Source organism: Lysinibacillus sp. C5.1 (assembly GCF_016350185.1).
In the GTDB taxonomy this organism is placed as follows: Bacteria; Bacillota; Bacilli; order Bacillales_A; family Planococcaceae; genus Lysinibacillus; species Lysinibacillus sphaericus.
The window spans coordinates 127,843-185,513 of the sequence record NZ_CP066226.1 but is presented as its reverse complement, the minus strand read 5'-3'; the positions used below and the strand labels follow the sequence as shown (position 1 = coordinate 185,513).

51 protein-coding genes, 1 tRNA gene and 2 rRNA genes (2 of these 54 only partly in view) are annotated in these 57,671 nt (G+C 38.5%); 16 read left to right on the top strand and 38 right to left on the bottom strand.

Features of this window, described 5'->3' with window-relative positions:
- The 3 genes from I5435_RS00895 to I5435_RS00885 form a co-directional block, all read right to left on the bottom strand.
- Positions 1 to 1,004, bottom strand: the 5' end (the start) of a protein-coding gene (locus I5435_RS00895) for an immunoglobulin-like domain-containing protein (RefSeq protein ID WP_337983078.1). It extends 1,399 nt beyond the left edge of the window; only the first 1,004 of its 2,403 coding nucleotides appear in the window; it begins with the start codon at positions 1,002 to 1,004; the stop codon falls past the left edge of the window.
- A gap of 81 nt (positions 1,005 to 1,085) precedes the next feature.
- Positions 1,086 to 2,507 carry an Ig-like domain-containing protein gene (locus tag I5435_RS00890; protein WP_337983077.1) on the bottom strand — a complete coding sequence of 474 codons (1,422 nt, stop codon included), beginning with the start codon at positions 2,505 to 2,507 and terminating at the stop codon, positions 1,086 to 1,088.
- A 213-nt stretch (positions 2,508 to 2,720) separates the two neighbouring features.
- Positions 2,721 to 4,733 carry a methyl-accepting chemotaxis protein gene (locus I5435_RS00885; RefSeq protein ID WP_337983076.1) on the bottom strand — a complete coding sequence of 671 codons (2,013 nt, stop codon included), beginning with the start codon at positions 4,731 to 4,733 and terminating at the stop codon, positions 2,721 to 2,723.
- 321 nt (positions 4,734 to 5,054) lie between these two features.
- On the opposite strand from I5435_RS00885, the gene I5435_RS00880 reads away from it, so the two are divergent.
- The 4 genes from I5435_RS00880 to tatC are packed head-to-tail and all read left to right on the top strand — an operon-like array spanning position 5,055 to position 8,627.
- Positions 5,055 to 5,798, top strand: a complete 744-nt coding sequence (locus I5435_RS00880; RefSeq protein ID WP_337983075.1) for a gluconate 2-dehydrogenase subunit 3 family protein — start codon at positions 5,055 to 5,057, stop codon at positions 5,796 to 5,798.
- Between the two features lie 18 nt (positions 5,799 to 5,816).
- Positions 5,817 to 7,529: a GMC family oxidoreductase gene (locus I5435_RS00875; protein WP_025218366.1), complete on the top strand. Its 1,713-nt coding sequence runs from the start codon at positions 5,817 to 5,819 to the stop codon at positions 7,527 to 7,529.
- A gap of 44 nt (positions 7,530 to 7,573) precedes the next feature.
- Complete coding sequence (gene tatA, locus I5435_RS00870) at positions 7,574 to 7,777, top strand: twin-arginine translocase TatA/TatE family subunit (RefSeq protein WP_024360772.1); 204 nt, start codon at positions 7,574 to 7,576, stop codon at positions 7,775 to 7,777.
- 10 nt (positions 7,778 to 7,787) lie between these two features.
- A complete protein-coding gene (tatC, locus tag I5435_RS00865; protein ID WP_337983074.1) occupies positions 7,788 to 8,627 on the top strand; it encodes a twin-arginine translocase subunit TatC in 840 nt (279 codons plus the stop codon).
- A gap of 64 nt (positions 8,628 to 8,691) precedes the next feature.
- Here the strand turns inward: tatC and I5435_RS00860 are convergent, their stop codons facing one another.
- From I5435_RS00860 to I5435_RS00810, 11 genes are all read right to left on the bottom strand, one after another.
- Positions 8,692 to 9,507, bottom strand: a complete 816-nt coding sequence (locus I5435_RS00860) for a metallophosphoesterase (protein ID WP_108031174.1) — start codon at positions 9,505 to 9,507, stop codon at positions 8,692 to 8,694.
- 279 nt (positions 9,508 to 9,786) lie between these two features.
- The gene (locus I5435_RS00855; RefSeq protein WP_024360775.1) at positions 9,787 to 10,509 is read right to left on the bottom strand and encodes an amino acid ABC transporter ATP-binding protein; all 723 of its coding nucleotides are present in this window, start codon (positions 10,507 to 10,509) and stop codon (positions 9,787 to 9,789) included.
- Entirely contained in the window at positions 10,502 to 11,161 is a 660-nt protein-coding gene (locus I5435_RS00850; protein ID WP_024360776.1) for an amino acid ABC transporter permease, read from the bottom strand. Before I5435_RS00850 ends, I5435_RS00855 begins: the two co-directional genes overlap by 8 nt.
- 80 nt (positions 11,162 to 11,241) lie before the next feature.
- The gene (locus I5435_RS00845) at positions 11,242 to 12,030 is read right to left on the bottom strand and encodes a transporter substrate-binding domain-containing protein (RefSeq protein ID WP_337983073.1); all 789 of its coding nucleotides are present in this window, start codon (positions 12,028 to 12,030) and stop codon (positions 11,242 to 11,244) included.
- A gap of 412 nt (positions 12,031 to 12,442) precedes the next feature.
- Entirely contained in the window at positions 12,443 to 12,802 is a 360-nt protein-coding gene (locus tag I5435_RS00840; RefSeq protein WP_024360778.1) for a Na+/H+ antiporter subunit G, read from the bottom strand.
- Entirely contained in the window at positions 12,780 to 13,064 is a 285-nt protein-coding gene (locus I5435_RS00835) for a Na(+)/H(+) antiporter subunit F1 (RefSeq protein WP_024360779.1), read from the bottom strand. Before I5435_RS00835 ends, I5435_RS00840 begins: the two co-directional genes overlap by 23 nt.
- Complete coding sequence (locus tag I5435_RS00830; RefSeq protein WP_024360780.1) at positions 13,064 to 13,546, bottom strand: Na+/H+ antiporter subunit E; 483 nt, start codon at positions 13,544 to 13,546, stop codon at positions 13,064 to 13,066. The genes I5435_RS00835 and I5435_RS00830 overlap by 1 nt, the downstream gene beginning before the upstream one ends.
- Positions 13,546 to 15,051: a Na+/H+ antiporter subunit D gene (locus I5435_RS00825; protein WP_231785386.1), complete on the bottom strand. Its 1,506-nt coding sequence runs from the start codon at positions 15,049 to 15,051 to the stop codon at positions 13,546 to 13,548. The genes I5435_RS00830 and I5435_RS00825 overlap by 1 nt, the downstream gene beginning before the upstream one ends.
- A complete protein-coding gene (locus I5435_RS00820) occupies positions 15,044 to 15,382 on the bottom strand; it encodes a Na(+)/H(+) antiporter subunit C (RefSeq protein WP_024360782.1) in 339 nt (112 codons plus the stop codon). The genes I5435_RS00825 and I5435_RS00820 overlap by 8 nt, the downstream gene beginning before the upstream one ends.
- Before the next feature lie 3 nt (positions 15,383 to 15,385).
- Complete coding sequence (locus I5435_RS00815) at positions 15,386 to 15,808, bottom strand: Na(+)/H(+) antiporter subunit B (RefSeq protein WP_024360783.1); 423 nt, start codon at positions 15,806 to 15,808, stop codon at positions 15,386 to 15,388.
- The gene (locus I5435_RS00810) at positions 15,798 to 18,209 is read right to left on the bottom strand and encodes a Na+/H+ antiporter subunit A (protein WP_337983072.1); all 2,412 of its coding nucleotides are present in this window, start codon (positions 18,207 to 18,209) and stop codon (positions 15,798 to 15,800) included. Before I5435_RS00810 ends, I5435_RS00815 begins: the two co-directional genes overlap by 11 nt.
- A gap of 649 nt (positions 18,210 to 18,858) precedes the next feature.
- Between I5435_RS00810 and I5435_RS00805 the strand changes: the two genes are divergently transcribed.
- Positions 18,859 to 19,545, top strand: coding sequence for an adenine nucleotide alpha hydrolase family protein (locus I5435_RS00805; RefSeq protein WP_024360785.1), 687 nt, complete (start codon positions 18,859 to 18,861; stop codon positions 19,543 to 19,545).
- Positions 19,546 to 19,697: 152 nt separating this feature from the next.
- Here the strand turns inward: I5435_RS00805 and I5435_RS00800 are convergent, their stop codons facing one another.
- Complete coding sequence (locus I5435_RS00800) at positions 19,698 to 20,906, bottom strand: MFS transporter (protein WP_025218361.1); 1,209 nt, start codon at positions 20,904 to 20,906, stop codon at positions 19,698 to 19,700.
- A 117-nt stretch (positions 20,907 to 21,023) separates the two neighbouring features.
- Between I5435_RS00800 and I5435_RS00795 the strand changes: the two genes are divergently transcribed.
- A complete protein-coding gene (locus I5435_RS00795; protein WP_229388208.1) occupies positions 21,024 to 21,749 on the top strand; it encodes a YetF domain-containing protein in 726 nt (241 codons plus the stop codon).
- Between the two features lie 16 nt (positions 21,750 to 21,765).
- Here the strand turns inward: I5435_RS00795 and I5435_RS00790 are convergent, their stop codons facing one another.
- The 7 genes from I5435_RS00790 to I5435_RS00760 all read right to left on the bottom strand — a co-directional run bounded on the left by I5435_RS00790 (position 21,766) and on the right by I5435_RS00760 (position 27,349).
- Positions 21,766 to 22,473 carry a CBS domain-containing protein gene (locus I5435_RS00790; RefSeq protein ID WP_024360788.1) on the bottom strand — a complete coding sequence of 236 codons (708 nt, stop codon included), beginning with the start codon at positions 22,471 to 22,473 and terminating at the stop codon, positions 21,766 to 21,768.
- 297 nt (positions 22,474 to 22,770) lie between these two features.
- On the bottom strand, positions 22,771 to 23,553 hold the full coding sequence (locus I5435_RS00785) for an ABC transporter permease (protein ID WP_337983071.1): 783 nt from the start codon (positions 23,551 to 23,553) through the stop codon (positions 22,771 to 22,773).
- Entirely contained in the window at positions 23,550 to 24,443 is an 894-nt protein-coding gene (locus tag I5435_RS00780; RefSeq protein WP_229388204.1) for an ABC transporter ATP-binding protein, read from the bottom strand. Before I5435_RS00780 ends, I5435_RS00785 begins: the two co-directional genes overlap by 4 nt.
- Positions 24,440 to 24,643, bottom strand: a complete 204-nt coding sequence (locus I5435_RS00775) for a PLDc N-terminal domain-containing protein (protein WP_029747045.1) — start codon at positions 24,641 to 24,643, stop codon at positions 24,440 to 24,442. Before I5435_RS00775 ends, I5435_RS00780 begins: the two co-directional genes overlap by 4 nt.
- A gap of 288 nt (positions 24,644 to 24,931) precedes the next feature.
- Positions 24,932 to 25,366 carry a protein-tyrosine phosphatase family protein gene (locus tag I5435_RS00770; RefSeq protein ID WP_229388202.1) on the bottom strand — a complete coding sequence of 145 codons (435 nt, stop codon included), beginning with the start codon at positions 25,364 to 25,366 and terminating at the stop codon, positions 24,932 to 24,934.
- A gap of 103 nt (positions 25,367 to 25,469) precedes the next feature.
- Positions 25,470 to 25,865: a hypothetical protein gene (locus I5435_RS00765; RefSeq protein WP_337983070.1), complete on the bottom strand. Its 396-nt coding sequence runs from the start codon at positions 25,863 to 25,865 to the stop codon at positions 25,470 to 25,472.
- 533 nt (positions 25,866 to 26,398) lie between these two features.
- Positions 26,399 to 27,349 carry a carbohydrate kinase family protein gene (locus I5435_RS00760; RefSeq protein ID WP_231785380.1) on the bottom strand — a complete coding sequence of 317 codons (951 nt, stop codon included), beginning with the start codon at positions 27,347 to 27,349 and terminating at the stop codon, positions 26,399 to 26,401.
- Positions 27,350 to 27,793: 444 nt separating this feature from the next.
- Here I5435_RS00760 and I5435_RS00755 point away from each other — a divergent pair, with 444 nt between their 5' ends.
- The 8 genes from I5435_RS00755 to I5435_RS00720 all read left to right on the top strand — a co-directional run bounded on the left by I5435_RS00755 (position 27,794) and on the right by I5435_RS00720 (position 38,068).
- Positions 27,794 to 28,357 carry a GNAT family N-acetyltransferase gene (locus I5435_RS00755; protein ID WP_024360796.1) on the top strand — a complete coding sequence of 188 codons (564 nt, stop codon included), beginning with the start codon at positions 27,794 to 27,796 and terminating at the stop codon, positions 28,355 to 28,357.
- An 18-nt stretch (positions 28,358 to 28,375) separates the two neighbouring features.
- Complete coding sequence (locus I5435_RS00750; protein WP_025218354.1) at positions 28,376 to 29,278, top strand: EamA family transporter; 903 nt, start codon at positions 28,376 to 28,378, stop codon at positions 29,276 to 29,278.
- Between the two features lie 181 nt (positions 29,279 to 29,459).
- Complete coding sequence (locus I5435_RS00745; RefSeq protein WP_025218353.1) at positions 29,460 to 30,566, top strand: extracellular solute-binding protein; 1,107 nt, start codon at positions 29,460 to 29,462, stop codon at positions 30,564 to 30,566.
- Between the two features lie 374 nt (positions 30,567 to 30,940).
- The gene (locus I5435_RS00740) at positions 30,941 to 32,731 is read left to right on the top strand and encodes an ABC transporter ATP-binding protein (protein ID WP_337983069.1); all 1,791 of its coding nucleotides are present in this window, start codon (positions 30,941 to 30,943) and stop codon (positions 32,729 to 32,731) included.
- Positions 32,732 to 32,776: 45 nt separating this feature from the next.
- Positions 32,777 to 33,847 (top strand): ABC transporter ATP-binding protein, encoded by a 1,071-nt coding sequence (locus tag I5435_RS00735; protein WP_337983068.1) that lies wholly within the window; start codon positions 32,777 to 32,779, stop codon positions 33,845 to 33,847.
- 12 nt (positions 33,848 to 33,859) lie between these two features.
- Entirely contained in the window at positions 33,860 to 35,581 is a 1,722-nt protein-coding gene (locus I5435_RS00730) for an ABC transporter permease (RefSeq protein WP_337983067.1), read from the top strand.
- 28 nt (positions 35,582 to 35,609) lie between these two features.
- Positions 35,610 to 37,124 (top strand): argininosuccinate lyase, encoded by a 1,515-nt coding sequence (argH, locus tag I5435_RS00725; RefSeq protein ID WP_337983066.1) that lies wholly within the window; start codon positions 35,610 to 35,612, stop codon positions 37,122 to 37,124.
- Positions 37,121 to 38,068: an N-acetylglucosamine kinase gene (locus tag I5435_RS00720; protein WP_024360802.1), complete on the top strand. Its 948-nt coding sequence runs from the start codon at positions 37,121 to 37,123 to the stop codon at positions 38,066 to 38,068. Before argH ends, I5435_RS00720 begins: the two co-directional genes overlap by 4 nt.
- Before the next feature lie 220 nt (positions 38,069 to 38,288).
- On the opposite strand, the gene I5435_RS00715 is transcribed toward I5435_RS00720, so the two are convergent.
- The 4 genes from I5435_RS00715 to I5435_RS00700 form a co-directional block, all read right to left on the bottom strand.
- A complete protein-coding gene (locus tag I5435_RS00715) occupies positions 38,289 to 39,581 on the bottom strand; it encodes a transglutaminase domain-containing protein (RefSeq protein WP_229388183.1) in 1,293 nt (430 codons plus the stop codon).
- Between the two features lie 145 nt (positions 39,582 to 39,726).
- Complete coding sequence (locus I5435_RS00710) at positions 39,727 to 40,878, bottom strand: transglutaminase domain-containing protein (RefSeq protein ID WP_025218346.1); 1,152 nt, start codon at positions 40,876 to 40,878, stop codon at positions 39,727 to 39,729.
- A gap of 375 nt (positions 40,879 to 41,253) precedes the next feature.
- Complete coding sequence (locus I5435_RS00705; RefSeq protein WP_024360805.1) at positions 41,254 to 41,514, bottom strand: metal-sensitive transcriptional regulator; 261 nt, start codon at positions 41,512 to 41,514, stop codon at positions 41,254 to 41,256.
- 101 nt (positions 41,515 to 41,615) lie between these two features.
- A complete protein-coding gene (locus I5435_RS00700) occupies positions 41,616 to 42,314 on the bottom strand; it encodes a glycosyltransferase family 2 protein (RefSeq protein WP_029747046.1) in 699 nt (232 codons plus the stop codon).
- 162 nt (positions 42,315 to 42,476) lie between these two features.
- Between I5435_RS00700 and I5435_RS00695 the strand changes: the two genes are divergently transcribed.
- Positions 42,477 to 44,414: an SEL1-like repeat protein gene (locus I5435_RS00695; protein WP_229388179.1), complete on the top strand. Its 1,938-nt coding sequence runs from the start codon at positions 42,477 to 42,479 to the stop codon at positions 44,412 to 44,414.
- Positions 44,415 to 44,564: 150 nt separating this feature from the next.
- Here the strand turns inward: I5435_RS00695 and I5435_RS00690 are convergent, their stop codons facing one another.
- The 9 genes from I5435_RS00690 to aceA form a co-directional block, all read right to left on the bottom strand.
- On the bottom strand, positions 44,565 to 44,969 hold the full coding sequence (locus tag I5435_RS00690; RefSeq protein WP_024360807.1) for a hypothetical protein: 405 nt from the start codon (positions 44,967 to 44,969) through the stop codon (positions 44,565 to 44,567).
- Positions 44,970 to 45,041: 72 nt separating this feature from the next.
- A complete protein-coding gene (locus I5435_RS00685; protein WP_337983065.1) occupies positions 45,042 to 45,449 on the bottom strand; it encodes a sensor histidine kinase in 408 nt (135 codons plus the stop codon).
- Positions 45,450 to 45,482: 33 nt separating this feature from the next.
- Entirely contained in the window at positions 45,483 to 46,412 is a 930-nt protein-coding gene (locus I5435_RS00680; protein ID WP_337983064.1) for a HAMP domain-containing protein, read from the bottom strand.
- Complete coding sequence (locus I5435_RS00675) at positions 46,409 to 47,083, bottom strand: response regulator transcription factor (protein ID WP_024360809.1); 675 nt, start codon at positions 47,081 to 47,083, stop codon at positions 46,409 to 46,411. The genes I5435_RS00680 and I5435_RS00675 overlap by 4 nt, the downstream gene beginning before the upstream one ends.
- 16 nt (positions 47,084 to 47,099) lie before the next feature.
- Positions 47,100 to 48,263 carry a DUF1648 domain-containing protein gene (locus I5435_RS00670; RefSeq protein WP_337983063.1) on the bottom strand — a complete coding sequence of 388 codons (1,164 nt, stop codon included), beginning with the start codon at positions 48,261 to 48,263 and terminating at the stop codon, positions 47,100 to 47,102.
- A gap of 1 nt (position 48,264) precedes the next feature.
- Complete coding sequence (locus tag I5435_RS00665) at positions 48,265 to 48,660, bottom strand: GntR family transcriptional regulator (protein ID WP_024360811.1); 396 nt, start codon at positions 48,658 to 48,660, stop codon at positions 48,265 to 48,267.
- Between the two features lie 275 nt (positions 48,661 to 48,935).
- Positions 48,936 to 50,108 (bottom strand): pyridoxal-phosphate-dependent aminotransferase family protein, encoded by a 1,173-nt coding sequence (locus I5435_RS00660; RefSeq protein ID WP_337983062.1) that lies wholly within the window; start codon positions 50,106 to 50,108, stop codon positions 48,936 to 48,938.
- 267 nt (positions 50,109 to 50,375) lie between these two features.
- Positions 50,376 to 51,974, bottom strand: a complete 1,599-nt coding sequence (gene aceB / locus I5435_RS00655; RefSeq protein WP_025218342.1) for a malate synthase A — start codon at positions 51,972 to 51,974, stop codon at positions 50,376 to 50,378.
- Positions 51,975 to 52,073: 99 nt separating this feature from the next.
- Positions 52,074 to 53,357 (bottom strand): isocitrate lyase, encoded by a 1,284-nt coding sequence (gene aceA, locus I5435_RS00650; protein ID WP_025218341.1) that lies wholly within the window; start codon positions 53,355 to 53,357, stop codon positions 52,074 to 52,076.
- A gap of 214 nt (positions 53,358 to 53,571) precedes the next feature.
- On the opposite strand from aceA, the gene I5435_RS00645 reads away from it, so the two are divergent.
- Positions 53,572 to 54,243, top strand: coding sequence for a LytR/AlgR family response regulator transcription factor (locus I5435_RS00645; RefSeq protein ID WP_024360815.1), 672 nt, complete (start codon positions 53,572 to 53,574; stop codon positions 54,241 to 54,243).
- An 81-nt stretch (positions 54,244 to 54,324) separates the two neighbouring features.
- On the opposite strand, the gene rrf is transcribed toward I5435_RS00645, so the two are convergent.
- The 3 genes from rrf to I5435_RS00630 form a co-directional block, all read right to left on the bottom strand.
- Positions 54,325 to 54,440, bottom strand: a 5S ribosomal RNA gene (gene rrf / locus I5435_RS00640).
- 66 nt (positions 54,441 to 54,506) lie between these two features.
- Positions 54,507 to 57,434: ribosomal RNA gene (locus I5435_RS00635) — 23S ribosomal RNA — on the bottom strand.
- A 218-nt stretch (positions 57,435 to 57,652) separates the two neighbouring features.
- A tRNA-Ala gene (locus I5435_RS00630) sits at positions 57,653 to 57,671 on the bottom strand (it continues 57 nt past the right edge of the window).

Below are 57,671 nucleotides of genomic sequence, written 5' to 3'. Positions count from 1 at the left end.
ATTGTATTTAAACCTGTAGCTAGTTTTACAGACTGTGTAGCGAGTGTTCCGTTTACAGTCACTGTGGATTTGCTATCTTCTACAGTCGGTGTAATGATGACACTATCTACTCCAGCAGAAACTTTCGCTGTATATGTTTTTATATCTTTGTTAAAAGCAGGGCTTAATGTACCGCTTGAAATCGTTAAATTTTTCAAATTCGCATTTGAAGAATTTGATAAAGCTTTCACAATAATTGTGAATGTTTTCGATTCTGTTACATTTCCTTTTGAAATGGTCGCCGTTAACACTACAGATTGATTACCCTGCATTGCAGTCGGTCGAGTCACCTTACCATCATTCGCTATAATGTCAGACATATTGGATGACCAACTAATTGTTGTGCCATTCATACCTACAGTCGGTAATGTAATTTTTTGTGTGACTGATGTTGCTGAATCCCCTGCGCTATATATCACTGCCAAGGAACTTTTATCGTTTTGCACTTTATTCGACAGCACTTGATAAAGTATGGTATTGATTTCAGTTTGTAACATTTCAATTTTATCAAAACCTTCAGTAGGTCGAACTTGAAGCAATTGTTTACACACTTCATCTTGTTCTTCCGTAGTTAACAAATTGTAGTCACTCAAGTCCAACTGTGTTTCTTCTTCAAATACTGTCCATAACTCAAAAGCATCAACAGCACTATTGACATTTATTAATAATGAACGAGCTATGAGAGCATTTAAATAGGTCTGTCTTAATAGAGTAATTGAATTATAACCAGCTTGTGGACGCTTCTCTATCATCCAATTGGCTAATTCGTTCTGATCCGCTAATTTGAAATTCAAATACAATTGATGTGCACCAGATGTATAGTGTAATACATTCCAATCACTAAGCATTGCGGATTTCATATCCTCTATATTACTAGCATTATTAAAAGAACCTAAGTCATTTTGTGCTGCTGAGGCGTTAGACATTGGCGCTAAGCATAGCGCCAATGCAATTAAAATGAGCAATAAGCTTGATCCTTTATTTTTTTTGTATCGAATACGACTCACCCATTTCTGATCAAAATATAAAACACTTATTAGTTCGCTTTATTTATTAATAGTAGAATAATCACCAGGCTGTAACTGTCTCCATTCAGAGCTTTCAAAGATAGAAGACCCTGATTGGAATCTGCTATATCGTGCAAGACCACCATTATTCGGTAAAAGAGCAGTTGTCGAAGTTGGATCTCCTAGTAAATCGACGATTTGGCCATTGCGCTCTAAAGCGATTGCTACAATATAACTACCATTTTCAACATGGAACTCTGTATTATAATATGTCGCATTTGTTAGATCAAAAAAATCATAAAATATTTCATTAATTATGATGTAATTTGCATTATTTGCTCTAAAAATCTCTACTCTCTCAACATTGCGAGTGCTAGCTGTTGGATTATACTGATGGAGTACAATTTCATATCCTACAGTTTCTTCAAACAAATTAGGATTAGATAGTTGGATGACATCTCTACCGCTCCCACCTTGTAAAAAATCAGATATAAAAAATGTCGGTGCTTCAATAGTTACTATAAAGATTGTTGACACTTGTCCACCATTACCATCACTAGCAGTTACCATAATCCTGCTTGTTCCGATTGCTTTCGGTTGTAGTGAGAGAGTAGTCCCATTTAAAGTAACAGCAGCAACTGCCTCATTACTTGAATTCACACTTAATGTTAAGGCATCTTGATCTTCGTCGGTAAATACATCGTTCAGTTCTATATTCCAAATAACTCCATTTTCATTTCCTCGTTGATCTTTAATCGTTTTCGCTACGACTGGCGCATGATTAGAAGAAGCTGCTGTAACTGTTACTGTAAAGTTTGTTGAAATAGTGCCCCCATTGCCATCAGTAGCCGTTAAAGTAATCGTAGCTGCACCAACTTTTTGGGGTGAAATGCTCAAAATTGTGCCATTCAAACTAACAGTAGCTATGTCTGTATCATTCGATACGGCACTCAATGTTAAAACATCATTATCTGCATCTGTAAATACATTGCTAATATCAATAGTACTATCCGCGCTATTAACAGCTAATGTTTGATTTGTAAGAGCCTCTGCTACTACGGGATCTGTATTGGCTTGAAGTAAAACCTCCACTTCGAAGCTGGTCATAGCTCGTCCTACCTTCCCATCATCTGCAGTTACTTTTATTCTTGTATTGCCAGGTGCTACCCCTTCAATAATAAGTTGGTCGCCGGTAACTTGTGTCGCAACAATTCCAAAAGGAGATGGCACCACCTTATAAGTTAATGTGTCTCCATCGGCATCATAGAAAACCTTACTTAAGTCAATCACCTTTTGCGGTTGTCCCAGCGTAATAGTTTGCTTTGGGATTCTCTCAGATGCTACAACAATGGGCGATTGATTGTTAGAAGCCGCATAAGTAGAGAAACTAAGAATAGTAGAAATGACCAACATTAAACAGAGCGTTACTAAAATTTTTCTCGTATTTACTTTAATATCCAACACGAAGCCTCCTCTAATAATGTAATTGTTTTTCTTTTGATAATGCTTGTTATGTAACCCTTAAAAACGTTAAAACATCTAAAAATGTATAGATGTCCTGACTGATTATATCAATCGAAACTCTCCAATTTCTCTCCAATCCAGTGTGTAAATCCTTTCAATTCATAAAAAAATAAGCTGTCCAAATCACTTTGGACAGCTTTAACATGTATTTTATAATTTAAATTTTTGGATGGCTCCATGTAGACGGTTTGCCATGTCCGACATTTTTACAGTTTGCTTGTTCATTGCCTCTACCGTGTTCATTTGCTCGGCAGTAGCATTTTTCACTTCCGCTACATAATCACTTGCTGCATGGGCAGTTGCCGCCATTTCTTCCATAGAGGCAGAAACCTCTTCCGTATTAGCTGACATTTGTTCTGCGGAAGCATTCATTTCCTCAATTTGACCTGCTATTTCACCGACAGCTTGAACTATCTCTTCAAAGCGCTCTCCTACTGCTTCAATTGCTACTAGACCTCGCGCTACATTCTCTTCGCCATTTTCTGCTGCTTTTACAACCTCTAATGTGTGTGCCTGTACTCTATCAATTAATATATTAATTTGAGCAGCAGAGCCAGCTGTTTGCTCCGAAAGTTTTCTTACCTCCTCTGCGACTACGGCAAAGCCTTTTCCTGCATCTCCTGCACGTGCAGCTTCAATTGAAGCGTTTAATGCTAATAGGTTTGTTTGGTCTGAAATATCCGTAATCATTTTAGAAATTAGCTCTATTTCTTTCGATTCCTGTTCAAGCTTATGGATAATGTCCAGTTCTATAGCTGTTCCACGTTGTATTTCATCCATACGGCTAATCGATTGCTGGACTGCTCCGTTACTTTCACTTATTTTCTCGGAAATAAAATCCGTATTCGTAGCTATCGTTGAAGCAACTTCAGCAAAGTTTTGAATACCAAGTGCCATTTGTTCCATCGCTGAGGCACTTTCCTCCGCCATTGCCGTTTGACTTTGTGCGCCACGATCTACCTCACCTATTGCAAGTGCGATTTGCTCGGAATGTTTAGTGACAGCAATTACATCTCCCATTAACTCACAAGAGGTTTCATTTACCGCAGTCGCTTCTTTACCAGCTTGCGATATCATATCTCGCATATTATCTGCCATTTTATCTAAAGCCCGCACCATTGTCCCCATTTCATCAATGCGCTTCAAATATTTAGCTGGGATTTCTTGTGTAAAATCTCCCTCTGACAATCCTTCACTAATACGAAGTACGTGGCGAAGCGGTTTGCTTACAGATTTCGATATCGCAAACGAAATAAACATTCCTAAGATAGAGACGATAATCGTCATTATAATAAAGTTTGTCTTCAATTGTGAAAGCCCTGCTAGCATTTCATCCTCTAGTGCGACGACCCCCATTTTCCAACCATTATCTAACGTATGATACCCCATTAAACTTGTACCTTGTTCCTTTGTATCGAAAGAGAAATAGCCATTTGTATTCCGAATCATTTCTTTTGCAGCTAACGATTCCCCTGTTATTTCGCCAGATTCTTCTGCGGCAGAAATTGCATTCACTTGCTCTTTCACAAGGGCATGGTTCTTATGTCCAATAACGGTACCTTTTGCATCTAACATAAGGGCATAACCATTTTCTCCAACTTGAATGTCTTCAACAATGTTAGATAAATAATAACCATCTATACGCGCTAACAATAATGCTTTTTCACCTGTCACAGTATCGATTGGTGCTACGATTAATATAACTGGTTCACCTGTGACACGACTAATCGTGATTTCTGACATTACTGTCTTGCCTGTAAACCCTTCCTTTATATAATCTCGATCACCTAAATCTGCTGTTGTATTATCTAAATAATGGGCTACGCCATCAGATGTGATAATGCCAAAGCCTAGATAATTTTTACTATCATCCATACGCTTTGTTAAATAGGTTTTTTGCTCCTCAAAGTCCATACCACGGATAACTGCTTGTTCCGCAATAGCCTCCACTTCCACTAAAGCTAGCTGAAAGTGCTCCTCTATATATTTTGATACATCTGCTGCTCTCGCTATCAAATTCGATTCAACCTGTTCTTCAACTGCTTTTGTACTATTCATCCATGTAGAAAAACCAAGGGTACCACATGTAACAAATACTAAAGCGATAATTGCTATAACTAATTTACCACCAATACCTTTAATCCACATATTCTCTTTGCTCATTTCTCCAAATTTATTTTTCATTATCATTTTAATTTTTGTAATTTTTTGCCCTTCTTCCTCAAGAGTAAGGTCACTATAACTAGAAGTCAATAAAAGTTTTCCAATAAGAATAAAAATTGTCTAAAATTGTATTTATCATCATACTCATAGTGCTTATAGTCTAATACATTTTATCCATACACTTCCTAAATCGTTATTAAATAGATTGTTTTAATGGATAAAATTAAAACTTTTTCCATGGTAATTTGATTATAATTTGCTTTTTTTGTTGATTATAAAAAATAGAACACAATCTGTTTACTTTGGAGGGGTGTATTTTATATGAGTGCAGATAAGAATGTCTCACGTCGTGATTTTTTAAAAACAACAGGTATTGCAGCTGGTACATTAGTCGGTGGTGGATTAATTGGTGGTCTTGTTGGCTATAACATCAACGGTAAAGGCACTTCTACATTAGAGCATGGTAATGGGACGACAAATGAAGCTGCCGGTTCACCTAAAGCAAAAATGTTTTTCATGAACGAACGCGATTTTAAAATTTTATCGAATGCTACTGAACGTATTTTTCCTAAGGATGATTTAGGACCTGGTGCAATTGATTTAGATGTACCTTACTTCATAGATCATCAGTTAGCCGGACAATATGGCAGTAATTCCAAAGAATATATGCAGGGACCTTTTGGTGAAGGCTCTCCTACACAAGGCTATCAAAGTCGCTTAACACGCGCTGAAATTTTTAAACAAGGCATTGCCAAAATGGAAACGGAAGCTCAAAGTCGCTTCAAAAAAAGCTTTAATGATTTAGAGGGCAAGCAAATGGATGAAATATTAACAGCTTTTCAAAAAGGTGACATCCAAATGAGTGGTGTAACTTCCGCGTTCTTTTTTGCACTATTACGTGCCGCTACTTTAGAAGGTGCATATTCAGATCCTTTATACGGTGGGAACCGAGATATGGAGGGTTGGCGTATGAAAGGCTTCCCTGGTCATCAAATGGCTTATATCACAATGATTGAAGATCCTAAGTTCAAAAAAATTGAACCAAATCAATTAGGCAATCACTAATCTAAGGGGGGTTTATAAATGGCAACAACATTACCAAGTGTAGACGTTGTAACAGTAGGTGTTGGGTGGACAGGTGGCATTGTCGCTGCTGAGTGCTCGAAAGCTGGATTAAAGGTCGTTGGTTTAGAACGTGGTCAGAAGCGTGGCACTGAAGATTTTTTAAGTATTCATGATGAATACCGCTACGCAATTCGCTATGATTTAATGCAAAATCTTTCAAAGGAAACAGTTACTTTTCGTAATAATCGAAAGATGCAAGCTTTACCGATGCGTCAACTCGGTTCCTTTTTATTAGGTGAGGGGCTTGGAGGGGCTGGGACGCACTGGAATGGTATGACATTCCGCTTTTTACCGTATGACTTTCAGATTAAAACAATGACAGACGAGCGTTATGGGGCAAATAAATTAGGGCCTGACTATCTATTGCAGGATTGGGCACTAAACTACGATCAATTAGAACCCTATTTTGATAAATTTGAAAAAACACTCGGCATTTCAGGGGATGATAAAAATCCGTTTGCAGGTAAACGCTCAAGTGCCTATCCAACACCTCCTATGAAAATGACGCCTATGCTACAACAATTTGAGAAAGCAACGAAAAATCTAAAATTATCACCTTATATGGTTCCTTCTGCCAACATCTCAGAAGTCTATAAAAATCCTGATGGTGAAACAATTAATGCTTGTCAATATTGTGGCTTCTGTGAACGTTTCGGTTGTGAATATGGGGCAAAATCTTCCGCGGAAATTACCGTAGTACCTACTGCTTTAAAAACAGGAAATTTCGATTTGCGCTTTAACTCTAACGTTGTAGAAATTTTAAAACAGGGTAACAAGGCAACCGGCGTAAGATATATCGACACGGTATCTGGTGAGGAGTTTATACAGCCTGCGAATATTGTCGTATTAACAAGCTATGTCTTCAACAACGCTAAGCTGTTAATGGTTTCTAATATTGGTCAACCATATGATCCAACAACAGGGAAAGGAACATTAGGCCGAAACTATTGTTATCAAATATTACCTGGTGCTAGTGGATTCTTTGATGAACAATACAACACTTTCATGGGTGCAGGGTCTCTTGGGATGAGTATAGATGATTACAATGGGGATAACTTTGACCATAGTGAATTAGATTTTATCCACGGTGGCAATATAGCGCTTACTCAAACAGGCACACGTCCTATTAGCTCTAACCCAACCCCTCCTGATACGCCAACATGGGGACCCGAATTTAAAAAGCAGTCTATTCATTACTATACACGTTCGTTTGGTATTGGTGCTCAAGGGGCCTCTATGCCACATAAAGAAAATTATTTGTCTCTTGATTCCAATTACAAAGATGCGTATGGGTTACCGCTCGTACAATTAACCTACAACTTTACTGATCAAGATCGTGCACTGCATAAATTTATTTCAGCTCGCGCTGCGGACATTATGAAAGAAATGGGTGCCAAAACGATTGTACCTAATGCAGAAATTACAGATTATAACATCGTCCCTTATCAAACGACACACAATACAGGTGGGACAGTTATGAGCTCAACACCAGATAAGGGCGTTGTGAACAACTATTTACAACATTGGGATGTAGAAAATCTTTTTGCTATAAGTGCTGGAAGCTTTGCTCATAATAGTGGCTATAATCCAACTGGTACCCTCGGCGCACTAGCTTATCGTTGTGCAGAAGGTGTTGTGAAATATAGCAAATCAGGTGGTTCTTTAGTGTAGGGCAGCTATCTTTACTATAGAAAATTGGAGAGGAGGATGAAGCGATGGGAGGTCTTGGTGCAATCGGCATTCCTGGGTTAATTATCATTTTGGTCATTGTACTTATCGTTTTCGGTCCAAAAAAATTACCAGAAATCGGTGGTGCAGTCGGTAAAACATTTGCAGAGTTCAAAAAGTCAACAAAAGGATTAATGGATGACGACGATGAGCCTGCGAAAAAAGTAGAAAAAAAATCTGATGTTTCGTAGGAGGTTTCCTATGGATCCTTATGAAGAAAAAAATTATTTAAGTCCGCTCGATAAAAAGCAAACAGAGCCTCCATCCTTACAGGAGGCTTTTGTTGAAATAGCCAGTATTGACGATGAGCAGACAATTGTCGAAGATAAACCAATTTTCCCTGTAAACTCTCTGCTCGAGCATATTACAGAACTGCGTAAACAAATCATTAAAGGGCTTGTTGTCTTTCTATTATTTTTTGTTGTCACATTTTCTACCATTAATATTTGGTTTCCTTATGTAACTCGTGGCCATTCACTTATTATATTAGGGCCTTTAGAAGTCGTTAAGTTTTATATGACCATTTCAACTACTCTAGCCTTTGGTCTATCGATGCCCTTTCTCGTTCACTTTCTTTGGAGCTTTGTAAAACCCGGCTTAAAGGAAGAGGAAAGCCGTTTTCTCGGGCTCTATGCACCTGTAATGTTTGTGCTCTTTTTATTAGGTATCGCATTTGGCTATTTTGTTGTAAACCCACTTAGCTATTCATTTTTAGTAAGCTTAGGTGCTGCTAATTTTGATGTAATGGTATCTGCTAGTGAATACATGCATTTTTTAATTATGACGACTGTACCACTCGGCTTATTATTTGAGTTACCCATCGTTGCACTCTTTTTATCGTCCATTGGTTTACTAACTGCCGAATCCATGAAAAAAATACGAGGCTGGTCCTATATCGCTATGGGTGTTGGCTCTGCAGTTATTACACCACCTGATTTCATTAGTCAATTACTTGTATTAATACCGATGATTATTTTATACGAAATTAGTATTCATCTTGTTAAACGTATAGAACGTAAACAACTAGAAAGCACTGCGTAACTATAACGCAGTGCTTTCTAGTTATTTATTTCTGTTGCGGGCTTGAGTGCCTGGCAACCAGTGCTTATTTTTTCTTTAAATCCATGACAATAATTTCTGGTAGATTAAAAATTCGATATGGTACACTACTATTTCCTAGACCTCGGCTAACGACCATTTTGGTGCGTTCTTCCTCGTATAAACCAGCAGTGAACTTAGGAAACAGTCCCTGTCCTGGCGCCACAAGTCCTCCCATGCCAGGAATCCGTACTTGCCCACCATGTGCATGTCCCGAGAATACCAAATCTATTCCTTGATTTACATACGTACTAAACACTTCTGGTCGATGCGCCAGCAATAACTTTAGCATATCTTCTGGAACATACGCTGTCGCCAACTCTAGCATTTCTTCTGTCGATCTACCCATTAACGGATCTTCAATACCAAGAATCGCCAAGCGCTCCCCGTCGCGCTCTAGCACGGTCGATTCATTAGCCATCACATGTACACCTAACGATGAAAGCGCCTCATAAATTTCATTAACCTTATTCGACGCCACTTCATGGTTTCCTAGTACATAATATACATCCGCTAATTCAACTAGTCCTTTAACTGCCTGTAGACTTTGTTTTAAATCGTAACGATTGCTATCAATCACATCACCCGTGATAAAAATATAGTCAGGATTCGTATCCTTAACCTTAGCAATCAGTTTTTGCTGATTGTTACCAAAGCGGGCATCATGTAAATCCGATACTTGTACAATGCGTAGCCCATCAAAGTTGGCAGGCACCTTTTCTGATTCGAATACATGTTTACTAACGACTAGCCAGTGATTGTTTACGTACAAAAAAATGACTATAAAAAGAATAAAAAAGATACCATATAATAATTTTTTCAATCGCAATCGCTCACTTTGCGGCTACTTTTTTTCAGAATAAAACTCTGACTACTCTATTATAAGCAAAAACCAAAGTGATTGTAAGTATATGCACTTTAATAATATAAAATGCACACAAGTACTATCTTCATATTCCTTCATTCTTTAGCATATGGCATCCAAAATCCACACTACTTGTTAGATTGAGATTCTCGTTGCGCCATCATTATTACTAGAATACAATTTCAAAAAAAACGCATTTAGTTCTCTTCTTTAAAGGAGCTAAATGCGCTTCACTATTTATAACACTTTTTCTAAGAAGTCTTTTGCACGTTGTGTAGAAGGAGATGTGAAAAATTCTTCTGGAGGTGCATCCTCTATTAGCTTTCCACCATCAAGGAATAAAATACGATCCGCTACCTCTCGAGCAAAGCCCATTTCATGGGTAACAATTAACATCGTCATCCCTGAATCTGCTAAATTTTTCATAACTGCCAATACTTCTTTAACCATCTCCGGGTCCAGTGCTGAAGTCGGCTCATCAAATAGTATCACTTTTGGGTCCATTGCTAGTGCTCTGGCAATTGCCACGCGTTGTTTTTGACCACCTGAAAGGCGACTTGGATACTCATTGCGTTTTTCAAAAAGCCCTACTTTTGTTAGTAAATCTTCAGCTACTTTGATCGCTGCGGTCTTATCCATTCCCTTTACATTGATAGGTGCATACGTTAAGTTTTCTAATACGGTTTTATGTGGGAAAAGGTGAAAATGTTGAAATACCATACCTACTTCTTCACGTATTTTCATAATATTTGTCCCTTTGTCTGTCAGGACATCGCCAGCAATTGTTACCTTCCCACTCGTCGGTTCTTCTAATAAATTTAAGCAGCGTAGGAATGTAGATTTACCAGAACCGGAAGGCCCTATAATGGCAATTACTTCTTTTTCTTTTATTTCAGTTGAAATACCTTTCAACACTTCGTTTTGCCCATATGATTTGTGTAAATCTTCAATTTTAATCACTTTTTCTCATTCCTTTCTCGATTCGTTTACCAAGGAACGTTAAGACAAGCGTCATAATATAGTAGATTATCCCTGCAAATAATAATGGTTCAAGATATCGATAGGTTGAACCCCCTACAATATAGGCACGGCGCATAATATCAAGGGCACTAATGACTGTTACAACTGCTGTTTCTTTGTTTAATGTAATAAATTCATTTACTAAAGAAGGTAAAATATTTTTCACTGCTTGTGGAATAATAATATCCTTCATCATTTTTGAATATGGAATACCTAGTGCTTGAGCTGCTTCCATTTGACCTTTATCAACGGCATTAATACCCGCACGAATAATTTCTGAAATATAAGCTCCAGAGTTTAAGCCAAACGCAATAATTGCAGTTGGAATTGGCTGAATTTGAATGTCTAGTAGCTGTGGAACAGCGTAGTAAATAATTAATAATTGTAATACAAGTGGCGTCCCGCGGAAAATTGACGTGTAAAAGTCCGCTAACCAGCGTAGCATTTTTACTTTCCCAATTTTACATAATGCTAGTAATATACCAACGATAAACCCAATGAGAGAAGCACCGATTGCTATTTGAAGTGTAACACCTATTCCTTTTAAAATATAAGGAATAGAGGGAATGATTGCTGAGAAATCTAAATTCACAGCGTACCCTCCTTTCTCGTTTCCTTTTAGTGAAATGGACAAGCGATAGCCCTAAATAGGGCTATCGCATATCGATACTATTATTCAGCTTTTTCTAACCATTTTTCTTCAAGCTGTTGAATTTTGCCTTCATCTGCTAATTCTTTTAATGCTTTGTTAATTTTATCTTTTAAATCGCTACCTTTTTGAACAGCGATTGCTTTATAGTCTTCTGGCTGTTCTTCTACTGGGAATGCGGCTAATTTATCGTTTGTTTTCAGATAACCTTTCGCTACGCCACCTTCTAGAATTGCTGCGTCTAAGCGTTTAGACATCATATCTTGGATGATTTCAGGAATACGTGTGCGTCCTTCAACTGATACATCTACTTTTTTAGCAATGGCATTACCTAAATTTTCTTGAATAGAAGCCGTTTGTACGCCGACTTTTTTACCAGCTAAGTCCGCTTCTTTTTTAATGCCACTATCTTTTTTAACGATGATAACTTGTTCTGTTTGATTGTATTTATCTGAGAAATCTACTACTTTTTCTCGCTCTTCATTTGGTGTCATACCAGAAATAACAACATCTACTTTACCTGCTTGTAAAGCTGGCACAAGGCTGTTAAAGTCCATATCTTGAACTTGCATTTCTACACCTAATTTTTCACCAACTAATTTAATTAAATCGATATCGAAACCAATGATTTCTTCACCTTTAGCAGCGTCTACATATTCAAATGGTGCATAGTCTGCTGATGTACCTACTTTTAATACTTGTTTGTTTTCTGTATCTGAGCTTGAATTTGCTGCTTTATCTTCTTTAGCGCCACATGCTGCAAGTAAACCAATTACTAAGACAAGCATAAGCATGAAAAATTTGTTCTTCATCTTTTATATCTCCTTTTGATGTTTTTTATTTCTATGAGATAGGAATGTCTCGAAAATAGTCGATTGGATATTTATTCATATAGCAGAATAAAAAATCTATCTGCTAATTAAGATATACTCTTTCAAAATATTTTTCAAGCTATACATGAAATTTTTTAGCAAAATATTTTACACAGAATTTTCTAATAAATCAATGTTTTTTATTTTTCGGTCCATATATTTTTAAATTGCTCCTTTATAGGCGCTACTATATATTTTCCTTCTTCTAATTTTTTATTCCTGTCGTTAAGTAAATACCCTATATTTCCTTTAATATAAACAACTAATGTAGCAGGCCAAATAAAAAAGCAAGGTATGGACGTTTAAACGCCTTATACCTCGCCTTGCAAACGATAGCAAATTTTTGCTTTCGCTATTCTTTTTCTGGAAATAGCTTCGATTTTAATTCATCTTCACCAGAACCTTCCGCTAATGGTACACGAGATCGATAGGCGGCACGGCATATTAAATGCCCTGCTACTGGTGCTGTGACAAATACAAAGAGAATACCTAATATTAGTCGAACACTTACATATCCGTCATGTATCCAGAAATAAATAAAAGCTCCTAACAAACAGGTTAGTACTGACAATGTCGAGCTTTTTGTAGCAGCATGTGAACGCGTATAGACATCTGGCAAACGAATCATCCCAAACGCACTAATAACACTAACAATAGAACCGACAAGTATAAGGATGACTGCCGTCCACTCAATCATTTGATTTACGCTCAACAATCACACCTCTTTCAATATATTTTGTAAAAGCAATTGTACCGATAAACGCCAATATACCTAAAATTAAAATCGCCTCTAAATACGCTTTGGTTTTTAAAACAATCGAAACAATGGCAATCGCCGAAAGTAGATTAATACCAATTGTATCAAGGGCTATTGCTCGATCCGGCATGGATGGACCTTTAATGACACGATATAGAGACAATGCAATTGACACACTAAATAATGCTAGTGCTAAAAGTAAAATTTTTTCAACCATTAGCGTGTCACCTCCATAATTGCTTCTTCAAATTTTCCAATGGAGCGAATAACGGCATCTTTAGATTGTTCTATATCCATAGCATGGATATAAAACATATCTCCCTCCTCCGAGACCTCCATCACTACTGAACCAGGTGTGAGCGTTAGCAAGAGTGCAAGAGCTGTAATTTCCCAATCTCCGTTCAGCTTTGTTTTATACGTAAAAATGCCAGGAGTAATATTTAACTTTGGTGTTGTGATTTGTTTTAGGACATTATAGCTTGAAAGTAATAGCTCCCAATTAAATAGCCATAGTAGTTTAATAATAGAGAAAACACGGCGCAAATAAAATTGCGTTCCATAAAACCGATGCATCGCATACAAAATCCCAATACCGACGACAAACCCCATTAAAAAGGTGGAAAACTGTGGCGTGATTTCGTCCTTTAGCAATAACCACAAGGTAGCGATAAATAAATTTAAAATAAACTGCATAGCCATTACTTATTCACCTCACCTTGCCATTTTTCGCCATTTAACACTGCGTCAATATAAATAGAAGGTGTATGAAGCGTTTCTGCTGCATCCTTCACATAAGGCGCCATCGACTCGGCTCCAATCCCTAAAGCAATTGTGCAAACAGAAAGTAATGTTAAAGGCAACACCATTCGCTTTGGCAGTGGTGTTTCATCTTCAATACTGAGGATCGTTTCGCCAAAAAAGGACGATAGAAAAATGCGCAGTAATGAATAGAGGACAATTAAGCTAGAGAAAAATCCTAGCCCTAGTAGGACAAAATTCCCTCCCTCAATCGCGCCTTGTCCTATTAAAACCTTGCCTAAAAATCCACTTAAAGGTGGAATTCCTGCGATTGAACACATCATAATAAAGAACAGCCAACCAAAAAAGGGATAATTTCGAATAAGTCCACTCATATTATCGATAAGCGTTTCACCGGTTACATAAATCATCATCCCTACCGCCAGAAACAACATGGCCTTTACTACCATATCATGCATTAAATAATACGTTACACCTTGCAGTGCTGACTCTGTTCCTATAGCTAGTCCAGCAACAATAAAACCAACACCAATTAGGACATTATATGAAGCAATTGTCCTCACATCTCTTCCAGCAAGGGCACCCATGCAACCAGCAAGTATTGTTAGTCCAGCCATAATACCGAGAGTTGTATGGGTTACCCCCGGATTCGTAGTAAATAATAATGTAAATGTACGAACAAGGGCATAAATACCAACCTTAGTTAAAAGTGCGGCGAAGAGTGCAGCTATAGCGGTTGGAGGTACACTATAAGAACCTGGCAACCAAAAGAATAGAAGTAATCCCGCTTTAAGGCTAAAAACAATTAGAAACACCAGTCCAACTGTAGTAATAAGTGGGTCAGCTCCAGCTTCCATAACCCGCAATGAAATATGAGCCATATTTAATGTGCCGATCGTTCCATATAAAAATGCTAACGCTACTAAAAAAATCCATGAAGCAACAATATTAATAAGTACATATTTTAACGCCTCGCGTAGTTGGACTTTCCCTCCACCTAAGCTAATAAGGGCATAAGAAGCAAGCAACATCACTTCGAAGCACACAAACAAATTAAAAATATCTCCCGTTAAAAATGAACCATTTACACCTGCTACCATTAAAAGAACAAAAGGATAGAAATACATTTTTTCATAGTGTTCTCCAATTGTAAAAAAGGCGTAAACTACACAAATTGCTGCGACAATATTCGCTACGAAAACAAGTAATACTGCAAAAGAGTCTGCAACAAATAGAATGCCGAATGGCGGTATCCAACCACTAAAATCAATTCGCATTACACCTTGCTGCTGAACTTCTAACAAAAGGACAACGCTAATGAATATAACAAAGCCCAAAGTACACAAGCTCAAAATGCGTTGAATCATTATATTTTGTCTTAAAAACACAAGTAAAATAGCCGTTATTACCGGCACGATTAATGGTAAAACGATTATATTACTCATCAGACGTACCTCTCAATTCATCAAATTCCCCAGTGCCATTTGTTTTATAAGCACGATAGCCGAGAACGAGCACAAATGCTGTCACTGCGAAGCTAATGACGATAGCTGTTAAAATCAATGCTTGTGGAAGTGCATCTGTATAAGGACCTGCTGATTCCCCAATAAGTGGCACATCCCCTTTTTTAAGGCCACCCATCGTTAAAATCAGTAAATGTGCAGCATGTGAAAGGACTGCTGTCCCTAAAATGACACGCAATAATTGTTTAGAGAGGATAAGGTACGTCGCGACAGCAACTAATACACCAACTAATAATAGTATTAAAGACTCCATTGGCTATTCATCCTCACTTATACTTAAAATTATGGTTACAACAACGCCAACGACAGTTAGCGCCACGCCAGCCTCAAAAATAGTGACGGTCGAGAAGCCCATTTTCCCGAAAACCGGTACATTGACATATTCATACGTCTGCGTTAAAAATGGCACATCAAAGAAAAGCGAACCGATGGCTGTCCCCGTCGCAAGTAATACGCCCAGTGCAGCAACCTTTTTGAAATCAAACGGCATTCCTTTATGAACTGTTTCAATGTCATAAGCTAAATACAGTAGTACTATTGCAGAAGCAAGCACAAGACCGCCGATAAAGCCCCCACCAGGAGCGTGGTGGCCTGCAAAGAATAAATACACACCAAGCGTTAAAATTATAAATACGATAGCCTTAGTAATCGTTCGTAAAATAACATCATTAATTTTCATGGTCTGCCTCCTCTTTTCGTGGCTTTAGCTTAGTTAATGTGTATACGCCTAAGCCAGCTATTAAAAGAACGACAACCTCTAACATCGTATCAAATGCACGAAAATCTCCTAAAATTGTGTTAACGATGTTTGACCCACCTGCTAAATCATAAGCATCATTAAAATACAGTGCTACCGTTTCAAAACGGTCATAATGTACAACAGCCAAGCCGACTAATGTCACTGTAGCCCCTGCAAAAATAGCAATAACAGCATTTGACCACTTCACTCTCATGCGTGAGTTTTCAGGCAATAAATCCGGTAAATATTTAAAACATAGCAGGAACAATGCTGTAGTCACGGACTCAACAACTAGTTGTGTCAGCGCTAAATCAGGTGCTCGAAATATAACGAAAAAGAAGGCAATCGAATAACCGAGAACTCCATTTAAAAGCATCGCTGTAATTCGTCCTTTGGCAAAAATCATCCAGATTGCAGCAAACATCATGACAAACACTAAAACTAATTCATAGGATTCAACAGGTGAATCCTTTGCAAATTCAAATACCATGGCATCAGACCAAATAAAGTACCCTGCAATCAGCGCAACAAAAAATACATAGATATAGACAAAGTAATGAGTTAAATTGCCAGACATATAGCGGTTCGTAAGCTTCATTGAACCTTTTTCACTAAAATTAATAAGGTGATTATAATAGCTATTGAATGTAAAATTTTGCGAAAAAACTCGGTATAGTGGCTTCCAGCTTTTTAATGTTTTAAATAATACAAAGCCAATAATGATTACACCAAGGGTCATTAATAATTCTATATTCACACCATGCCATGCAGAAATATGAGGTGTTAACTCGCTAACCGTTGGAAAAGTTGGATATATACTAGCCATCGCAGGCTGTAAGATATAATGTCCTAGAACATTTGGAAAGAAGAAAATAGTCACTACTAATAAACAAAGTACTATTGGCGAAATTAGCATCCCAATTGGTGCCTCGTGTGGTTTTTTGTCCAACTTGTACGGCTGTAGCTTTCCAAAAAAAGTATGTCCAATTAAAATCATGCTGTATACAAACGTAAAAATACTGGCAACCCATGCTACAACGGAGAACAATATGCCCCAAGTATCGATGGAAAAGACCTCAACCTCACGAATAGCCAAAACAGCGGCAAAGAACATCTCCTTACTTAAGAAGCCATTAAACGGTGGTAATCCTGCCATCGAAAAACCACCTATTACTGCAATCGTAAATGTCACAGGCATCAATGCCATTAAACCACCAAGGCGTCGAATATCGCGCGTACCTACTTCATGATCGACAATACCGACCATCATAAATAACGCTCCTTTAAACGTGGAGTGATTAATAAGATGGAACAATGCCGCAAAGCTTGCCTGTGTGTATATAATGGAACTTTCTGCATAGCCAAAATAATGTCCCACAGAGCCCAAGCCAAATAAACTCATAATCAACCCAAGCTGGCTAACTGTTGAAAAAGCTAGTAAAGCCTTTAAGTCTGTTTGACGAACAGCATTGAACGAGCCCCAAAATAATGTTACAAGGCCAATTCCACTTACTAACCAAAACCAAACTGGCTCACCGCCAAATACTGGGGAGAAACGCGCAACTATATAAATTCCAGCCTTCACCATCGTAGCTGAGTGGAGGTAAGCACTAACTGGAGTTGGTGCCTCCATCGCATCAGGCAACCAAATATGAAATGGAAATTGAGCTGATTTAGTAAAAGCACCTACTAAAATTAACAATAAGGCAGGAACAAACAATGTGTGCTCACGTATCATCTCAACGTTCGATACAATGTCACGGAAACTAAATGTGCCAGATGCTACATATAGCATTAGAAAACCTGCGAGCATGGAAAGACCACCGAAGACTGTGATCGTCATGGCTTTTCGTGCACCAGCACGTGAAGCTTTACGATGATGCCAGAAGGCGATTAACAAAAATGATGAGACGCTTGTTAATTCCCAAAACGTATATAGCACCATTAAATTATCTGAAAAGACGACGCCGAGCATAGCGCCCATGAATAGTAATAAGTAGCAGTAAAAATGATGAAGAGATTCTTTCGTTGATAAATAAAAAATTGAATATAAAATAACTAAACTACCTACACCTGTAATCAGCAAGCCAAAAATGATACTGAGTCCATCGAGGTATGTCGTGAAGTTTATATTAAAAGAGGGAATCCACTCATATGTATCAATAAATGTTTTACCCTCGGCAATTTGAGGAATGTACCGTGCGAGTAAAATAAACAATATGATTGGAACGGATAAAACAAACCAGCCTAAATGTGCCATTCGCCTTAGTCGCCTATAAAGCAAGGGAATTAGCGCAGCACAAACAAATGGTAAAAGTATCGCAAAGAGAACTGTGACCAAATGAAAACCTCCTACAATCAAATTCGTCCAGCGAATTAGCATCTTCAATTTTGTATGTTTCTTAAGCATTGCATAATACAAGTCCGTTAGAGCATGAATAATGTATTAGCATAACTTTCTCATTACAAAAATTTGTGATATTCGCCGGTGTGCTTTTATTTACACAGCAAGCATTGAACAACCTGCCCATAAAGCAAAAGCGTGCTATATCTACCATTCTTTGAAGGAAGGTAGATATTATACGAAAAAAGATGAACGAATATATCAGAATTCTTGTACATTTAGGTATTTTCTATACGCATGGCTGAGCGTACGAGACATTTATCATGCCTAAAGTAACCGAAAAGTGTTTCAATGCATCAATACTTGACTATCCATTTAACTCACTGCATAATAATGTGGCATATGGAAGCTATTTATTTAAATGCATATCATGCATAAACAAAGTAGCCTTAGAACATGGACATTAGCCAAATCCCTTAAGGGTTTTCCGTATATCGTCATTAACTTTTATTCATTTTTAAGTATACAATATAAATAAGCATAATGCACTGTAACAGCATTGATTTTAGCTGTTTTAGGATAATTTTTTCATAATACGCAGTACAAATAACAAAATAACAATAGGATAAAGAGGTGTATTTTTTTAATGAAGCATGTAAAAGGGAGATTGGACGAAAGTATTTTAGTATGTGTCTATTATGGGCTTAACGGGGAACGCTTAATTCGTCGCGGTCATAAAATGGCCACGATGCTCGATTGCCCACTTTATATTCTTTCAGTCGATTCACAACCTCTTGATGCATTTGATGCAGAGAAATCTGGTTATATTGAACAGTGGAAAAACCTATCTGAAGAACTTGATGTTGAAAAATTTATTTTAGTAGATAATGAAAAACGCCCGATTCAAAAGGTTATTGCTGAAGTGGCTAAAAATTACGGTATTTCACAAATTATCGTAGGTCAAAGTGCACAAAGTCGTTGGGAAGAAATAACAAAGGGGTCATTCCTGAACGTTCTGTTAAAAGAAGTACCTTTTGTAGATTTTCACATTGTAGCAGTCCAACGTCCTACTGAAGATGACGCGTATGATACATACGAAAAAGGTGTACGTGCCTATTTGATTAAAGAACAGGACCATTTCAAAGTAGCCTTTACCTGTCCAAAATATGTTTCAATTGAAGGTATTTTCTTTAAAGAAATTGGCACTGATTTTGACAATGGCATTTTTAAATTCACGTACAATGATAAAATGCATGAAATCCATATTTCTGAAGGTCTAGTAATGGATAAAGAAAAATTGCCACAAGAGTTTACATCTCCGTTACGTCAATAGTAGCCTGTTACTTAAAAATTGCAGGAACAAGGATACTAATTTGGACAAACTAAAAAATTTTAACTGCTGTAGGGAACCACAACGCATAGCAAAAAAGTGTTAAATTGACCTCAATCAATCTAACACTTTTTCTCTTTTGCCTAGTCTTGTATTTATAAAGCTGAAGCCGGAGTATCTTTAGGCAAGAAAAATGCCACTAGTAATAACAACGGAAGTAAGGAAACGACTAACATTGTAAAATCAATACCTTTATGATCCATTAAAACACCAATAACCATGGCACCAATTGCTCCCATACCAAATGCAAAGCCAGTTGTTAGCCCTGCCATTGTACCAATCTTAGTTGGTACGAGCTCTTGCGCATAGACAACCGTTACAGAGAAGCTAATCATAATTAATGTTCCGATAATGACTAAAAATATTGTTGCAGTCCATAGCGGTACATAAGGCAAAGCTAAACAGAATGGCATCGGCACGACAACTGACAGTAAAATCACATTTTTTCTTCCAATACGGTCTGACAATGATCCCCCGAAAAACGTACCGACAACACCAAAAGCCATAAAAGTAAAAATCAATATTTGTCCAAGTCGCAAACTAACATCATAATGATCCATTAAATAAAAAACATAAAAACTTGTTATATTCGTTGTATAAAATGATCTTGCAAAAATAATAGTAAATAATAATGTTAAAGCAATTCCTACCTGTTTCTTTGTTAATGGTGGCAAAGATGATACCAATGTACGTTTTTTCTTTGCTAACCGTTCTTGCTCCAATTGCTTCTTATACCATTTAGCAATTTTACTCAATAAAAGAATCCCAAAAGTTGTCGCGATTAAGACAAATGCCGCTCCGCGTTGTCCAAAAATATCTAATATATATGCACTGATTAATGGTGCTAGCGCTTGTCCGGAATTTCCCCCGACTTGATAAATCGATTGTGCAAGGCCTCGTTTAGAGCCTGCTGCCATAAAAGATACGCGCGAACCTTCTGGATGAAATATAGCTGAGCCAAAACCTAAAAATAATACAGCTACAAGTATTACCCAATATTGCGCTGTGAAGGCTAAAATCGCGATACCTATAAACGAGCTAATCATCCCTATTGGTAAAGCATAGGGCATCGGTTTTTTATCACTGACATAGCCGACAACTGGTTGTAAGGCAGAAGCAAACATGTTTAATACGAATGAAATAAGCCCGATTTGTGTAAAGGTCAAACCGAGCTCACTCTTCAATATTGGAAACATCGCAGGGATGACAGCCTGCATTGTATCATTGATTAGATGGGCAATAGCAATAGCAATCATAATCGGAAATACTGGATTGTTGTTAGAATGCACCATTTGTTTGTTCATGCTATCACCACACTTCCTTATTTATTCGAATTTTTTTAAAAACAGATTGTCGCATACAATTCCTCTTTTTGCACAAGCTATTCTTCGACGATAGCAGTTTAAGGAGTTGATTGTTGTATGACTGTAGATGAATTTTTTCACGCCAATGTTTTTGAAATGATACTTAGAGCATCTCTATCCTTTTTTGCACTACTCATTGTTACACGAATACTTGGCAAAAAGCAGCTAGGACAGCTTACATTTTTCCACTATACAACAGGTATTACGTTCGGATCCATTGCTTCTGAAATTGCAGCACAGTCTGAAACACCTTTTTTAGAAGGACTTATTGCATTAATTTGGTGGAGCGTTTTAACGTATCTTATGACCATTATTACGATAAAATCTAAAAAAGCACGTGTGCTGATTGACGATAAGCCCACTATTGTTATTCAAAATGGGCTTATTTTAGAATCTGCGCTCAAGAAAAATCGTTTACACATGGATGAGTTAACGATGATGTTACGTGAACAAGCTGTATTTTCCGTGCAAGACGTGCAATATGCCATACTGGAGACTACGGGTAATTTAAGTGTATTAGCTAAGCCTACGGAGCAACCCGCTACAAAACAAGATGTAAAGGCAGATGTTACCCCACCTACCTACTTACCAACAGAAGTCATTTCCGATGGACAACTGATTAAAGAAAATATCGTCGAACTTGAATTAACCGAAGATTGGGTCATGAAAAAATTAAAAAAACAAAATGTCCAAACTTACGAAGATGTCTTTTTTGCACAAGTTCAAGCGAATGGCTCTTTATATGTCAGTCTAAAAGATAAAGCGAGACGGTCAAGCCCTTAAGCTTGTTTCGTCTTGCCTATTCTACTTGCATTATATCCAATGGGGTAATAATACCAATCAGTTTTTGGTGTGTTTTGCCGTGCTCGGTAATCAACAACGCTTCAAAACGTCTTCCTCTCTCCACACCTTGCTTAAATATTTCCTCAGCCTCATAAATCGTTATGTATCTACTCACAAATTTGTAATTCACTCTATTTTTTTCGTGTAATAATATATCATGCAATGTAGGAACGTGCCTCGGTACATGATTGCCTCCCATGACAGATGCAAGCCAGTTAGTAATACCAACAGTCGTCACAAGACCTTTAAATTGCGTTTTATTGTAAACCGGAAATTGAGTGAATTTCCGACTGCGAATCACTTTTAATACATGCTTTAAAGAATCATTTTCTTGAAAGACCAGCACCTTTTTTCGGAACATTTGTCCTACAAGTGTTGGTTTTGCCAGCGTAGCGTCCATATATTCAATGCGCTCTACGACATCTACATGCGGTTCTGCAATTACATATTCCATAGATGTACGATGGTGGACAATCGCATTGCGTAAATCTGCATAGGATCGTAAATCATCCTCATATTTACGTACCAATACATCCTTTTTCTTTGCCTGATCCACTAAACGGTAAAATGGCATAAAATCTTTTGCACCAATAATATCTCTTAGCCTATGGTCAATTCGATTAAATGCCGTTAGAAAGCGATCAGAATTTTGAGTAGTAACCAATCTTATCACCTACCATAGCAATATTTTATATTTTTCGAGTTATTTGACAAATATTGAGTTATAGCTACATTATATTCCTAAGTAATGGATATTCCAAGAAAAGTTCGTGCAATAAGTTTGGGTGCCTGGCACTCACACAAATGTGAAAAATCTGAATTGCTCAGGTGCCTGGCACGTAAAAATCCACTTCGCTTTCCGCAGGCTCAAGGTAAGCCGCGAGAATCAAAGTGGAATGGGGTGTCAGGCACCTAAATAATTTTAAATATTCCGAATTATTTGGGTGCCTGGCACTATAAATTAGATTTTAGTCGATGATGCATTTTTCTTCATTGAAAAAACACCGATACTCATACACATACATATAAGAACAACTGTCATAACTAGGCTCCACCAATAATCAGACATCTCCATCGTGCCACGAATAAGCTGAACACCGTATAGTGGTAATTTCCAAGGTGATATAGTCCAAAACGTACCAACAAGTCCATCAATAATTTGACCAATAAAAATAATAATAAATGCAGCTGTTGCCGCAACAGTTGTTTTAAATGCAGCACTCATCATTAGCGTTAACGCTAAGACAAATAAAACCCATATAAAATACGTACCAATACTTGCTAAAAGGGTCGCAACTTCAAATGTTCCATACAGCACAACCGTATAGTACACACTTGCTGCAAATCCCTCTATTATACTGACAAAGCCAACTGCACTGATCACAATAAACTTACTTATAAAAAAAGAAGCAAATGAAATAGGTCGTACATACAATAAGGTTGCTGTTCCATTTGAACGTTCCTTACTAATAGCTCCTACAAAAGAAGCCATTAGCACTAGTAATCCAATTAATTGAAACTGGCTAATTGTAGCAAGTAACAAATCGGCTGGTACTAATTCTGGCATCAACATTTCAAATCCTTCAGGCATATTGCCAACCGCCTCTAGTATATCCATCATATAATAGTTCGTTAGTGGTTCGCTCATACCTAAAAGTGCAAAAACAAGTGGAATCCATAAAAACTTTCTACTTCGCCACGCTTCTCGGAATTCCTTCTGAAGAAGTACGTTCATGCCACTCATACTCGTTTCGCCACCTTCATAAAAATTTCTTCGAGCGATGCTGTTTGACGTGCAACATTTCTCACTAAATACGGATAAGCAGTAAGGCTTTCAAGCAATTGCTGCATGCTTGGTTTATCTTCTTGAATGGCTACAGACACATAGCAACCATTGACTGTACATTTAAATGTAGATTGACTGACAAAATACTGCGCCTCTTCCACTGTGCTAAACTCTACTACATAATTTGGCTCGTCATAACGTTGGCGTACCTCACGTAATGTCCCTTGTTCGACAAGTTTGCCATCACGCAAAAATAATAACTGGTCCGTCATCTCTTCCGCATCATTTAAAATATGTGTGGAATATAAAATCGTCGTCTGTTGCTGTAAGCCTTTTAATAAATCAAGTACTTCCCTACGTCCAACAGGATCTAAAGCAGATACTGGTTCATCTAACAACAGTAGTTTAGGCTTATGGACAATTGCCTGGGAAATACCTAGCCGTTGTTTCATCCCACCGGAAAACGTTGCAATTTTTTTATGAAGATCATTTCCTAAGCCGACAAATTCTAATGTTTTTTGAGCTTCCTGCTTTGCCTTTTTAGCAGATACACCGCTTAACTTTGCAGCCATCTCCGTAAACTCTAATGCACTTAACCACGGCTGAAATTGTGGATATTGCGGTAAAAACCCAATATTTGCTCGTAAATCTCCCCCCACCATGTTTACACTACCGAAAGAGGGTCTTAATAAACCTGTTAACATGGATAAAGTTGTTGTCTTTCCTGCTCCATTTGGTCCGATTAACGCTGTAGAGGTATGCTCTTCTAAAACAAAATCAATGGCATCCACTACAGTTTTTTCCGCAAAACGCTTCGTCAACCCTGTTACCTGTAGTAATGTAGTCATGATTGTTTTCTCCCAACGATAAAATATGCTATTGGTCCAAGTAAATTAATAAATAATATTATCAATACCCATAAAATTTTCGGTCCATTCGTTGCATGAATTTTACTAAGATCAATTAATGCAACAATAACTAAAATAATTTGTACGCCGATTAGTGGCGCTATAATCGCCCAAGGGATATTTGCTAACTCCTCCATCATCCAAACCACCTCGCCTTTTGTTCTAATATCACTATAACAACTTTGTTATAATATGTATAGAACAATTTTTTATCTTGCTTATAAATTTTGCACTAGGCGTTAAATCAAGAAAGACGGCTCTGGCAGAACTGTAACTTGTATATCTGACTTACCTACAAATTAGTCATACCGCAGTTACTTAAATTTATTAAAAATTATAAAAAGCCCACCATTTGAACATGGCAGGCCGCGTTTACATATAGATTTGTTTCGTAAGACGATAACATGTAGATGCTAAGGTTGATAGCACTACTTTTCATACAATTTCTTTAAAGCAGTAGCCATATTTGGGCGTATCTTTACTTGGGAACGAGCCTGTTTAACAGCTAACTCCGCTTCCTCCAAAGAATCGGCTAAGCCAAGTTCCATTAACACAGCCGTCGCAGCTACACCTGCTCGTCCACCTCCACTTCCACAATGGAAGTAAACCTTCTGTCCAGATACATAGGCAGCGACTATTTTTTTCGCTACTGTGTCAATAGACTGAGCTACTTGTGCTTCTTCATCAGCGATAGGCAGATGGTTGTAGTTATAGTGTGCTGCTTGCTGTTCTAGTTCAGTTAATCCATTTACTCGAACATCAATGACAACGTCTACCTGCTCATTTGAAAAAGCAGCTTCAGCATCCTGTGCACCACCAAAAAATAATCGATCTTTCACTAACACATCATAGTTTTTTTCCATCCGATTCACGCTCCAAGCTGTTATTTCTCTAATAAATGTCCGATCTTATGAAGATAATTAAGTTGAACAGGTTCCGCCTTAATCGCTCGTTGTCTAAATACTTCTAGGAAAAACCAAGCTTTTTCATTACCTCCATTACTCGTTGTTTCAATGCTTCTAGGGAAAACCAATCTTCTTCGGTTTCATCAATTTCAACAACGCTAGATTGTACCCTCTCAATTGCTCGTTGTCTAAATACTTTTGGGGAAACCCAATCTTCTTCTTCAAATTCATCAATTGGAGAAACTTCAATGCCTTCTAGGCCGTCTCCCCATGTAACTGTAGCTTTTACTTCCTCTAAAATTTCTATATATTGTTGATATAATTCTTCTTTTTCTTGTTCCTGTTGACTTAACTCAGCTGCCGATGCGGTACTATTATTTGTAATAAAGAGAATACAGGCGAAAATAAAAAGAACTGTGAACAATTTGTACGATTTAATCAATGACTTTTTTTCCATTTTATCCTTCTCCTTATCTTTCGGAATAATTAAATAATACATCATTAGCAAAAGGCAACAGCAAAAGAGAAAATTTATTTATACATTTTAATCGACTATTTTCTGCTACTCTATCCCCCTTCACAGTTTTTTGAATAATTAAATAATATATTATTTATTTAGGGGCAGTCTAGTAAAAATGACAGAAAATATAGTATTTTTAAGCTATAATGTCAAAAAAGCTAAGTAAAAAACTACTTCATGGTCATGAACTTGAATAATATTTTGTATCTTGGAAGTTAGTATGCGGAAAGGAAATACACAGCTTTAGCTGCTACACTATTGTGTAAAAAAACTATCCGTTACATAAAAATAAAAGTACTTACGTTCTCATCCTGTTAGCTACTTGGACAACAGCATGTTCCTAAATAAACTACAAAAATAGTTTTGGCATATGTTAACTTAATAACTTTGTAAAAAAGAAAAAGATGTACCATAATCAGCACATCTTTTAATTAATATTTATTTATATAGACCTACACCCACTGTAACTCTTATTTCTCTAATAAATGTTTGATATCTTCATAATACGGTAATGCAGTTAACGCCCCTGGCTTTGTTGCTGCCATAGCACCTAAGCGATTACCAAAGCTCACACAACGAACTAGTTCTTCCTCAGTTGTTGGTAAACCGTTGTAATGGACATCGCGCAGAACGCCTGCCATAAATGCATCTCCCGCACCCGTAGTGTCCACTGGCACAACCTTCTCGGTCGGTACATGTATAACCTCACCGTTTAATACTGCATACGTGCCCTCTTCCCCTACTGTTACTAAAATAATCGGCACTAAATAACTGTTTAATTGTTCGATACCTTCTTCTAAAGTAGTGGTCTCTGTTAAGAAAAATAACTCATCATCCGTGACTTTTAAAATATCTACATTTTCAAAGAAAGAAGTGATGGTCTCACGACAAATTTCTTCACTGCTCCAACGTAAAGGTCGAATGTTGGCATCCATTGCGATAATAGCACCTTTTTCCTTTGCCATATCAACAGCAGCACTAGTCGTTGCAAGTGCAGTTGGATGGAACATTGTGCCTGAGCACACAATGAGAGCAGAAGCATGTTTAAAGGCCGCCTCATTTAATTGTGTTGCTTCCACCTGTAAATCGGGTGTCTCATCGACATAATCTTTGAAAATTCGCTCACATGCTTCTGTTAAATGTACGTATACACCACTTACACGTTTTGCAGGATTAAATACCGCAAAATCGAGGTTCACGCCTTCTTGTGCAAGACCATCTCGGACAAATTGTGAGCCTTCGTCATCTCCTGTAATCGTAATCAGCGCAGATGGAGCCCCGATACGGCTAATGCCTGCAGCCACATTTACCGTTGCGCCACCCATATATTTAGTAAAAGATGTATTCGTTACATCATCAGCAATATAGTCAATAAAAGCATCTCCATAGACTAAAATATAATCCTTATCTTCCTTTGTCATTGTAGTCCCCCCGAAAGTCTATTCATTCTAGATTAACATGAAAGTTGAATTCCAATAAAGTTTTAAACTTTCGGAAAAATAATGAAAGACATACATCATTTACGCCAGCACAACTTCTTTAGCTTACTTTGGCCATCCAAAGGAGGAAAACCCGCCCTTAAAGGCAGCCAACAGCAGTGTTTTCTATATTTAATTTGAAACATTTTTCTGTTTTATTCTTCTAACGATTATATTTTTTTCCTTTCAGCAATGGCGACATCTACTGATAGTTCGTAAGACGAGGAATCACAGCGCCTGCAAGGGTTGTGCTGAGCGAAAAGCACCGACCGCAACGTCTATCCATAGCCATACTATTTGCTAAATATAAAGTAGCGAATATTTCAAAAGCTTGAGACATCATCTATCTTTGTTATACTTGCCTATAGAAAGGTAGGGATTTTAACAATGAGTATTACGATTCGACAAGCACAACCACAGGATGCCCGTGCCGTTGTGCCACTAATTATTGATGCGATTGGTGAGATTGCCAACCGTTTAACAGGTGAACAGACAGCTTCAATGGTTGAACAAGAACTAACAGTCCTCTTCAAACGTGAAGACAACAGACACTCTTATTTAAATACTTTTGTTGCTGTGGAAGGTGAACAAGTATTAGGCATCCTTGTTTACTATAATGGTGAACAAGCCATTCAAATGGATGCCAATCTCGTAAAATGGCTTGAAGAGAAAAATGCTCCTTCAATCGCTATCGATCAAGAGGCGCATCAAGATGAATATTATATTGATACAGTTTGTGTAGCACCAGAGGCTCGTGGTAAAGGAATCGGTACACTATTAATCCAATTCGCCATTGAGCAAACAAAACAACGAGGTTTTACAAAATTATCACTGAATGTTGAAACGCAAAAAGAAGATGCTCGTCGCTTATATGAACGTATGGGCTTTGTGATTACTGAACCATGGTCCATCATAGACGAACCTTTCCATCATATGGTGAAACAGATTTAGGATGTGGATTAATTAAGCATGAAAACAAATGTATTATATCCTCTGTTGATAGTCATCGCTTCTAGTAGTTATGGCATTTTATCGACCATCGTGAAAGTAGCTATGTTGCATGGCTTTACATCATCAGAGGCGGTATCGAGTCAATACATCATTGGCTTTATACTTGTTTTAACAATTTTTATCTTCACCCAAAGAAAACTACCGAAACTTTCAAAACACGGACTATTTATATTAGTAAGCGCAGGGATTTTTACAGGTATTACAGGCATCGTTTACGGCGAGTCATTAAAATATTTACCTGCATCTCTAGCCGTCGTTATGCTTTTCCAATTTACTTGGATTGGTTTGCTGTTAGATTGCGTTATCCATAAGCGTCTGCCAAGTAGACCTGAAGTTATTTCGATACTGATTCTATTTGCGGGGACTATTTTGGCTGCCGGTGTATTGAATGTCGATTTAAGCGGTATTGCGATTCAAGGCTGGTTATTTGGGTTAGCTGCTGCATTTACCTTTGCCTGCTTTATCCAATTTAACTCTCGTCCCGTTGAAGGTGTTACAACGACATCAAGAGTTTTAATTGTTTCTTTTGTAGCACTAATTATAGTTAGTATTTTCCTCAGTCCTGAAATTGCATGGAATGGCAAATTATTTGCTGAAGGCTTATGGAAATATGGATTAGCACTTGGACTATTCGGTATAATCTTACCCATTTATTTATTTTCAATTGCAGTACCCAAAGTGGGTGGCGCACTGGCCTCTATTTTAAGTGCGATTGAACTACCTGTAGCTGTGACCGTTTCTGTTATCGTATTGCATGAATCACTCACTGTTTTACAAGTAATTGGCATTGCTTTAGTGATTATCGGCATGATGTTACCTAGTATGCTTGCCAATCGAAAATCACCCGTAAAAACTCCTTAAAAATGGATAAAACCATTTTTAAGGAGTTTTTAATTTTTACAATATACCGTTGAAAACAGTCAATTTTTTAAATTATGATAGTAGTAACGTTAGAATTTTTTAATTATTCTAACATTAATGTTTTATTTTAGTATTATACTGCACTATGTAAGCAACTCACTAAAGGAAGGGGAAGATGATTATGAAAAAAACACGTATTTTTGGATTTTTGCTTGTGTTGATGCTGATCGTTGTAGCTGCTTGTAGTAGCACTAACGATCAGGGTTCGACAAAAGATGCTGCAAAAAGCGACACGGCATCTAATGCTGAAAAAGCAGATGGAAACACATCTCCGTCAGGTAAGCTGGTCATTTACACAGGGCGTGATGAAGAAATGGTGCAAGGCGTAATCGATCAGTTTAATGAGAAGTACCCGGACATTCAAGTGGAGTTTTTAACAATGGGGGCTCAACAAATATTAGAGCGTCTACGCGGTGAAAAAGCAAATCCTCAAGCAGATTTTTGGTGGGGTGGTACTCAATCCGCCTTAATGGTTGGAGCAAACGAGGATTTACTCCATGCATGGCAACCGAGCTTTATCGACACAATCGATGCAAACTATAAAGATACAGAAGGTCGCTGGTTCGGTGAAATGCTATTACCTGAAGTCATTATGATTAATAGTGACTTACTAACAAAAGAAACCGGTCCACAAGATTGGGATGATTTATTAGATCCGAAATGGCAGGACCAAATTTTAATTCGTGGGGTATTAGCGTCAGGAACTATGCGCACGATTTATTCATCCATGATTGTTCGTCAAGGTGCCGACACACCTGACAAAGGTTATGAATGGCTATTAAAATTAGATGCCAACACAAAAGAATATACGCAAGATCCTAATGCACTTTATTTAAAGCTTACACGTCAAGAAGGTAGTGTTTCATTATGGAATCTACAAGATATCCTATTGAAAAAGTATACAACAGATTATCCGTTTGATTACATCTATCCAAAGAGTGGTGCACCAATTTTAGTAGATGGTGTTGCGGTTGTTAACAAGGCAAAAAATTTAGAGAACGCAAAATTATTCGTTGAATTTTTATTTGAAAAAGAGATGGTTACCAAATTAGCGAACGACTATTACCAAATTCCAACACGCTCCGACATTGATCAAGCGACAATGCCAGAATGGTATCAGGAATTAGATTTAAAAACTTTTGATATTGATTGGCAGTTAATGTCGGAAAAAGAGGCAGCATGGATGGAACACTGGGATACTAATATAAAAGGTAGAGGAAAGAAATAGAGCAACTCAGAAAACCCGTGCTGACTAAAGGTATCAAGAAGCCCCTCTTGATGCCTTTTATTAAAATTTAAGTACCTCATAAAATAACCTGTAATGAAACATAAAGTTATAATACTAGCATGGTCTAATTTTAGACTAATTTGTTTTTTCAGATTATTCAATTTATAATTATTATACTTAAAATCGAGGGAGGATTACCTATGATACTATTAAAAGTATTTTTAGAGGAATCGCTTTTCTGTCATTCGGATTTTAATTTCTATCCTTAAAATTGGCGATTTTATCAGTTAATTAAACAATTCCGCGTGACAGGCTAACGCAAATTGTATTTGGAATATAAATACAATATATATTGTATAATTAGGTGAAGAATTATGAATACATTTTACTCTTATTTGAAACTTCTTGTAAAAACTCTGCCTCTTTTTTGGGGTGCTTCGAAGTTTTATTCTATTATTTTGTTTGTTATTATTCCTTTTCAAGCTATATTACCATCTCTAACTCTATGGTTTTCGAAAGGATTAATCGATGCTATTTCTACTACCAATGCTATCGTATATTCTGTCATTATTTTCTTTGTACTATCTTGGATAATCGTGTCATTTATTAATGCCATTTTAGGTCCTGTTGAAATGACCTTTCAAGGTTTAATAACGGATAGATTAATTGCCCAATTAAATAAAAGCTTGATGGATAAATCCTCAGAAATAAAGGGATTATACTACTTCGAAAATCCAGAATTTTATGATGATATACAAATACTTGAGCAAGAGGCTGCGTGGCGACCAGTAAACCTTATTGTTTTTACTTCGGGCATGATTAGTAGTGTACTAACAGGCATTTCAATGTTGGTGTTATTAACAAACTTTAATATTTTGATAGCAATCATTGTGTTTGTTGCGATTATTCCTCAGGCTATTGTTACCTATAAATTACAAAAAGAGGCATTTGAAACACTTGTCATAAATAGTCCTGAAGCTAGAAAGATGCAATATTACAGCTCAGTCATGCTATCAAAAGAACATATGAAAGAAGTGAAAATATATAATACTGCTGACTTCTTCATTAATAAATACATGTTAACGTTCGATAAAATCCATGCAGATATTAAAAAAATTAGATATAAGCAAACTTTCTTCTCAATAATATTTGTCGGAATTGGCATGATTGGAATTGGGTTGAGTTTTTGGTGGGTAGTCACTGGTGTACTAAATAATACATTTACCGCAGGAGATATAGTAATTTTCGCTTCATCAGTTTTACTCGCACGTAAAAGTTTGGCAAGTTTCACAGAAAATTCAAGCTTACTATATGACACGCTACTTTATATGGAAAAATACTTTAAATTTATCTCTTTAAGATCAGATATTTCATCAGGTGAAAAGCTATTATGTCTAGAACAAAATGAATTTACTATTCGGTTTAAAAATGTATCTTTTCATTACCCTAATTCCTCCAAGCCTATACTTCAGAATGTAAGTTTTACAATCAGCATGGGACAAAAGATTGCATTAGTCGGCGAAAATGGTGCTGGGAAATCGACTATCGTTAAGCTGATTACAAGATTATACGAGCCAACCGAAGGAATCATTGAATTAAACGGCATTAATATTACCGAATATGAAATCGACGCATACCGCAAAATTATCGGTATAGTGTTCCAAGACTTTTCACGTTACCAGTTAACTTATAAAGAAAATATTTTAATTAGTGACACAGGGAATACTAATGATGATGGAATGTTAGCAATTGTTACCGAAAAAAGCGATCTTGTGGATTTGGTTGCAAGTTTTGATTATGGCTACGAGCAAGTTTTAAGTAAAAACTTTGATAATGGAACCGAACTTTCAGGTGGTGAATGGCAAAAGGTAGCAATTGCTAGAGCTTACTTCCGCAATGCAGCATTTCTTATTTTAGATGAACCTTCAGCGTCTCTTGACGCGAGAAGTGAGCATCAAATGATTGAATCATTAGCAGATCTCTCATCAACGAAAACATTACTATTAATAACACATAAATTATCTGCTTTAAATATGGTGGATCGTATCATTGTATTGCAAGACGGACATATAGCAGAGGAAGGTTCGATGCAAGAACTGTTGACCAGCAAAGGCTATTTTGCGGAATTGTATCAACTACAGGCTAATAAGTATGTCAATTGGTGAAATCAATGCATATCTGTCTTTTCAAAATAGAAAGGAGCATTGCATTTGAAAAATGTCAAAATCGAAAATGTCTCTAAGCAATTTGGGAAAGTGCAAGGTGTAAAAGATTTAAATCTCGAAATCAAAACGGGCGAATTCTTTACCTTCCTTGGGCCTAGTGGCTGTGGGAAAACGACGACATTGCGAATGATTGCAGGGTTTTATTATCCTACTGAAGGAAAAATTTTTTTCGATGATCGCGATGTGACATTACTTCAGCCAAATAAACGCAATATTGGTATGGTGTTTCAAAATTATGCGCTGTTTCCACACATGACAGTAGACGAAAATATTGCTTTTGGCTTACAAGTACGAAAGCTCTCTAAACAGGAAATAACACAAAAAGTTGACCGCATTCGAGGACTTGTACATTTAGGGCAATATGGCAGCAGGAAAATTAATGAATTATCTGGTGGTCAGCAGCAACGCGTTGCCCTAGCAAGAGCACTTGTGATTGAGCCTGATATTTTATTACTCGATGAACCGTTGTCGAATTTAGATGCAAAGTTACGTGAGGAAACGCGAATTGAAATTAAAAGAATTCAATCCGAGTTAGGTGTTACAACCATTTATGTAACACACGACCAAATGGAAGCGATGTCCATGTCGGACCGCATTATGGTGATGGACAATGGTTATGTAAAACAAATCGGCACACCTCAAGAAATTTATAATCGACCAGTAAACCGCTTCGTTGCCGATTTCATCGGGGAAACCAATTTAATCGAAGCGACAATCTTTGCGATTAACGAAGATGAAGTGCAAGTAAAAACAAAGCATGGACTTGTTCTAACTGGGCGAAAGCAACACAGCTCCCCTACTTTAACGTATATGATTGGAGACAACGTGTTTATTTCGATTCGTCCAGAGTCTGTCAATCTGGGCCCTGGAGAAAATACATTAACTGGAACAATCACATTTGTTGAATTTACAGGAATAAGTGTAAATTACATTGTCGATTTTATTGAATTCTCATTGAAAGTTATGATAATCAATAAAAATGTGCAGCTAAAAAACATTGGCGAAAGCATTACTTTAAATATAGCGCATGAATCACTATATTTTTTAGGAGAATAGGAGGCAGACCACATGGAAAAACCACCTGTACATTCTTATCAAAGTAATGTTTGGACACGGCTAACGCAATCTAAATGGTTTGTCTATATTTTAATTTCACCTTTGTTTTTAGTATTGTTTGCTTATGTCATTTATCCTTTCTATCAAACTTTTCTTCAAAGTTTTTCAGGAGAGCACGCACTTAGTCATTATCAAAAGTTTTTTAGCCTTGCTAGCCCTGCTAATCTTGAGGCGCTATGGACTAGTTTATATATATCCATTATTAGCGTGATTTGCTGTGCACTTGTTGGTGTAACAATGGCATTTTTATTGGAACGCTATGAGTTTCCAGGAAGACGCATATTATCTATTTTAGTATTAGTGCCAATGGCTCTTCCACCGCTTGTTGGCGTACTCTCTTTTACATTCCTATACGGGGAGAGTGGCATTTTTCCACGCGCAATTCAGCATTTATTCGGCTTAAAGCAAGTACCCTTTTCTTTAAAAGGTATATGGGGTGTCATCGTTGTCCATACATTTACCATGTACACCTACTTCTATTTAACCGCTTCGGCTGCTATTAAAGGACTCGATCCATCATTAGAGGAAGCAGCAACTAGTTTAGGTGCAGGGCGTATTCGTGTATGGACAAAGGTTATTTTACCGATGTTGACACCTTCTATTATTGCATCTGCCTTGCTCGTCTTTATGGTATCAATGGCATCTTATACGGCACCATTAATGTTTGGTGTCGATCGAACGATGACCATGCAAATTTACTTATCACGGACAAATGGTAATTTAGAAATGGCCGCTACACAGTCAATGATTTTATCGTTTGTATCCATTTCATTTTTAATTGTTATGCGCTGGTACCAAAACCGTAGAAATTACCAAAATTTGAGTAAAGGCATTAGTGTTCATCGCTCAGAAGTATCTTCAAAATTCATGAAAATAATTGCTACAATAGCTTCTTTTGGCGGAACACTGATTTTAATTTTACCCATTTTAGTGCTGATTTTAATTTCCTTTTCAGTCGATGGTGCATGGAAAACCCAAATACTGCCCACCGACTACACCGTCGATCATTATGTGGCACTCTTTACTGATGAGCGAACGTGGAGACCTATTTGGAACTCCATCCAAATGGGTATTGTCGCAACGTTTGGTAATGTACTTTTTGGTGTCGCTGCAGCCTACGCGATGGTACGTCTCAACTTTAAAGGGAAAACATTGCTCGATATTTTAATTATGGTTCCTTGGGCACTGCCTGGAACTGTTGTTGCTGTCAATTTAATTGCTGCCTTTAGCACTGAAAATATATTTGCCTTTAACCAGGTGCTGATTGGTACGTTTTGGATTTTACCGCTTGCTTATTTTATTAGACATTTACCACTTGTTTTCCGTTCAACATCAGCCTCTCTTGTGCAATTAGATCAGTCGATTGAGGAGGCGTCACGAAGCTTAGGTGCAAATTGGTGGTATACGTTTCGACGTATAATCCTGCCGCTAACTTTTTCGGGCATATTAGCAGGAACATTACTAGCGCTTGTCCAAAGTTTAGGTGAATTCGTAGCTTCTATTCTTATTTATAGCACTTCTACGATTCCGCTATCTGTGGCTATATTTCAAAAATTATATGCCTTTAAATTTGGAACTGCTTGTGCCTATGGTGTTTTACAAATTTGCTTAATTTTAATAGTACTTATTATTTCGGAAAAGCTATCAAAGGGCAGTGCTGGCTCAGCCATATAACTGTTATTCTATTAGGAGGCCATTAATTATGTTTGAAGATTTCCGTAACAAAATTCAGCAAGAGGATGGAATAATTTTTCCTTCGAATATTTACCGGAAAATTGTATTGCAACCGGCTTATGATGAAGCAAAGAAAAATTTTTTAACGATTATGCTTCAAATTAATATTGCCCATTTAAAAATGCTAGAAGAACAAGGACTTGTAAAAAAAGAAGAAGCGAAGCAAATTGCTTTGGCACTGAAAAAACTAGATTTGAACTATTATCGAATAGAAGATTACAGCCCGCAATACGAAGATTTATTTTTCCGCATTGAAAATAAATTAATTGAACTTGCTGGTGATGTTGCCGGAAATCTTCATATCGGTAGAAGTCGGAATGATATGGGGATTGCCATTTATCGAATGACATTGCGCAAAAAATTATTAATGCTTATGGGAGAATTGCTTAAATTACGCGGTGATTTAATTGCAGCTGCCGAGGAGCATATTGATACGATAATGATTGGCTATACACATACGCAACAAGCTCAACCGACCACTTTTGCCCATTATTTAAAAGCTGTTATTGATCAGCTAGATCGTGATTTTGAGCGCATGCAGCATTGCTGTAAAACAATAAATCGGAGCAGTATGGGGGCAGCCGCCTTAACGACAACAGGCTTTAACATTAGTCGTGAGCGTATGCGAGACTTATTAGCTTTTGACGATATTATTGAAAATGCATGGGATGCGGTTGCTGGAGCTGATTATATTGCTGAAACAGCAAGTATTGTGCAACTTGCGGCACTGAATCTTGGCCGTACATCACAAGACTTTTTACTATGGGCTACGCAGGAATTCAACGCCTTTACACTTGCAAGTCCATACGTTCAAATTAGCTCTATTATGCCTCAAAAGCGAAACCCTGTGTCCATTGAGCATACGCGCTCATTACTATCTGCGGTTGTTGGAGATGCAAGTACAGTGCTACAAATGGTACATAATACACCGTTTGGTGATATTGTTGATACAGAGGACGATATGCAACCGTATTTATGGCGAGCGATGGATCGATTAATAGGTATATATAAATTATTTGGCTCGCTTGTTGTCACAATGGATGTCAACAAGAAAAAGCTTCGAAACCGTGCAGAAAATAGCTTTGCCAATGTAACAGAACTTGCTGATACGTTAGTGCGTTCGGAAGGTATTTCATTTCGCCAAGCCCATAGTATCGTAAGTAAATGTATTAAAGTATTGCTTGCTCACGGTGAAGAATCATTGGCAAGTCTTACGTGGGGATTAGCCAATACACAAGCCAAATTGGTTACTGGCAAACCGTTAGTTATTTCTGAAGAAGATTTCTACCATACTTTAAAACCCGAGTTCTTCGTAAATGTCCGAACATTACTAGGTGGTCCCTCACCTGATACGATGCGGGCTTCGATCGAACGTTCGAAGGCACAAGCCAATACCTTACTTGAGTGGATTCAACAGAAAGAATTAGCTATTACAGAGGCGGAGAAGCAATTAATTTTGTTTATAGAGGAATGGGATCAATGAATAAATGGCTACTAATAATAGACGGTGGTGCAACTAAAACGGCATGTGCCATCGTACATGCCGAGTCAGGTGAAATTCAATATACAACAACAATGGGCGGATCCAATTATCAGGCGATCGGCATAGAGTCTGCAACAGAAATACTACGAGCGTTATTAAGCAAAGCTCGTGTATTTTTGCAGGAACAAGCTATCTCTAAAATCGCCGTCGCCACGTTTGCTATGGCTGGAATTGATTCTCCAAAGGATCATCAAAATGTGACCGCAATGGTTCATGAGGCAATTACAGCGGAACAGCTAGATATCCATACGTTAATCGTCGAAAATGATGCACAAGCTACTTTATTAGGTGTCACTGAAGGACAAGCAGGTGCGCTACTAATCGCAGGAACAGGGGCTATTGCCTATGCATTCGATGGGCAACAAATTGCCCGCACTGGTGGTTGGGGCCATCGTGCGGGCGATGAAGGAAGTGGCTATTGGCTTGGGCAGGAAGTCATACGTGCCATTTTTCGGATGGAAGATGGCCGAGGGGAAGCGACGCTATTAAAAGATGCTGTTTATAACTATTTACGTATTCAGGATGTCACCGAGCTCGCAGCATGGTTATTCCGCCCTTCTTATACAAATGCACAATTAGCCAAAATGGGGGCATTTTTGGCCGATGCCGTTGCCAAAAAAGATACATGTGCTATTCAAATATCCACTCAGGCAGCCCATGAATTAGTGCTCCTTGCTTGTGCGGTACTTAAAAAAATCAGTTATCAAGGCCAACCATTTAACTTTTATTGTAATGGGGGTGCTATAAAACATAACCCTCTGATTTTAAAAATATTTTCACAAGAAATGACTTCAATGTATCCGAAAATTAATGTTTCCTTATGTCAACATCAGCCAATATCTTATATTATTAATCGTTCAAAAAGGGCGTATGACAATTTGTAATATCCCACGCCCCCAAGTGTCGACAAAGAGGCTGGGACATAACAACGGCGCAGCAAAAAGGTGTTAGATTGACTACCATCAATCTAACACCTTTCTCTTTTATCCCAGTCTCTTTGTTATTTTTTTAGCCTTTTAATAGCTTGAACAAAATATGATTGAAGTAAAGAGTGGCATCCTACTGTAAACTGCGTAGCCAGCAACAGTAATGACTGCATTTAAATTATAGTTGCATTTTCTTTAGTTCATTCGTCATGAAATATAAATAACCGTCCTTAATAAATAAATCCTTCGTGTCTTCCTTATTCAGCAGTTGTTCGCCACTTCCATCGGGGCGAATTTTCGTTAAATAAGCACCATGTGAATAATTACTAAAGTATAGCCATCCATCTGCATAAACGATATATTGTGCACGCGTTTTCGTGACACGCTGTGCTTTGCCTGTAGTCATATCAAGCACATATAATCTATTGTCATCAGAAATACTGCTATAGAATAGTTGATTTCCTACCTGTGCAGCAAAATCAATATCTTGATAATAGCTATAAGCGGTACTTGTTGCTTTCGGATAATCGTCTGCTATCCATGTGTGATCGCGTGCCATCGTGCGATCATCCACTAAAAAGTATTGATATCTTATAGCCCCTTTACGATCAGGCACCGGATCATTCCACGTTGTATCAAGATGATACCATTGACCGTCGAGTTTTACTAAATTCCAAGCATGGCCTTCTTGACCGACATAACCCACAATATATTTTGTCTCGAAACCAAGTTTTTGCAACATTGAGTGTGCTAATAACGCATAGCCCTGACAAACACCACCATGCTCGGCCAGCACCGTATAGGCACTATGTGGGCTTGACTTTGTTTGCTCAGTATAAGCTGTATTGGCTACTATATAATCATTTACTGCTTTAATCTTTTCTACATCGGTTTTCGCGTTTTTAGCAATCGTAGCAACGATCTCTTGCGCATTCATCTCTACATAAGCCGCTTGCTCCGGTGTCATTAAATAGCTTTGTTCTCCAAAAATCTTAGCTGTTTTTTTACCATATTCAAAGCGTATGGAATGCTTACTAATATGACCATAGACATAATCGTCTCGTTTAATGGCACTATCATAAGCCTCCTCCACAATTTTCTCGATTCGTTGCGTACTTCCTTTATATTGAATTTCAAAGCTAGGCGAAAAACTACTATAGTAGGCGTACATTGCATCCGCCATTTCCTTCGCATTAGTGACAACAAGCTTTGTTTCAGGCTGCTTTACAACTGGAGCAGTGACCGCTAGCTCTTGGTTCTTTACATCTTCAGGGTTGGCTGTTTGAATTGAGGCATCTTCTGAAAATTTGGTGGTAACATCAACAATTTTTTCTTTTGTTGCTAGTAGCATCGTTTCGATGTCATCATTATTTGCCCAAGTTACGACTTGCTTAACTGTCGCTTTACCCGCTGTATAGATTGGTTCCATAAAAACGATAAATATTACTATAATCGCTAGCTTCTTCCACAAAAATCTTCACCTCACACAGTTTCACTACTTTCATTATATACAAAAAAAGCACAAAGAACTCATTTAAGAGTCCTTTTGTGCTTATAAATAATATATGCATTCAACAGGTAATCTAGAAACGTCCTGTTGTTTCGTCCACTGCATACTAGTTCATTTTTTGCTTTTGTTCTTTACCGTTAACTTTATACACTAAATAACCGCTACCAATCATTAAATCCGTTACAGATTGTTTCACTACTACATTTGTTTTTAATGTTTTAAGATTTAGTTTTGTTAAGTAGCCGCTATTACTATAGTCGCTATAATAAAGATAATCGCCAGCGCCTGTAATGTACAGTGCACGAGTATCAATCACCTTCGTCTTCTTACCACTTACTAAGTCAAGTTTATACAACTTATCATTATCCGCTGTATTGCTGAAGTATAAAGTATTTTGGATTTGGTGTGCAAAATGTACATTTTGCATGAAATTATAGGTAGTACTTGTGGCCGCAGGATAATCTGTAGTAATCCAAGTATGGTCTTTGTTTAGTTGTGCATCGGTTACAAGGAAGTAATCATAGGAAGATGCCCCTATTCGATTTGGTAACGGATCATTCCAAGTTGTATCCAGATGATACCACTTGCCATCAAGCTTCACCATATTCCAGGCATGTGCTTCAGTGCCATTCACATAACCTACTACATATTTTGTTTCAATCCCTGCCTGCTCTAGCATTTTATAAGCTGATAACGCATAGCCCTGACATACAGCTTGTCCTTCGAATAGTAAAGCGTAAGCGCTATGGGGACTTGCTTTCGTTTTTGTACCATAAGTAGTATTTGACACAATATAATCATTAATAGCCTTTACTTTTTGAAACGGTGTCATAGAAGGCTTAATAATCGTCTTTAAAATGCTATCAATCTTCTTTTGTACAGCAGCTTCTTGTGTGGCATTTGTAAAGTATTTTACTTTATAGGTTACATTCCCGACAGAGTCAGCAGACATTGAAATGCTTTGAAGATGACCACTAGCATACGTAGCTTGTTGCTGCGCCTTTTCAAATGCCTCCATAAACTTGTCCATATCCGTCATTGAACCACTATATGTAACTTTAATTTCAGTCGCAAAATTATTAAGTTGCTTTGCTATTTCTTTTGTTAATTGATCAACAGTTGCTATCTTCGTACTAGCCATCGCATTGTATACAATCGGTGCAGGAGTGTTTAATGGTTGAGTCTGTGCACTTTGTGCATTGGCTACAGTTGGGCTTAACATCAACAATGTGGCACTGCTTAATAACCATTTTTTCAAGATAGATTCACCTTCTCTTATATAATATCTTTATATTAATTATAAAAGAAAATGCAACTTTAAATCTATCATACAAGTTCACTACATACGACTTTTTTCTACAATATTTCATTCCAATAATTAGGTTTTTACACCTACCTTTACTATAAATCTACTAAATTAAAGTAATTTTTTGCAAAATTCATCAATTCACTTCTTTTAGACTACTAAGACCTGTAAGACGACACAAGCCCCGCTACATCGACTTTTATTGAAAAACGAATTCATCGAGCCTTCAAGAGGCTTACCGTTGTCCAATGAAAAGTGAAGAAGCAGAGCTTGTCGATTTAACAATAATTCATTTTAATTTTATGCTTTTTATATTAGCCTTAACAATCAACGGCTTTTAACAACTAAATTAACCGCTTCTTGAATCAATTCATTCATTTTCTCGCCGTCACCTTCCGCATTTTGGACACATTCCAACAGATTCGTACTTACAATGACACCTACTGTACGATCTACTGCTGAACGCACTGCTGATAATTGCGTAATAACAGCCTTACAATCCTTTTCTTCTTCCATCATTTTTAAAATACCGCGTAGCTGACCTTCCATGCGCTTTACACGATTTTTTACTTGATCTGAATATTCCACATTCATTACCCCTTCTTTTTATACTCGCGACGTCCAGTTGAGTAATTATTATTCTTATCCTAGCACAAAATATAAGAAATAAACCTGCCACATCATTCTTGCTAAGGTTTTAAATATTTTATAAGCATTTTAGTCATTACAGTACCTGCATTTGTTAGTTCATCGTATTGCATAATTGAATTTTTTTTTATGCGTAGCTGACCAATTTCTACTTCGAAAATGGGACATTTTCTTCTTAGAGCGACGACAAGCATATTTGTATCGTAGTCAAAACGATCACCTTGCACTTTAATAAGCCATGGTAACTCATTGATTGCTATGTAACGCAAACCTGTTTGTGTATCCATCAGTTTTTTATGGAATAGTAATTCAAACAACAAACTAGTCGCTCGATTTCCCCAATAGGAAAAAAATGTACTATCCGAAGAATGAAAATTTCGTATACCCAGCACAATACCTTCTGAAAAAACTTTTGTCATGTTCAATACTAGTTTGATATCTTGTAACGTATGTTGCCCATGTGCACCTACTGTTAATACACCATGAAACTTCACACGTTTAGACCATACATAGGAGAATGCAGTTTTTAATGCGCCTCCCTTTCCAATATTGTGTTCATGCTGAAGAACCTTGCAGCTATCTATTTTCTTTAACTCTTCAAAAATACTTGTATATTTTTGATCGCTACCGTCATTCACAATAATAACTTGGGAAATGGAGGTAGCTAATAATTGATGTACGAATGTTACAAATGATTGTTGCGGATTATATGTTGGAATAATTGCTGCAATGTTTTTCATCAATTAAACAATCCCCCCAATAACTATAAACAAACTCTTATATCAAATAGTAACATGGAATGTCGACAATTCAACCGATGATTTCATTGTAAAAACATCAATAACTTTAATATTTTCCCGATATATGAAAAAAGGCTGCTACCGTGAATTGGTTAAGAAGAGGTGAGTACAATCGTTATACAATATGAAATCCTACATGAACAATGTAAAAAGTTACACATATTATCGTTTACGCATTTAGCAGAAAGTCTAGAAGAAGCTAGCACTCATGCTATATCCCAACCTTCCATCTCCTTACATAAGTCACGCCTCGTTGTCGAGGAGATTGTTTATGACTTTTACGAGCTGGAAATGCACGCCAAACCTAAAATAAAAAATATGCGAACACTATTAAATAATCGTACGTTTATAGCAAAAATACATCCACGTCGCATTTATTTATTAATGGAGCTTGTCCTAAAAATGACAAGTACTAGCAATAATGACATTGTTGAAGCAAAAGCCGCCAAAATTGTCCTCGATTATGTTAGTGATATCGTTGAATGGTTTATTCATCGTTATGATCGGAAACTTAAAATGTCCATGTCCTCGCGAAAAGGCGCTAAATTTGAAGATATTTTGCCGCCAATCGATACGAAGACGCTGGATCACTACTCTGCGAAGGACTATGAACATGCGGCTAATTGGTTTGAATTAGCTGCTAAAAAAGGCAATGCAAGTGCACAATACAATTTAGGCTTCCTTTATAATCATGGTCGTGGCGTCCAAAAAGATTATATAGCTGCCAAAACATGGTATGAGAAAGCAGCCGCACAACAAGATGCGAACGCACTTTATAGTCTCGGCGTGCTTTACCATTTAGGGCAAGGTGTTGTACAAAATTATGAAGAGGCTGCAAGATATTATAAATGTGCTGCAGATTTAGGAAATGCCGATGCACAGTACAATCTAGGTGTACTTTATAATCAAGGGCTGGGGCTTCCTGTTAATTTTACAGAGGCCGCAAAATGGTATATTTCAGCTGCCAATCAAGGTAACACTAGTGCACAAAATAATCTCGGCTTTCTTTACCATAATGGGACTGGTGTGCAACAAAGCTTTGAGGAAGCGATAGCCTATTTTGAAATGGCAGCACTTGCTGGAGATGCAAGCGCGCAATACAACCTTGGGTATATGTATCTTAAAGGTCGTGGTATCTCACAAAATATGGAGGAAGCTGCGAGATGGTTCCATTTAGCTGCTCTTCAAGACCATACCAATGCCGAATTTCAATTAGCGATGCTATACAATTCAGGATTAGGTATACAGCAGGATCACGTTGAAGCAATGAAATGGTTTAAACTTGCTGCTCATAACGGACATACCAATGCGCAATATTGCCTTGGTATCCTCTACCAAAAGGAGAAGGATAACACACGAGCAGAAAGTTGGTTACAACTTGCCGCTGACAGTGGTCATATTAGTGCTGGCTACGAGTTGGGGCTTCTTTATGTCTATCAACTTCAACAGCCCGATAAAGCATTACCCTATTTTAAAATGGCTGCTGACAAAGGCTATGCTGATGCTCAATTCGAGCTAGGGCTTCTTTATGCAAAAGGGACAGGTGTTACATTGAATTATACTGAAGCAGTGAGATGGTGGAGAGCTGCAACCGACCAATCCCATATTCAGGCGGAGTATCAGCTAGGATTATTATATGAACAAGGTTTAGGTGTTCCCCAAGACTTAGATGAAGCTCGACGTTGCTATAGGCTTGCCGCTCTTCAAGGGCATTCAGGTGCGCAATATCAACTTGGTAATTTATTTGATAAGGGGAAAGGTGTAAAGCAAGATTTTACAGAGGCTGCAAAATGGATTGAACAAGCGGCGAGTAAAGGACATGCTAAAGCTCAATTCCAGTTAGCCCAAATGCATAGTCATGGACAAGGTGTGCCTAAAGATTTTGCCAAAGCAGCACAACTTTATCGACTTGCTGCCAATAAGGGACATCAAAAAGCGCAATTTCAGCTTGGTATGCTTTATAAAAAAGGACAAGGCGTTGCTCAAGATTATAATGAGGCAACACGTTGGCTAAAAAAATCTCTAGAACATTTAACATAAGTGCGTCCTGAGGCGAACTAGTGCGAGTCGTACTTGTAAAAAAGAGTACCTAGTAAGAAGAAATCCGTAAAATTAAAAATGGAGGCAAACTCAAATTTTATTGAATTTGCCTCCATGCTAACCGCGTTAGTTATTGACGCGGTTTTTATATTAGTTTTTCATTTCTTCTTTTTGATTAATCATAAATGTTACAACGATAAATAGCGCAAAACTAATTAATAAAGTTGTACCACCGACAATAAAGAAAACTAAAGTCAATGTATGATTAAAGTTGAATGGATTAATATTGTAGAACCACATTCCAAGTGTTAAGCCGAAGACGCCAATAATTGCCGTCCAGCCGTGTAATGTCACTAACTTTTGTGATTTTACTTTAAAGGCACGGTAGAAAATCCCCCATGCAAACATACTTAACCAACCAACAAGTAAAACGTGTGCGTGAATTGGTCGAAACTCATAACTTCCTGACCCTGACATATGCGAACCTAAATACGTACCCACCAATGCGAAAATCGCAGCGAGTCGAATAAGACGTATACTCCATTTTTGCTCCATACGATAACTCCTCCAAGTTTTAACTTACGTAGAAGTTTATCGTTTGAATATGAACTTTACATGAACTCCATATTACAATTTTGTTAGGTGTATACAAACACTTGTCCCTTCGTTCATAGCACTTTCCATTTGCACTTTACCACCGTGCAATTCAATAATTTGTTTAACAATTGCAAGACCGAGACCTGTCCCCTGTTTCGTTCTAGACTCGTCAGCTCTATAAAAACGGTCATATACCTTTTGCAATTGTTCTGTAGTCATACCAATGCCGCTATCCTTTACTAATACCTCTACAAAAGTCGTTTGTTCCTGAAGTTGGATATGAATGTCTCCACCATTAACATTATATTTAATGGCGTTTGTTAATAAATTATCCCAGACATTTTGCAATAGACTTGCATCGCCATTATAAATTACTGGCTCAATCTGATACGATAATTGCACATTCGCTTCCTCTAACTGCCAACGATATTTTCGCACTGTTTCCTTCAATTGCTCATCTAACGGATACGGTTATCGCTTTAACATTCTGGTAGATTGATCGAGTGATGTCAGCAATAATAGTTGCTTTGTCAATGTCGATAGTCGCTTTGTTTCTAGCTCTATAATCGTTGCGTATTCTTGCCGTTCAGGTTCTGCAAGCGTAGGATTTTTCAATAAATCGACATACCCTTGAATATTCAATAACGGCGATTGAAAGTCATGGGATACATTACTTATAAACTGTTTTCGCATTCTGTCATTTTCCTGTAGTTTTTCTGTCATGACATTAAAACTATCCGCCAGTTGTCCAATTTCATCTGCTCGGTCAATTTCAAGCAACGTATCAAACTTTTCATGGGCAAGTTGATGAGTTGCTTCGGTTAACTTTGTAATCGGACGAATAAGTGCCTTTGCAAATAATAACATGGCAAGTAAGCTCATCACCGCCATCCCAAGAATGAGACCACCTAATAACGTATGAGCCTCTGAGAACAAGAATCGAATATCTGGTCGAATAAACAATGCATATTGCTCGTTATGATACGTAAAGGGTACACCAATAGTATTTATTAACTCATTCGCAAAAAAGCCTGTCATAAAAGTCTCTTTTGGAAAATCCCGCATCCCATGATAGACTTCCCCATCTAATACTTGCTGGATAATATCAGTGGGCAATTTCTTATCTCGGTATTCGCCACCAAAAAAACGATGTTCCTCTCCAGTTGTAACATATATTTGATACCCAATATCGCCAAGCGTTGTTAAATAATTATCTAAATCCATTTCTTTCGCTGATTCAATATAGTCGGCAATATCTTGTGCAATCGCAACGTTTTTTGCATCATTTTTTTCTTTAGTCACTTGGTGATAATATGTATTCGTCATTAAAAATCCAATACATAAACTGCCAATCATAATGAGCATTGTCGTGATAACAAATTTACTATATAACGTCTTCATGGTGCACTTACCTCAAGCTTATAACCGACACCACGCACCGTTGTAATTTCGACATCTGTATTGTAACGATGCAATCGCTCGCGAATCCGCTTCACATGTGTATTTAATGTTTGTTCATCACCTTCATAGTCGTAACCCCATACTTGCTCCATAATAATGCTCCGTGTAAATACTTGATTTGGACGAGAGGCAAGTAGCGCTAACAGCTCAAACTCTTTTAAAGGTAACAGAAGCGTGTCACCACCAATTGTAACCTCAAAGCTACGGCGATCAATTTCAAGCTTACCCACCTGTATCGTTACTTGGTTTTTTTTATCAAGCCTACGCAAAATAGCCGTAATACGAAACAGTAATTCCTTTGGCTCGAACGGCTTAACGACATAGTCATCCGAACCTGCTAAAAAGCCTCGCTCCTTATCTTCAAGCTCTCCCTTAGCCGTTAATAACAGCACAGGGATATCATAATCCTTACTTAAAATTTCTGTTAACTTAAAACCATCCATTCCGGGCATCATGACATCCACTACTGCCAAATCGGGCATATTTCCATCCAGCAATTGCAAAGCTTGTTCCCCATTCTCTGCCTGCATGACTTGATAGCCCTCGCGAGTTAAATAAATATTCACTAACTGTAAAATATGCACATCATCATCGACAACTAAAATTTTCATTCCCTCTTGCCTCCGTTCAATATACTAGCGCCCTCCACCCTAAATTATCAGAATTGTTTGGGTATTGTTCAGGTGACTGGCACCAAAAAGAAATTATAGAAATCAGCAGCAATATTAGCAGTGGTAAAACAATGACAATATAGCCTCTTGGATTTGCAAAATTCATTGTCCAGCCTACACCAAAACGTTTTTCTACAAAAACAGATGGGTCCTGACGATTCATATAAATAAGACCGCCTTTCCAGTAACGATCCTCATCAATATCCATTACCTCTGACACCACATTATCTTCATATTTCAACCGTAATTGTCGCTTTTTCCATGCATAAACTAGCACTGAACCTAAAATTAAAAATAGAAATGCAATAAAGAATGGTAATAGTTTATTGCCTTCAGCCATTGAAGGATAAATATTACTTAGCTGTAGTATGGTCAATAATGCGGTTAAACTATAGCTAATCAATGCTATATTCCAGCTCATAAACTTTCGTGTTTTTAATTCATTTTCTAATGACTCCTGCTGACGATTAATAGACATGCGAATAGCCGAACGCTTAAGTGAATCTGCAGTGCCCCACATCATACATTGCATCATCAACATAACTAGTGGTAATGAAATCGCAATAAAATAGGTTTTTTCTCGCCATGCATCCGCCGCTCCACTTGGTCCCCAATGCACCGCTACAGCATTTGGTATTTGACTATAATGTAATAATGTAAAAATAATAAGAAAAATCGTAACGCCTATAGGCACCACATAGAAGGGCCATGGAAGCATTTCATCACGACTACGAGCAGTTAAATCAACTGCTCGCACCTGTTTTATATTCATGCCCCATTGCTCGCGTATTTTCAACTTCATCACTTTCTGATGGTTTAACCAGTATAACACCATACTAATCGCCAGCATGCCAAATAAACAGCTTAGTAAAAGGATGCCTTGTGCACTTTCAGAAGGTGCAAGCGACCAGTTAAGCATTAGCATAAGTATTAAAATCAGCACGCCAAAAAGCCCTACTGTTTGCGCATATCGTTTTTTCGCAAGAGCTAATGCAGAATGCTTTATATTTTGCTCTGGTACAGTAACGCCAAATACAATAGTCTCACGTACAATGTAAGGGACAAAAACTTGCATAGCTAATGTCATCACATACATTATTGTAAAAATACCTAGTAGCATGCTACACCCCTTCTGCTGGCAGTTGCAAGTCAGCGAATACCTTTTTCATCATGTGCTCAATTTGATCCACTGTTGCACCGAGCACCATTCCTTCTGCCACAACAGGCTTTAAATTTTTTTCAATCTGCTGCAACTGTTCAGGCGTTAATGCACGCTCCTCCGTTGAACGAATAATTGCTCCTGATTTAGCACGAATCGTTATAATGCCCTTCGCCTCAAGTTCATGGTAACTCTTATTAACCGTATGCATATTGACACCTAAATCGGCTGCTAAACTTCGTACCGACGGCAATGTATCCCCCGGTCCCATGTCCCCTCTCGCAATACCCTCTATAATTTGCCGTGTAACCTGTTCATAGATAGGTACATTCGATAATGGCTCTATTTGAATAAACATCTAAATCAACTCCATATTTGTTATATAATAAGTATAACAAATAACCAATTTTATGCATAGAAAAAGGAGCTATTCTGTAAGGGCTTAAATTGTTTTGCAATGAACTTTCTTACAAGTACACTTTGCTTCTCATTATTTTTGTACAGATCGAAACTTTATTACTATCATCCCAAACATGCTTGCCGATTTTCTACTCTGAACCTTATTTGCAAGCGATTCTTAGGTTAAATAACAAAAAAGATGTCTCATGTACTTTTGAGACACCTTTTCTAATATTAATTCGTTCCTACTGCTAATTGTTCTTTTAAGCGTGCAACTGCTTCTACTACTACTACTGCATGTCCTAATTCATTAAGTGATTCACCAATTTGTCTCACGGCTTGTTCAAGCATTGCGGGTGTTGTATTGCCCATATGCCCAATACGGAATGCTTTACCTGCTAAATGAGCCAAAGCCCCAGCAACAATTACACCTTTTTCAGCAAGCTTCGCACGGAACTTGGCATCCTCTACTCCCTCCGGATAGAGCATACAACTTAAAGTTGGAGCTGCTACTGTCTCGTCAGCTAGTGCTTTCATACCATACGTAGATAATGCTAAACGCATAGCGCGACCGTACGCTAGATGACGTGCCTCACGCTTAACAATACCTTCATCTAAAACCATCTTCATAGCAACATCATAAGCATAAATTAAATTTACAGGTGGTGTTGCAAAATATTTCCCTGGATCATTCATAACCGGAATCCAATTTTCTATTTCACTATAGTATGCGGGTATCGTTCCTAGCGCTTCACGAGCCTTTAAGGCCGATTGATTAAAGGCGATAATGGCTAAACCTGGTGGTATCCCGATTGCTTTTTGTGAGCCAGTTAGTACAACATCTAATTTATAGTCAGGATGACCATATGTTTTATTCATATTTTCATCTAGCGCTGCTGTTGCGACAACACCATCTAAAATAATTAATGCCCCTGCACTTTTAATAATAGGTACCAATGCATCGAGATCCGAAGCGACGCCTGTAGATGTATCTGCATGTGTAATAGTGACTGCCTTATAATTAGCTTCAGCTAATTTTGCCTTTACTGTTGCTGGTTCAACTTGTTTTCCCCATTCTGCTTGTATCACGTCTACCTGAATACCATAAGCAGTTGCTAAAGGCGTAAAACGATCACCAAAATATCCGTGACTAATAACGAGTATTTTTTCTCCCTTACCCACAGTATTAACAATCGCCATTTCCATTGCTAGCGTTCCAGAACCTGCTAGTACAAACACTTCGCCATCCGTTTGGAATAGTTTTTTTGTTTGTGCTAATGCGTTTTTATAAATTGCCACAAAACGTGGATCTGTATGCCCACGGGTTTCGCTTGCCAAAGCATCATATATTTCCTCAACTACGGGTGTAGGACCAGGAATTAATAGTATTTCTTTATTAGTACTCATCTCTTTTCCCCCTCTAAATGATAAGTATAGAAAAATGCCTTACAAGCCCCCCATCAAAGCTTGTAAGACATCTTGCACCCCATTTTTAAATCTCAATACTTACGATTAATATAAGTAGACCCCTTTTATTAAACAGTGCTCATTTTTTGTAAGAAACGGAGGAACAGACTCCGTTTATTACATTAGTTGGAATTAGTGAGCTGCATTCGAGTTCAGCCCACAGTGTTTAAGGAAAGTTAGATATGTTCGTTAGTAGATTTCTATCAATTAACTTAATTTTTCATAGCCTGGAAGTGTCAAGAATTCCACGAATTCATCTTGCTCAATTAAAGATTTAAACAGTTCAGCAGCTTCAGCATAGCGACCACTGTTATAGGCTTGTTCCCCAACAGCCTCTTTAATTTTCACAAGCTCTTCTTCCAATATTTCCAGCACAAATGCTAATGTAATACCACGCCCATCATCTAATATACCCTTTGGATGACGAATCCATTGCCATACTTGTGTACGGGAGATTTCTGCAGTTGCAGCATCTTCCATCAAGTTGTTAATTGGTGCAGCTCCGTTGCCTCGTAACCAAGAAGCAATGTACTGAACTCCTACGCTACAGTTAATACGAAGACCTTCAAGGGTAATTGTCCCTTCTGGAACAGCTACTAAATCTTCAGCCTTTACATTCACATCTTCGCGTTTTTTATGGATTTGGTTTGGTGTTTTCATAATCGCATCAAACTGCTCCATAGCTGTTGCCACCATACCAGGGTGTGCTACCCAAGTTCCATCATGACCATCCGTTGCTTCACGACGTTTATCTTCCGCAACCTTTGCAAATGCTACTGCATTCGCCTCATCATCGCCTTTAACAGGTATTTGTGCAGCCATACCACCCATAGCAGGTGCGTTGCGCTTATGACATGTTTGGATACATAAAGACGTGTAAGCCTTCATGAATGGAACTGTCATTGTTACTTGACCACGATCAGGTAAAATCACATCAGGTTGATTGCGCAGTCGTTTAATGTAGCTGAAAATATAATCCCAACGACCACAATTTAGACCTGCTGAATGATCGCGAAGCTCGTATAAAATTTCATCCATTTCAAATGCAGCTAATATTGTTTCAATTAAAACTGTCGCTCTAATTGTACCTTGTGGAATACCAATATAATCTTGTGCAAAGATAAAGACATCATTCCACAAGCGAGCCTCTAAATGACTTTCTAACTTCGGTAGATAGAAGTATGGACCCGTGCCTTTTGCCAATGCATTTTTAGCATTGTGGAATAAATAAAGACCAAAATCGAAGAAACTACCTGAAACTGGCTCACCATCTACCAACACATGTTTTTCAAGTAAATGAAGACCACGTGGACGTACTAGTAATACCGCTGTTTCTTTATTTAATTTATACGTTTTACCGTTTGACGCTTGAGTAAATTCAATCGTCTTATTAATGGCATCACGCATATTAATTTGACCAGAAATCATGTTTTCCCAAGTAGGAGCTGAAGCATCCTCAAAGCAAGCCATGAACATTTTCGCACCAGAATTTAATGCGTTAATAACCATTTTGCGGTCTACTGGTCCAGTAATTTCTACTCGTCGATCTTGTAAATCCGCAGGCAGTGGCGCAATTGTCCAATCTCCCTCACGAATATGCTTTGTTTCTGGTAGGAAGTCGAGTTTCTCACCAGCATCTAGACGCTTCTGACGATCTTGACGAGCCTCTAAAAGCTCTTTACGACGAGCATCGAATTTTTCATGCAGGGCAAGAACAAACTCAAGGGCCTCCGGTGTTAAAACTTCTTTTGTTTGCTCGTTTTGTTGTCCAACAATTTTAAGCTTACCTGTAGTTGCCTGTTCCATTAGTAGTTCCCCCACCTCTCGTGATTTAAGTTTCCCCCGCTTAGGAGGTGCGAGGGAAACTTATCTATGATTATGAATTTAGGAATTAACGTAATCGAATTAAACGAATTGTTCTGTTTCTGTAGAACCAGCCATCGCTGTTGTTGAAGAAGTACCACCAGAAATAACTTGTGACACATCATCGAAGTAACCTGTACCTACTTCGCGTTGGTGACGAGTAGCTGTATAGCCTTTAGATTCAGAAGCAAACTCAGCTTGTTGAAGTTTAGAGTATGCAGCCATGCCGTTATCTTTATAGTCATGAGCTAACTCAAACATAGAGTGGTTTAATGCATGGAAGCCAGCTAATGTTACGAATTGGAATTTGTAACCCAATTTACCTAACTCACGTTGATATTCTGCAATCTCTTCTTCTGAAAGGTTTGCTTTCCAGTTAAATGAAGGTGAACAGTTGTAAGCAAGCATTTTACCAGGGAATTCAGCATGAATCGCCGCTGCGAACTCACGAGCTTCTTCAAGTGACGGCTTAGACGTTTCACACCAGATTAAATCTGCATATGGTGCGTAAGCTAGACCACGAGCAATCGCTTGTTTAATACCTGGTGTTGTACGGAAGAAGCCTTCTGGTGTACGTTCGCCAGTAATAAATTCAGCATCACGTGGGTCAATATCAGAAGTTACCATATCTGCAGCATCAGCATCTGTACGTGCGATTAAGATTGTATCTACGCCCATTACATCTGTTGCAAGACGAGCAGCAATTAAGTTACGAACTGCGTTTTGTGTAGGAAGTAATACTTTACCACCTAAGTGTCCACATTTTTTCTCAGAAGCTAATTGGTCTTCTAAATGCACACCAGCAGCTCCTGCTTCAATCATTCCTTTAACAAGTTCGAATACGTTTAAAGGACCACCGAAGCCAGCTTCAGCATCAGCTACGATTGGTGCAAACCAATCGAAATCGTCTACACGACCTTCAGCATGGTCGATTTGATCAGCGCGTTGTAGCGCTTGGTTGATACGTTTTACTACAGCTGGTACAGAGTTAGCTGGGTATAAAGATTGGTCAGGGTACATTTGACCTGAAAGGTTAGCATCAGCAGCTACTTGCCAGCCAGATAAGTAGATTGCTTTTAATCCTGCTTTTACTTGTTGAACCGCTTGATTACCAGTTAATGCACCTAATGCATTAATAAACGGTTCTTCGTGTAATGATTTCCAAAGTCGTTTAGCGCCTTTTGTTGCTAAAGTCTGTTCAATTACAACAGAACCTTGTAATTTAACTACCTCTTCAGCCGTATAAGCGCGTTCAATACCAGCCCAACGTGGGTTTTCTGCCCATTGTTTTTCTAAAGCTTGAATTTTTTCTTGACGTGTTGACATATTGAAATTCCACCTTCCCCTTTGTGTAAAATATACTCTGTTAAAAAACTTTTTAATTTCTGTTCCATAACAGGTTTATTTGTTGTAAATTAATATATAACAGTACATCTGAATTTTCACTATTTTTTGATAAAAGACCAAATTTTGATGATGAAACCGCTTTTTTAAGCGACAAAATTTGGTAAACTGTTTACAAACAAGGGGGCTATTCACAATGAAAAATGAAATCAATGCTGTACAAAAAAGTATTGCACAACAATTTATTACGATGTTACAAGACTGGATTCCACCCAACTCGTCCATCGCCATTGCTGTAGAGAACTCCTATATTTACTTTAACTCTGGATATCATGGTATTCATTTAGAAATAGGACGGCAAGTTGAACCAGGCAGTATTGCAGAGCAAGTATTGCGTACAAATAAACGTACAGACGCAATATTAGATAATACTCTATTTGGTACACCCTATTATGGTATTGGCTACCCAGTACATATTCAGGATACGCCAGCAGCATTAGTAGTTGTTTTACCTTCAACTTTTACTGCACAGAAATTGGAGCCTTATCAATTTTTAACAGGGAAACAGGAAGAAGAATGGACCCCTGTAGTAATCGATAAAATTTCTTATATTGAGAGCCTTCAGAAAAAAACCTGGTTTTATGTAGAAAAGGAACAATTTAAAACAAGTATTACACTTAAAGAATTACAAATGCGTTTACCTCCGTTTTTTATACGCATTCATAGATCCTATATAGTGAATATTCATTTCATAAAAAAAATGGCGCGTGATCTTACTTCGAATTTTATTGTTACTTTAAAAGATGGTACAGAATTACCTGTCAGCCAATCCTATCTTAATAACCTACGTAATGCGCTAGAATTTTAACAAAATAAAAACAGCTGCCTTCTGCAGCTGTTCAAATATTGACACAAAAAAACCTGAGAATAAATTCTCAGGTTTTTATTTGCCTAGCGACGTCCTACTCTCACAGGGGGAAGCCCCCAACTACCATCGGCGCTAAAGAGCTTAACTTCCGTGTTCGGTATGGGAACGGGTGTGACCTCTTTGCCATCATCACTAGACAGTATTTAATTGAAAGATTGTTCTTTCAAAACTGGATAAACGGTGCATTGAATGTTTCAAACTTTTTGGTTAAGTCCTCGATCGATTAGTATTCGTCAGCTCCATGTGTCACCACACTTCCACCTCGAACCTATCTACCTCATCGTCTTTGAGGGATCTTACTTACTTGCGTAATGGGAAATCTCATCTTGAGGGGGGCTTCATGCTTAGATGCTTTCAGCACTTATCCCGTCCACACATAGCTACCCAGCGATGCCTTTGGCAAGACAACTGGTACACCAGCGGTGTGTCCATCCCGGTCCTCTCGTACTAAGGACAGCTCCTCTCAAATTTCCTACGCCCACGACGGATAGGGACCGAACTGTCTCACGACGTTCTGAACCCAGCTCGCGTACCGCTTTAATGGGCGAACAGCCCAACCCTTGGGACCGACTACAGCCCCAGGATGCGATGAGCCGACATCGAGGTGCCAAACCTCCCCGTCGATGTGGACTCTTGGGGGAGATAAGCCTGTTATCCCCGGGGTAGCTTTTATCCGTTGAGCGATGGCCCTTCCATGCGGAACCACCGGATCACTAAGCCCGTCTTTCGACCCTGCTCGACTTGTAGGTCTCGCAGTCAAGCTCCCTTGTGCCTTTACACTCTACGAATGATTTCCAACCATTCTGAGGGAACCTTTGGGCGCCTCCGTTACCTTTTAGGAGGCGACCGCCCCAGTCAAACTGTCCGCCTGACACTGTCTCCTGCCCCGCTAAGGGGCATGGGTTAGAATTTCAATACAACCAGGGTAGTATCCCACCGACGCCTCCTTCGAAGCTGGCGCTCCGAGATCTCTGGCTCCTACCTATCCTGTACAAGTTGTACCAAAATTCAATATCAGGCTACAGTAAAGCTCCACGGGGTCTTTCCGTCCTGTCGCGGGTAACCTGCATCTTCACAGGTACTATAATTTCACCGAGTCTCTCGTTGAGACAGTGCCCAGATCGTTACGCCTTTCGTGCGGGTCGGAACTTACCCGACAAGGAATTTCGCTACCTTAGGACCGTTATAGTTACGGCCGCCGTTTACTGGGGCTTCAATTCGCAGCTTCGCTTGCGCTAACCACTCCTCTTAACCTTCCAGCACCGGGCAGGCGTCAGCCCCTATACGTCACCTTACGGTTTTGCAGAGACCTGTGTTTTTGCTAAACAGTCGCCTGGGCCTATTCACTGCGGCTCTCATGCGCTTGCACGCTCAAGAGCACCCCTTCTCCCGAAGTTACGGGGTCATTTTGCCGAGTTCCTTAACGAGAGTTCTCTCGCACACCTTAGGATTCTCTCCTCGACTACCTGTGTCGGTTTGCGGTACGGGCACCTCTCACCTCGATAGAGGCTTTTCTTGGCAGTGTGAAATCAGGAACTTCGTCCATACGGACTCGCCATCACAGCTCAACGTTACAGTGTGCGGATTTGCCTACACACACGCCTTACTGCTTGGACGCGCACAACCAACGGCGCGCTTACCCTATCCTACTGCGTCCCCCCATTTCTCAAACGGTGAGGAGGTGGTACAGGAATATCAACCTGTTGTCCATCGCCTACGCCTATCGGCCTCGGCTTAGGTCCCGACTAACCCTGAGCGGACGAGCCTTCCTCAGGAAACCTTAGTCATACGGTGGACGGGATTCTCACCCGTCTTTCGCTACTCATACCGGCATTCTCACTTCTAAGCGCTCCACCAGTCCTTCCGGTCTGACTTCAACGCACTTAGAACGCTCTCCTACCACTGACATCGTAGATGTCAATCCACAGCTTCGGTGAATCGTTTAGCCCCGATACATTTTCGGCGCAGCGTCACTCGACCAGTGAGCTATTACGCACTCTTTAAATGATGGCTGCTTCTAAGCCAACATCCTGGTTGTCTGTGCAACGCCACATCCTTTTCCACTTAACGATTACTTTGGGACCTTAGCTGGTGGTCTGGGCTGTTTCCCTTTTGACTACGGATCTTATCACTCGCAGTCTGACTCCCGTGTATAAATATCTGGCATTCGGAGTTTGTCTGAATTCGGTAAACCGGGATGGCCCCCTAGTCCAAACAGTGCTCTACCTCCAGTATTCTCATCACGAGGCTAGCCCTAAAGCTATTTCGGAGAGAACCAGCTATCTCCAAGTTCGATTGGAATTTCTCCGCTACCCACACCTCATCCCCGCACTTTTCAACGTGCGTGGGTTCGGGCCTCCAGTAAGTGTTACCTCACCTTCACCCTGGACATGGGTAGATCACCTGGTTTCGGGTCTACGACCACGTACTAATTCGCCCTATTCAGACTCGCTTTCGCTGCGGCTCCGCCTTCTAAAGCTTAACCTCGCACGTAATCGTAACTCGCCGGTTCATTCTACAAAAGGCACGCTATCACCCATTAACGGGCTCTAACTACTTGTAGGCACACGGTTTCAGGATCTCTTTCACTCCCCTTCCGGGGTGCTTTTCACCTTTCCCTCACGGTACTGGTTCACTATCGGTCACTAGGTAGTATTTAGCCTTGGGAGATGGTCCTCCCGGATTCCGACGGAATTTCACGTGTTCCGCCGTACTCAGGATCCACTCTGGAGGGAACGAACTTTCGACTACAGGGCTTTTACCTGCTCTGGCGGACCTTTCCAAGTCGCTTCATCTAACTCATTCCTTTGTAACTCCGTATAGAGTGTCCTACAACCCCAAGAGGCAAGCCTCTTGGTTTGGGCTCTTCCCGTTTCGCTCGCCGCTACTCAGGGAATCGATTTTTCTTTCTCTTCCTCCAGGTACTTAGATGTTTCAGTTCCCTGGGTCTGCCTTCAAGACGCTATGTATTCACGTCAAGATACTACGCGATTAAACGTAGTGGGTTCCCCCATTCGGAAATCTCCGGATCAAAGCTCACTTACAGCTCCCCGAAGCATATCGGTGTTAGTGCCGTCCTTCTTCGGCTCCTAGTGCCAAGGCATTCGCCGTGCGCCCTTAATAACTTAACCTATCGGCTTCCAATCCACTGCGCATTTCGTTGTCAGCTTCTCTCGTTCAATCAGTCACGTACGTAAGTACGCTCCTTCATTCACTCGTTCGCTTCCTAGAACTGCTTGTGTCTTGAAACCCTATTTCGTTATTAAGCCTATAAAAAACTTAAAAAAATAAATGTGTTTGTTACAATTTCAATGTCGTTTTATCCAGTTTTCAAAGAACAAATAAAAATTGGTGGAGCCTAGCGGGAT

What these genes read in the sequence shown, in the direction of transcription:
- I5435_RS00885 (WP_337983076.1), bottom strand. Translation starts at nt 4,733, where the DNA reads ATGAGCAAAGAGAATATGTGGATTAAAGGTATTGGTGGTAAATTAGTT.
- I5435_RS00880 (WP_337983075.1), top strand. Translation starts at nt 5,055, where the DNA reads ATGAGTGCAGATAAGAATGTCTCACGTCGTGATTTTTTAAAAACAACA.
- I5435_RS00875 (WP_025218366.1), top strand. Translation starts at nt 5,817, where the DNA reads ATGGCAACAACATTACCAAGTGTAGACGTTGTAACAGTAGGTGTTGGG.
- tatA (WP_024360772.1), top strand. Translation starts at nt 7,574, where the DNA reads ATGGGAGGTCTTGGTGCAATCGGCATTCCTGGGTTAATTATCATTTTG.
- tatC (WP_337983074.1), top strand. Translation starts at nt 7,788, where the DNA reads ATGGATCCTTATGAAGAAAAAAATTATTTAAGTCCGCTCGATAAAAAG.
- I5435_RS00845 (WP_337983073.1), bottom strand. Translation starts at nt 12,030, where the DNA reads ATGAAGAACAAATTTTTCATGCTTATGCTTGTCTTAGTAATTGGTTTA.
- I5435_RS00835 (WP_024360779.1), bottom strand. Translation starts at nt 13,064, where the DNA reads ATGGTTGAAAAAATTTTACTTTTAGCACTAGCATTATTTAGTGTGTCA.
- I5435_RS00830 (WP_024360780.1), bottom strand. Translation starts at nt 13,546, where the DNA reads ATGGCTATGCAGTTTATTTTAAATTTATTTATCGCTACCTTGTGGTTA.
- I5435_RS00825 (WP_231785386.1), bottom strand. Translation starts at nt 15,051, where the DNA reads ATGAGTAATATAATCGTTTTACCATTAATCGTGCCGGTAATAACGGCT.
- I5435_RS00820 (WP_024360782.1), bottom strand. Translation starts at nt 15,382, where the DNA reads ATGGAGTCTTTAATACTATTATTAGTTGGTGTATTAGTTGCTGTCGCG.
- I5435_RS00815 (WP_024360783.1), bottom strand. Translation starts at nt 15,808, where the DNA reads ATGAAAATTAATGATGTTATTTTACGAACGATTACTAAGGCTATCGTA.
- I5435_RS00805 (WP_024360785.1), top strand. Translation starts at nt 18,859, where the DNA reads ATGAAGCATGTAAAAGGGAGATTGGACGAAAGTATTTTAGTATGTGTC.
- I5435_RS00800 (WP_025218361.1), bottom strand. Translation starts at nt 20,906, where the DNA reads ATGAACAAACAAATGGTGCATTCTAACAACAATCCAGTATTTCCGATT.
- I5435_RS00795 (WP_229388208.1), top strand. Translation starts at nt 21,024, where the DNA reads ATGACTGTAGATGAATTTTTTCACGCCAATGTTTTTGAAATGATACTT.
- I5435_RS00785 (WP_337983071.1), bottom strand. Translation starts at nt 23,553, where the DNA reads ATGAGTGGCATGAACGTACTTCTTCAGAAGGAATTCCGAGAAGCGTGG.
- I5435_RS00780 (WP_229388204.1), bottom strand. Translation starts at nt 24,443, where the DNA reads ATGACTACATTACTACAGGTAACAGGGTTGACGAAGCGTTTTGCGGAA.
- I5435_RS00775 (WP_029747045.1), bottom strand. Translation starts at nt 24,643, where the DNA reads ATGATGGAGGAGTTAGCAAATATCCCTTGGGCGATTATAGCGCCACTA.
- I5435_RS00770 (WP_229388202.1), bottom strand. Translation starts at nt 25,366, where the DNA reads ATGGAAAAAAACTATGATGTGTTAGTGAAAGATCGATTATTTTTTGGT.
- I5435_RS00765 (WP_337983070.1), bottom strand. Translation starts at nt 25,865, where the DNA reads ATGGAAAAAAAGTCATTGATTAAATCGTACAAATTGTTCACAGTTCTT.
- I5435_RS00760 (WP_231785380.1), bottom strand. Translation starts at nt 27,349, where the DNA reads ATGACAAAGGAAGATAAGGATTATATTTTAGTCTATGGAGATGCTTTT.
- I5435_RS00755 (WP_024360796.1), top strand. Translation starts at nt 27,794, where the DNA reads ATGAGTATTACGATTCGACAAGCACAACCACAGGATGCCCGTGCCGTT.
- I5435_RS00750 (WP_025218354.1), top strand. Translation starts at nt 28,376, where the DNA reads ATGAAAACAAATGTATTATATCCTCTGTTGATAGTCATCGCTTCTAGT.
- I5435_RS00745 (WP_025218353.1), top strand. Translation starts at nt 29,460, where the DNA reads ATGAAAAAAACACGTATTTTTGGATTTTTGCTTGTGTTGATGCTGATC.
- I5435_RS00740 (WP_337983069.1), top strand. Translation starts at nt 30,941, where the DNA reads ATGAATACATTTTACTCTTATTTGAAACTTCTTGTAAAAACTCTGCCT.
- I5435_RS00730 (WP_337983067.1), top strand. Translation starts at nt 33,860, where the DNA reads ATGGAAAAACCACCTGTACATTCTTATCAAAGTAATGTTTGGACACGG.
- argH (WP_337983066.1), top strand. Translation starts at nt 35,610, where the DNA reads ATGTTTGAAGATTTCCGTAACAAAATTCAGCAAGAGGATGGAATAATT.
- I5435_RS00720 (WP_024360802.1), top strand. Translation starts at nt 37,121, where the DNA reads ATGAATAAATGGCTACTAATAATAGACGGTGGTGCAACTAAAACGGCA.
- I5435_RS00700 (WP_029747046.1), bottom strand. Translation starts at nt 42,314, where the DNA reads ATGAAAAACATTGCAGCAATTATTCCAACATATAATCCGCAACAATCA.
- I5435_RS00690 (WP_024360807.1), bottom strand. Translation starts at nt 44,969, where the DNA reads ATGGAGCAAAAATGGAGTATACGTCTTATTCGACTCGCTGCGATTTTC.
- I5435_RS00680 (WP_337983064.1), bottom strand. Translation starts at nt 46,412, where the DNA reads ATGAAGACGTTATATAGTAAATTTGTTATCACGACAATGCTCATTATG.
- I5435_RS00675 (WP_024360809.1), bottom strand. Translation starts at nt 47,083, where the DNA reads ATGAAAATTTTAGTTGTCGATGATGATGTGCATATTTTACAGTTAGTG.
- I5435_RS00670 (WP_337983063.1), bottom strand. Translation starts at nt 48,263, where the DNA reads ATGCTACTAGGTATTTTTACAATAATGTATGTGATGACATTAGCTATG.
- I5435_RS00665 (WP_024360811.1), bottom strand. Translation starts at nt 48,660, where the DNA reads ATGTTTATTCAAATAGAGCCATTATCGAATGTACCTATCTATGAACAG.
- I5435_RS00660 (WP_337983062.1), bottom strand. Translation starts at nt 50,108, where the DNA reads ATGAGTACTAATAAAGAAATACTATTAATTCCTGGTCCTACACCCGTA.
- aceB (WP_025218342.1), bottom strand. Translation starts at nt 51,974, where the DNA reads ATGGAACAGGCAACTACAGGTAAGCTTAAAATTGTTGGACAACAAAAC.
- aceA (WP_025218341.1), bottom strand. Translation starts at nt 53,357, where the DNA reads ATGTCAACACGTCAAGAAAAAATTCAAGCTTTAGAAAAACAATGGGCA.
- I5435_RS00645 (WP_024360815.1), top strand. Translation starts at nt 53,572, where the DNA reads ATGAAAAATGAAATCAATGCTGTACAAAAAAGTATTGCACAACAATTT.